Annotated in this window: 57 protein-coding genes, 1 tRNA gene and 1 pseudogene (1 of these 59 only partly in view); 41 read left to right on the top strand and 18 right to left on the bottom strand. The window is 65.9% G+C overall.

Going from position 1 to position 55,995, the window contains the following annotated elements:
- From ACVWY0_RS18165 to ACVWY0_RS18090, 16 genes and pseudogenes are all read left to right on the top strand, one after another.
- Positions 1 to 832, top strand: the 3' portion of a protein-coding gene (locus tag ACVWY0_RS18165; protein WP_485837910.1) for a hypothetical protein. Its footprint begins 140 nt before the window's first position; only the last 832 of its 972 coding nucleotides appear in the window; its start codon lies off the left edge, out of view; the stop codon is at positions 830 to 832.
- Positions 833 to 963: 131 nt separating this feature from the next.
- Complete coding sequence (locus tag ACVWY0_RS18160) at positions 964 to 2,097, top strand: zinc-dependent metalloprotease (protein ID WP_056347689.1); 1,134 nt, start codon at positions 964 to 966, stop codon at positions 2,095 to 2,097.
- A gap of 114 nt (positions 2,098 to 2,211) precedes the next feature.
- Positions 2,212 to 3,282, top strand: a complete 1,071-nt coding sequence (gene tilS / locus ACVWY0_RS18155; protein ID WP_485837909.1) for a tRNA lysidine(34) synthetase TilS — start codon at positions 2,212 to 2,214, stop codon at positions 3,280 to 3,282.
- A 30-nt stretch (positions 3,283 to 3,312) separates the two neighbouring features.
- Positions 3,313 to 3,864: a hypoxanthine phosphoribosyltransferase gene (gene hpt, locus ACVWY0_RS18150; RefSeq protein ID WP_463918294.1), complete on the top strand. Its 552-nt coding sequence runs from the start codon at positions 3,313 to 3,315 to the stop codon at positions 3,862 to 3,864.
- 95 nt (positions 3,865 to 3,959) lie between these two features.
- Positions 3,960 to 5,003 (top strand): LacI family DNA-binding transcriptional regulator, encoded by a 1,044-nt coding sequence (locus ACVWY0_RS18145; RefSeq protein ID WP_485837908.1) that lies wholly within the window; start codon positions 3,960 to 3,962, stop codon positions 5,001 to 5,003.
- Between the two features lie 189 nt (positions 5,004 to 5,192).
- The gene (gene ftsH, locus ACVWY0_RS18140) at positions 5,193 to 7,259 is read left to right on the top strand and encodes an ATP-dependent zinc metalloprotease FtsH (RefSeq protein ID WP_485837907.1); all 2,067 of its coding nucleotides are present in this window, start codon (positions 5,193 to 5,195) and stop codon (positions 7,257 to 7,259) included.
- Between the two features lie 10 nt (positions 7,260 to 7,269).
- On the top strand, positions 7,270 to 7,914 hold the full coding sequence (gene folE, locus ACVWY0_RS18135) for a GTP cyclohydrolase I FolE (RefSeq protein WP_485837906.1): 645 nt from the start codon (positions 7,270 to 7,272) through the stop codon (positions 7,912 to 7,914).
- Between the two features lie 10 nt (positions 7,915 to 7,924).
- A complete protein-coding gene (gene folP, locus ACVWY0_RS18130; RefSeq protein WP_485837905.1) occupies positions 7,925 to 8,845 on the top strand; it encodes a dihydropteroate synthase in 921 nt (306 codons plus the stop codon).
- Positions 8,846 to 8,856: 11 nt separating this feature from the next.
- Complete coding sequence (gene folB / locus ACVWY0_RS18125; RefSeq protein WP_485837904.1) at positions 8,857 to 9,216, top strand: dihydroneopterin aldolase; 360 nt, start codon at positions 8,857 to 8,859, stop codon at positions 9,214 to 9,216.
- The gene (gene folK, locus ACVWY0_RS18120; protein ID WP_485837903.1) at positions 9,213 to 9,752 is read left to right on the top strand and encodes a 2-amino-4-hydroxy-6-hydroxymethyldihydropteridine diphosphokinase; all 540 of its coding nucleotides are present in this window, start codon (positions 9,213 to 9,215) and stop codon (positions 9,750 to 9,752) included. The genes folB and folK overlap by 4 nt, the downstream gene beginning before the upstream one ends.
- Positions 9,753 to 9,755: 3 nt before the next feature.
- A complete protein-coding gene (locus ACVWY0_RS18115; protein ID WP_485837902.1) occupies positions 9,756 to 10,289 on the top strand; it encodes a DUF3180 domain-containing protein in 534 nt (177 codons plus the stop codon).
- A complete protein-coding gene (locus ACVWY0_RS18110) occupies positions 10,270 to 10,782 on the top strand; it encodes a PH domain-containing protein (protein ID WP_485837901.1) in 513 nt (170 codons plus the stop codon). The genes ACVWY0_RS18115 and ACVWY0_RS18110 overlap by 20 nt, the downstream gene beginning before the upstream one ends.
- Complete coding sequence (locus ACVWY0_RS18105; RefSeq protein WP_485837900.1) at positions 10,779 to 12,350, top strand: PH domain-containing protein; 1,572 nt, start codon at positions 10,779 to 10,781, stop codon at positions 12,348 to 12,350. The genes ACVWY0_RS18110 and ACVWY0_RS18105 overlap by 4 nt, the downstream gene beginning before the upstream one ends.
- On the top strand, positions 12,343 to 13,233 hold the full coding sequence (locus tag ACVWY0_RS18100; RefSeq protein ID WP_485837899.1) for a Rossmann-like and DUF2520 domain-containing protein: 891 nt from the start codon (positions 12,343 to 12,345) through the stop codon (positions 13,231 to 13,233). The genes ACVWY0_RS18105 and ACVWY0_RS18100 overlap by 8 nt, the downstream gene beginning before the upstream one ends.
- 1 nt (position 13,234) lies before the next feature.
- A complete protein-coding gene (locus ACVWY0_RS18095) occupies positions 13,235 to 14,161 on the top strand; it encodes a 4-phosphopantoate--beta-alanine ligase (protein WP_485837898.1) in 927 nt (308 codons plus the stop codon).
- A gap of 58 nt (positions 14,162 to 14,219) precedes the next feature.
- Positions 14,220 to 14,552 (top strand): annotated as a pseudogene (locus ACVWY0_RS18090) (ANTAR domain-containing protein); the annotation flags it as partial.
- A gap of 47 nt (positions 14,553 to 14,599) precedes the next feature.
- Here the strand turns inward: ACVWY0_RS18090 and ACVWY0_RS18085 are convergent.
- Positions 14,600 to 14,881 carry a hypothetical protein gene (locus ACVWY0_RS18085; RefSeq protein WP_485837897.1) on the bottom strand — a complete coding sequence of 94 codons (282 nt, stop codon included), beginning with the start codon at positions 14,879 to 14,881 and terminating at the stop codon, positions 14,600 to 14,602.
- A 128-nt stretch (positions 14,882 to 15,009) separates the two neighbouring features.
- Between ACVWY0_RS18085 and ACVWY0_RS18080 the strand changes: the two genes are divergently transcribed.
- The gene (locus tag ACVWY0_RS18080; RefSeq protein ID WP_485837896.1) at positions 15,010 to 15,642 is read left to right on the top strand and encodes a TetR/AcrR family transcriptional regulator; all 633 of its coding nucleotides are present in this window, start codon (positions 15,010 to 15,012) and stop codon (positions 15,640 to 15,642) included.
- On the opposite strand, the gene ACVWY0_RS18075 is transcribed toward ACVWY0_RS18080, so the two are convergent.
- Positions 15,639 to 16,541: a serine hydrolase gene (locus ACVWY0_RS18075; RefSeq protein ID WP_485837895.1), complete on the bottom strand. Its 903-nt coding sequence runs from the start codon at positions 16,539 to 16,541 to the stop codon at positions 15,639 to 15,641. The two genes, ACVWY0_RS18080 and ACVWY0_RS18075, sit on opposite strands and share 4 nt — an antisense overlap.
- A 232-nt stretch (positions 16,542 to 16,773) precedes the next feature.
- Between ACVWY0_RS18075 and ACVWY0_RS18070 the strand changes: the two genes are divergently transcribed.
- The gene (locus ACVWY0_RS18070; protein ID WP_485837894.1) at positions 16,774 to 18,252 is read left to right on the top strand and encodes a DHA2 family efflux MFS transporter permease subunit; all 1,479 of its coding nucleotides are present in this window, start codon (positions 16,774 to 16,776) and stop codon (positions 18,250 to 18,252) included.
- Between the two features lie 84 nt (positions 18,253 to 18,336).
- Here ACVWY0_RS18070 and ACVWY0_RS18065 read toward each other — a convergent pair whose 3' ends face one another.
- Genes ACVWY0_RS18065 through ACVWY0_RS18055 form a run of 3 tightly spaced genes read right to left on the bottom strand, consistent with a single transcriptional unit; the run spans position 18,337 to position 20,986 of the window.
- On the bottom strand, positions 18,337 to 19,167 hold the full coding sequence (locus tag ACVWY0_RS18065) for an alpha/beta fold hydrolase (RefSeq protein WP_485837893.1): 831 nt from the start codon (positions 19,165 to 19,167) through the stop codon (positions 18,337 to 18,339).
- Positions 19,168 to 19,201: 34 nt separating this feature from the next.
- Entirely contained in the window at positions 19,202 to 20,065 is an 864-nt protein-coding gene (locus tag ACVWY0_RS18060) for an alpha/beta fold hydrolase (RefSeq protein WP_485837892.1), read from the bottom strand.
- A 36-nt stretch (positions 20,066 to 20,101) separates the two neighbouring features.
- Positions 20,102 to 20,986, bottom strand: coding sequence for an alpha/beta fold hydrolase (locus ACVWY0_RS18055; protein ID WP_485837891.1), 885 nt, complete (start codon positions 20,984 to 20,986; stop codon positions 20,102 to 20,104).
- 67 nt (positions 20,987 to 21,053) lie between these two features.
- On the opposite strand from ACVWY0_RS18055, the gene lysS reads away from it, so the two are divergent.
- The 6 genes from lysS to ACVWY0_RS18025 all read left to right on the top strand — a co-directional run bounded on the left by lysS (position 21,054) and on the right by ACVWY0_RS18025 (position 25,230).
- The gene (gene lysS, locus ACVWY0_RS18050) at positions 21,054 to 22,586 is read left to right on the top strand and encodes a lysine--tRNA ligase (protein WP_485837890.1); all 1,533 of its coding nucleotides are present in this window, start codon (positions 21,054 to 21,056) and stop codon (positions 22,584 to 22,586) included.
- A 2-nt stretch (positions 22,587 to 22,588) separates the two neighbouring features.
- On the top strand, positions 22,589 to 22,768 hold the full coding sequence (locus ACVWY0_RS18045; RefSeq protein WP_485837889.1) for a hypothetical protein: 180 nt from the start codon (positions 22,589 to 22,591) through the stop codon (positions 22,766 to 22,768).
- Positions 22,769 to 22,913: 145 nt separating this feature from the next.
- Positions 22,914 to 23,243: a histone-like nucleoid-structuring protein Lsr2 gene (locus tag ACVWY0_RS18040; protein ID WP_485837888.1), complete on the top strand. Its 330-nt coding sequence runs from the start codon at positions 22,914 to 22,916 to the stop codon at positions 23,241 to 23,243.
- 399 nt (positions 23,244 to 23,642) lie between these two features.
- The gene (locus ACVWY0_RS18035; protein ID WP_485837887.1) at positions 23,643 to 24,203 is read left to right on the top strand and encodes a hypothetical protein; all 561 of its coding nucleotides are present in this window, start codon (positions 23,643 to 23,645) and stop codon (positions 24,201 to 24,203) included.
- A gap of 1 nt (position 24,204) precedes the next feature.
- A complete protein-coding gene (locus tag ACVWY0_RS18030) occupies positions 24,205 to 24,795 on the top strand; it encodes a hypothetical protein (protein ID WP_485837886.1) in 591 nt (196 codons plus the stop codon).
- A gap of 33 nt (positions 24,796 to 24,828) precedes the next feature.
- Complete coding sequence (locus tag ACVWY0_RS18025; RefSeq protein WP_485837885.1) at positions 24,829 to 25,230, top strand: PxKF domain-containing protein; 402 nt, start codon at positions 24,829 to 24,831, stop codon at positions 25,228 to 25,230.
- Between the two features lie 16 nt (positions 25,231 to 25,246).
- Here ACVWY0_RS18025 and ACVWY0_RS18020 read toward each other — a convergent pair whose 3' ends face one another.
- On the bottom strand, positions 25,247 to 25,726 hold the full coding sequence (locus tag ACVWY0_RS18020; RefSeq protein ID WP_485837884.1) for an anthrone oxygenase family protein: 480 nt from the start codon (positions 25,724 to 25,726) through the stop codon (positions 25,247 to 25,249).
- Positions 25,727 to 25,880: 154 nt separating this feature from the next.
- On the opposite strand from ACVWY0_RS18020, the gene ACVWY0_RS18015 reads away from it, so the two are divergent.
- The 5 genes from ACVWY0_RS18015 (at position 25,881) to dhaM (ending at position 31,703) form a co-directional block, all read left to right on the top strand.
- Entirely contained in the window at positions 25,881 to 28,373 is a 2,493-nt protein-coding gene (locus ACVWY0_RS18015; RefSeq protein WP_485837883.1) for an ATP-dependent Clp protease ATP-binding subunit, read from the top strand.
- Between the two features lie 230 nt (positions 28,374 to 28,603).
- Entirely contained in the window at positions 28,604 to 29,119 is a 516-nt protein-coding gene (locus ACVWY0_RS18010; RefSeq protein ID WP_485837882.1) for an amino-acid N-acetyltransferase, read from the top strand.
- Between the two features lie 243 nt (positions 29,120 to 29,362).
- The gene (gene dhaK / locus ACVWY0_RS18005) at positions 29,363 to 30,364 is read left to right on the top strand and encodes a dihydroxyacetone kinase subunit DhaK (RefSeq protein ID WP_056347780.1); all 1,002 of its coding nucleotides are present in this window, start codon (positions 29,363 to 29,365) and stop codon (positions 30,362 to 30,364) included.
- A gap of 2 nt (positions 30,365 to 30,366) precedes the next feature.
- Positions 30,367 to 30,999, top strand: coding sequence for a dihydroxyacetone kinase subunit DhaL (gene dhaL, locus ACVWY0_RS18000; RefSeq protein ID WP_058930378.1), 633 nt, complete (start codon positions 30,367 to 30,369; stop codon positions 30,997 to 30,999).
- Entirely contained in the window at positions 30,996 to 31,703 is a 708-nt protein-coding gene (gene dhaM / locus ACVWY0_RS17995) for a dihydroxyacetone kinase phosphoryl donor subunit DhaM (RefSeq protein WP_485837881.1), read from the top strand. Before dhaL ends, dhaM begins: the two co-directional genes overlap by 4 nt.
- 15 nt (positions 31,704 to 31,718) lie before the next feature.
- Here the strand turns inward: dhaM and ACVWY0_RS17990 are convergent, their stop codons facing one another.
- The 5 genes from ACVWY0_RS17990 to ACVWY0_RS17970 form a co-directional block, all read right to left on the bottom strand.
- Complete coding sequence (locus tag ACVWY0_RS17990) at positions 31,719 to 32,012, bottom strand: DUF3040 domain-containing protein (protein ID WP_485837880.1); 294 nt, start codon at positions 32,010 to 32,012, stop codon at positions 31,719 to 31,721.
- A gap of 133 nt (positions 32,013 to 32,145) precedes the next feature.
- Positions 32,146 to 32,637 carry a hypothetical protein gene (locus ACVWY0_RS17985; protein ID WP_485837879.1) on the bottom strand — a complete coding sequence of 164 codons (492 nt, stop codon included), beginning with the start codon at positions 32,635 to 32,637 and terminating at the stop codon, positions 32,146 to 32,148.
- A gap of 36 nt (positions 32,638 to 32,673) precedes the next feature.
- Positions 32,674 to 33,105, bottom strand: coding sequence for a DUF3592 domain-containing protein (locus ACVWY0_RS17980; protein ID WP_485837878.1), 432 nt, complete (start codon positions 33,103 to 33,105; stop codon positions 32,674 to 32,676).
- 3 nt (positions 33,106 to 33,108) lie between these two features.
- The gene (locus tag ACVWY0_RS17975; protein WP_485837877.1) at positions 33,109 to 33,540 is read right to left on the bottom strand and encodes a DUF3592 domain-containing protein; all 432 of its coding nucleotides are present in this window, start codon (positions 33,538 to 33,540) and stop codon (positions 33,109 to 33,111) included.
- A 65-nt stretch (positions 33,541 to 33,605) separates the two neighbouring features.
- Positions 33,606 to 34,595, bottom strand: coding sequence for an HhH-GPD family protein (locus ACVWY0_RS17970; RefSeq protein ID WP_485837876.1), 990 nt, complete (start codon positions 34,593 to 34,595; stop codon positions 33,606 to 33,608).
- A 154-nt stretch (positions 34,596 to 34,749) separates the two neighbouring features.
- Here ACVWY0_RS17970 and ACVWY0_RS17965 point away from each other — a divergent pair, with 154 nt between their 5' ends.
- Entirely contained in the window at positions 34,750 to 35,433 is a 684-nt protein-coding gene (locus ACVWY0_RS17965) for a hypothetical protein (RefSeq protein ID WP_485837875.1), read from the top strand.
- Between the two features lie 93 nt (positions 35,434 to 35,526).
- Here ACVWY0_RS17965 and disA read toward each other — a convergent pair whose 3' ends face one another.
- Positions 35,527 to 36,603 (bottom strand): DNA integrity scanning diadenylate cyclase DisA, encoded by a 1,077-nt coding sequence (gene disA, locus ACVWY0_RS17960; protein WP_104060140.1) that lies wholly within the window; start codon positions 36,601 to 36,603, stop codon positions 35,527 to 35,529.
- A gap of 374 nt (positions 36,604 to 36,977) precedes the next feature.
- Here disA and ACVWY0_RS17955 point away from each other — a divergent pair, with 374 nt between their 5' ends.
- A complete protein-coding gene (locus ACVWY0_RS17955; RefSeq protein ID WP_252568053.1) occupies positions 36,978 to 38,591 on the top strand; it encodes a peptide chain release factor 3 in 1,614 nt (537 codons plus the stop codon).
- Between the two features lie 6 nt (positions 38,592 to 38,597).
- Complete coding sequence (locus ACVWY0_RS17950; RefSeq protein ID WP_485837874.1) at positions 38,598 to 39,827, top strand: beta-ketoacyl-[acyl-carrier-protein] synthase family protein; 1,230 nt, start codon at positions 38,598 to 38,600, stop codon at positions 39,825 to 39,827.
- Positions 39,828 to 39,851: 24 nt separating this feature from the next.
- On the opposite strand, the gene radA is transcribed toward ACVWY0_RS17950, so the two are convergent.
- Complete coding sequence (gene radA, locus ACVWY0_RS17945; protein WP_056347843.1) at positions 39,852 to 41,225, bottom strand: DNA repair protein RadA; 1,374 nt, start codon at positions 41,223 to 41,225, stop codon at positions 39,852 to 39,854.
- A 104-nt stretch (positions 41,226 to 41,329) separates the two neighbouring features.
- Complete coding sequence (locus ACVWY0_RS17940; RefSeq protein ID WP_485837873.1) at positions 41,330 to 42,460, bottom strand: FUSC family protein; 1,131 nt, start codon at positions 42,458 to 42,460, stop codon at positions 41,330 to 41,332.
- Between the two features lie 233 nt (positions 42,461 to 42,693).
- On the opposite strand from ACVWY0_RS17940, the gene pstS reads away from it, so the two are divergent.
- The 4 genes from pstS (at position 42,694) to pstB (ending at position 46,823) form a co-directional block, all read left to right on the top strand.
- Entirely contained in the window at positions 42,694 to 43,815 is a 1,122-nt protein-coding gene (gene pstS / locus ACVWY0_RS17935; RefSeq protein ID WP_485837872.1) for a phosphate ABC transporter substrate-binding protein PstS, read from the top strand.
- A gap of 102 nt (positions 43,816 to 43,917) precedes the next feature.
- Positions 43,918 to 44,850: a phosphate ABC transporter permease subunit PstC gene (gene pstC / locus ACVWY0_RS17930; protein ID WP_248763129.1), complete on the top strand. Its 933-nt coding sequence runs from the start codon at positions 43,918 to 43,920 to the stop codon at positions 44,848 to 44,850.
- Positions 44,851 to 45,963 carry a phosphate ABC transporter permease PstA gene (gene pstA / locus ACVWY0_RS17925; RefSeq protein WP_056347852.1) on the top strand — a complete coding sequence of 371 codons (1,113 nt, stop codon included), beginning with the start codon at positions 44,851 to 44,853 and terminating at the stop codon, positions 45,961 to 45,963.
- Positions 45,964 to 46,043: 80 nt separating this feature from the next.
- Positions 46,044 to 46,823, top strand: coding sequence for a phosphate ABC transporter ATP-binding protein PstB (gene pstB, locus ACVWY0_RS17920; protein WP_485837871.1), 780 nt, complete (start codon positions 46,044 to 46,046; stop codon positions 46,821 to 46,823).
- Positions 46,824 to 46,932: 109 nt separating this feature from the next.
- Here pstB and ACVWY0_RS17915 read toward each other — a convergent pair whose 3' ends face one another.
- The 3 genes from ACVWY0_RS17915 to ACVWY0_RS17905 form a co-directional block, all read right to left on the bottom strand.
- Positions 46,933 to 47,946, bottom strand: coding sequence for an anion permease (locus ACVWY0_RS17915; RefSeq protein ID WP_485837870.1), 1,014 nt, complete (start codon positions 47,944 to 47,946; stop codon positions 46,933 to 46,935).
- Between the two features lies 1 nt (position 47,947).
- A complete protein-coding gene (locus tag ACVWY0_RS17910) occupies positions 47,948 to 48,565 on the bottom strand; it encodes a DUF47 domain-containing protein (RefSeq protein ID WP_485837869.1) in 618 nt (205 codons plus the stop codon).
- Positions 48,566 to 48,833: 268 nt separating this feature from the next.
- Positions 48,834 to 49,493 (bottom strand): hypothetical protein, encoded by a 660-nt coding sequence (locus ACVWY0_RS17905; protein ID WP_485837868.1) that lies wholly within the window; start codon positions 49,491 to 49,493, stop codon positions 48,834 to 48,836.
- Positions 49,494 to 49,698: 205 nt separating this feature from the next.
- On the opposite strand from ACVWY0_RS17905, the gene ACVWY0_RS17900 reads away from it, so the two are divergent.
- Positions 49,699 to 49,771 (top strand) — tRNA-Lys (locus ACVWY0_RS17900).
- Positions 49,772 to 50,028: 257 nt separating this feature from the next.
- Here ACVWY0_RS17900 and ACVWY0_RS17895 read toward each other — a convergent pair.
- Positions 50,029 to 50,946, bottom strand: coding sequence for an ANTAR domain-containing protein (locus ACVWY0_RS17895; protein ID WP_485837867.1), 918 nt, complete (start codon positions 50,944 to 50,946; stop codon positions 50,029 to 50,031).
- Positions 50,947 to 51,617: 671 nt separating this feature from the next.
- Between ACVWY0_RS17895 and ACVWY0_RS17890 the strand changes: the two genes are divergently transcribed.
- The 4 genes from ACVWY0_RS17890 to ACVWY0_RS17875 all read left to right on the top strand — a co-directional run bounded on the left by ACVWY0_RS17890 (position 51,618) and on the right by ACVWY0_RS17875 (position 55,927).
- On the top strand, positions 51,618 to 52,202 hold the full coding sequence (locus ACVWY0_RS17890; protein ID WP_485837866.1) for an HhH-GPD-type base excision DNA repair protein: 585 nt from the start codon (positions 51,618 to 51,620) through the stop codon (positions 52,200 to 52,202).
- 6 nt (positions 52,203 to 52,208) lie between these two features.
- Positions 52,209 to 53,213 (top strand): LacI family DNA-binding transcriptional regulator, encoded by a 1,005-nt coding sequence (locus ACVWY0_RS17885; RefSeq protein ID WP_485837865.1) that lies wholly within the window; start codon positions 52,209 to 52,211, stop codon positions 53,211 to 53,213.
- 114 nt (positions 53,214 to 53,327) lie between these two features.
- On the top strand, positions 53,328 to 55,574 hold the full coding sequence (gene malQ / locus ACVWY0_RS17880) for a 4-alpha-glucanotransferase (protein ID WP_485837864.1): 2,247 nt from the start codon (positions 53,328 to 53,330) through the stop codon (positions 55,572 to 55,574).
- Positions 55,571 to 55,927: an NAD(P)H-binding protein gene (locus ACVWY0_RS17875; RefSeq protein WP_485837863.1), complete on the top strand. Its 357-nt coding sequence runs from the start codon at positions 55,571 to 55,573 to the stop codon at positions 55,925 to 55,927. Before malQ ends, ACVWY0_RS17875 begins: the two co-directional genes overlap by 4 nt.
- Positions 55,928 to 55,995: the final 68 nt, after the last annotated feature.

Raw genomic sequence — 55,995 nt, 5'->3', positions numbered from 1 at the left:
GCCGTCAGGGTCACCGACAGCGACAGCGCAGGCGCCAGAGCTGTGCGGGCCAGGGTCTGCGGTCAACTTCGACAAGACCGCCTTCCAAGGCTCTCCGACGATCGACAACAAGTGGTTTCCGCTAAAGCCAGGCACAACGTACACCACCACCGGCACGGTCGCCACTGAAGATGACACCACCGAGCGGACGGTTACACACACCGTAACTGGCCTGACCAAGGTCATTGACGGTGTGAAAACCCTGGTGATGTGGGACCGCGATTACCAGGACGGGGCGCTGGTTGAATCGGAGCTGGCCTTCTTTGCCCAGGATAACGCTGGAGCGGTTTGGCTCTTCGGTGAGTATCCCGAGGAGTTCGAAAACGACAAATTTATTGGGGCGCCCAATACTTTCATCCACGGGATTTCGGGGAGCCAAGCCGGAATTGCAATGCAAGCGCAGCCACGGACCGGCACGCCGGAATATGTTCAGGCTCACGCGGCTTCAGTGGGTTTCCTCGATTGCGCGCGTGCCTACGAGGAAAACGTAGCGATATGCGTCCCCACCGACTGCTACGGAGGCGTGCTGGTGATTAATGAGCGCAATCCGCTGGAACCGGATGTAGGCCACCAGCGTAAGTTCTATTCAGCCGGCACTGGGCTGGTAAGGGTGACAGCCGAGGGTGGCGTGAAACAGGAAACCCTGGACCTCGAAAAAATCGAACAGCTCTCCGACGCCCAACTGGCCGACGTCAATAAACAAGCACTTGAGCTCGACCGGCACGGATATGAGGTCAGTAAGGACGTCTACGCCCAGACGGCTCCTGCCGAAGTTGCAACCAAGACTCCGTGACGCGAGTGAAGGACAGCGCAATCCGCCGATTTCTGAAACGAACCACAGGTGCAGGTCACGGATGCCCCGAGCCGTTCGCCGGTCAGCGAACTTAAGGACCATCCGCCGTCCGCTGTGATGTGATGGGGACTATGGAGTCCACTGCGCGTGATTCGTCAGCCCCGGCATCATCCAGCCCGGCCCAGGCCCTGATCAACTGGGACCTGGCCGCGTCCACGGCGGCCCGGCTGGCCTCGGCGGGGCCAACCCTCAACTCGGCGGAAATCGGCGAAGCCGTGGACAGCCTTCGCCGCCTCGCGGACGCCTCCGTCCCGCACGTCCACGAAATCACGGGCCTCGAAGCCGCACGGGACCTCCGCGACTCCTCTGTCCTGGTGGTGGACCGTGCCAGCTGGGCCAAGGCAAACACGCAGAGCTTCGCCGTGATGCTCAAACCCGCCATGGACAAAATGCTCGAAAGCCGCCGCGGCAACGTCAGCCCGGCGGCGGCCAGCGTCAGCGGCGCCATCACGGGCAGCCAGCTCGGCGCTGTCCTGGCGTTCCTGTCCAGCAAGGTCCTGGGCCAGTACGATCCCTTCGCCGCGCTCGCCGAAGGTTCCAAAGCGCCCGCCGCCGGCCGCCTGCTGCTTGTGGCGCCCAACATCGTGGCTGTGGAGCGCGAGCTCAACGTCGCGCCGGACGATTTCAGGCTCTGGGTCTGCCTGCACGAACAGACTCACCGGGTGCAGTTCGCGGCTGCGCCCTGGCTCCGCCACCACATGCTTTCCGAGATCGATAACCTCAGCGGGCACCTGCTGGGCAACGTTGATTCGCTGATGGAACGTGCCTCCGCCGCCGCGCGTTCCCTCAAGGACCGGACCGCCACCGGCAATACTCCCGGCCGCGGCGCCATCCTGGACCTGCTGCAGAACCCCGAGGAAAAGGCGTCACTGTCCCACCTGACGGCCGTGATGAGCCTGCTGGAGGGGCACGCCAACGTGGTGATGGACGCCGTCGACGCCAGCATCGTCCCTTCCGTCAGGACCATCCGGCAGCGCTTCACCGACCGTGGCAAGGACCGCGGCGTGATGGAGAAATTCATCCGCAGCCTCCTGGGCCTGGACGCCAAGATGCGCCAGTATTCCGACGGTGCCAAGTTTGTCCGTGCAGTGGTGGACGTGGCCGGGATGGAGGGCTTTAACCGGGTGTGGGAATCCGCGGACAACCTCCCCACCGAGCCCGAAATCCACGACGCCAAGCTGTGGGTTGACCGGATGGGCCTGTAGGTGCCGCACGCCCCAAACGTGCCGCACGCCCCAAAGGTGCCGCACGCCCGCACGGCTTCAAGCGGACGACGACGGCCCGGCCGGCTCGCGCCTGTCGTCGGCAAGGCGCGCAAAATGGTCCAGAACGCGCTGGCGGACGCCGGCTATCCGGCGAAGGTGCTGGTGGCCTGCAGCGGTGGCCCGGATTCGCTGGCTCTCGCGGCGGTGGCGGCCTATTTCGCCCGCCGCGGCCACGTTGACGGGCACCCCCTGACGGTCGGCGCGGTGGTGGTTGACCACCAGCTGCAGGATGGCTCGGCCCATGTGGCTGCGGCCACAGTCCAGACACTGAAGGAACTCGGTCTTTCCCCGGTGGACCTCCGGACTGTCACCGTCGCCAGCACCGGGATGGGCCCGGAGGCCGCCGCCCGGGATGCCCGCCATGCAGCGTTGGAGGCTGCGGCCCAGGAGCACCGAGCCGCCGCCATCCTGCTCGGCCACACGCTGGACGACCAGGCCGAACAGGTCCTGCTGGGCCTCGCCCGCGGCTCCGGCACGCGCTCGCTGGCTGGAATGCGGCCTGCCCGCGGCCTGTTGCTCCGGCCCTTCCTCGGCCTGCGCCGCGCAGACACCCTGGAGATCTGCGATGTCGAAGACCTCGAGCCCTGGCACGATCCCAGCAATGCAGACCCGTCGTTTGCCCGCTCCCGGACACGGGTGGAAGTACTGCCGATGCTCGAGGAAAAACTCGGGCCCGGCGTGGCTGAATCTCTGGCCCGGACAGCGTCCATCCTGCAGTTGGACGCCGACTATCTGGAGGACGTGGCAGATCGCACATTTGCAGCCTTGGCCGAGCGGTCCGGACCGGAGGTCAGCCTTCCGGAGGAGGCTTTGGGGGAACTTTCCCCGGCCATCAGGTTCCGGGTCATCGCCAAGGCAGCGGCCGACGTCGGGGGTCAACAGCCCAGCTACCAGCGCCTTCTGGCGGCGGAAGCGCTCCTGCGGCGACAGGGTTCCGCCGGCCCCGTTGAGCTGCCGGGAGGCGTGAGCGTGTACCGGCTCTCCCTCGCCGAGCTGGCCCAGCGGGACGCGGCGGAAACGCGGCCCGGGATCCCGGACGGGCCCGACGGCGGCGCCCCCGTTCCCCGCGAAGCGGCCCGCTGTGGGAAGCTAGTATTCCGGCCTCAAAAACCGCCCCAAGAATAGTCGCACCCCGCATCTACACAGGAGCCATTGGTGGATTCAAACGACGTCCAGGCAGACCTCAAGCACGTTCTCTACACCAAGGAACAAATCCAACAGCGGATCGGCGAGCTCGCTGCGCAGATCGACAAGGACTACGAAGGCCGCGAAATCCTTCTGGTCGGTGTACTCAAGGGTGCTGTGATGGTCATGGCCGACCTCGCCCGCGCGCTCCACAGCCACGTTTCGATGGACTGGATGGCAGTATCGTCCTACGGCTCCGGCACCCAGTCCTCGGGTGTTGTCCGGATCCTCAAGGACCTGGACACGGACCTGATGGGCAAGGACGTCCTGATCGTCGAAGACATCATTGACTCCGGCCTGACCCTGTCCTGGCTCAAGACCAACCTGGAATCCCGCGGCACCGCTTCGGTGGAGATCTGCACCGCCTTCCGCAAGCCCACGGCCGCCAAGGTGGAAATCGACGTCAAGTACGTCGGCTACGACATCCCCAACGAGTTCGTGGTGGGCTACGGCCTGGACTACGCCGAGAAGTACCGCAACCTGGACTTCGTGGGCACCCTCGCCCCGCACGTTTACGAGTAGCCACTCTCGCCGAGATGGCAATTCACGGCAGTCGCACCAACGGACACTGCCGTGAAATGCCATCTCGCTGCATTTAAGCGGTCGGGGGAGAGAAGTTGAGCAACAAGAACATTGGCATCAAGGACGTCGCAGTCGCCGCCGGAGTGTCCGTCACTACCGTCTCGCACGTGCTGAATGATGTCTCGTACGCGCGGATCAGCAGCGAAACCCGGGCGAAGGTGAAGTCTGCAGCGGCGCAGCTCGGCTACGGCCCCAACCGCCTGGCCCAGGCGCTCCGTACGCGGCGCACGGGGTTACTTGGACTGGTCAGTGAGGACATCGCCACCACGCCCCATGCAGGCAGGATCATTCTTGGCGCAGACGACGCGGCGCGTGCCCGCGGCTACAACCTCATGATCGTCAATACGTCCGGATCCGCGAGCCCCGAATCCAGGGATGCCGACGTCGAGGCCCTCCTGGAGCGCCGGGTTGATGGCATCCTTTACGCCACCATGTACCACCGCCACGTGCAGCTGCCCATCAACCTTGGCAGCGTACCGGCGGTGCTGGTGGACTCCGTCAGCACCGGCGGCGGCATCACGGCTGTGGTGCCGGACGAGGAGCGCGGTGCCCGCGCCGCCGTCGGAATCCTCCTGGCCGCCGGCCATACCCGAATCGGCTTCATCAACAACACCGACGACGTCCCCGCCACCCGGGACCGCCTCCGCGGCTTCCGGGCCACACTGACGGAGGCAGGGCTCGACGGCGACGCGGCACCTGTCGAATCGGAGCCCTCCGAAGTGCAGGGAGGCTATGCGGCGGCCCGCCGGATGTTGGGGCGTGAAGACAGGCCCACCGGGCTGTTCTGCTACAACGACCGGATGGCCATGGGCGCCTACCGGGCCGCGGCGGAGCTGGGGCTGTCCATCCCCGGGGACCTATCCGTGGTGGGCTTCGATGACCAGGAACTCATCGCGGCAAACCTGTACCCGGGCCTGACTACGGTGGCCCTGCCGCACTACGAAATGGGCGCCTGGGCGGCCGAGAACCTGATCGACGCCATCGAGGGCAAGACGGACCTGGCCCTCATGGCGCTCCACCCGACCATCCTGGACTGCCCGCCGGTACGGCGCGATTCGGTGGCGGCGCCCGCGCGCTGACCCGTTGGCTGACCTGGGGAGTTCCGCTTTGCCTCCCACATCCCGCTACGCCCAGAGGGAACTTTTGCGCTACACCGTGCGTGAATTACTCCGAACGGTGTATAGCTAGTAGCTGATGCAGCACCACACGCGCGCAGATCCACTCGCCGTGCAGCACTACCAGGAGGGACGGGGCCAGCCCCCGAACAGATGAAAGCTAAGAGTTTCTTCAAGGGCCCGGGCATCTGGATCGTTGTTGTGATCGCCATGCTTCTCGTGGCTTTTGCAACACTGGCTCCCGGTGGTGCGGCACGGATCGACACGGACAAGGGCCTTGAGCTCCTTGCCGACAGTGGCAAGGTTGAACAGGCAAAGATCTTCGACGGCGAAAACCGCGTTGACCTGACCCTTAAGGACAACCTGGATGTCAACGGCCAGGACAAGGGCAAGAGCGTCCAGTTCTTCTTTGTCGACGCCCGCGCCGCCGACGTCGTCAAGGCCGTCACGGCTGCCAAGCCCGCCAACGGCTACACGGACCAGCCGATCGAAAGCAACTGGTTCTCCGGCCTGCTTTCGCTGCTTATCCCTGTCATCCTGCTTGGTGCGCTGTTCTGGTTCCTGATGACCCGGATGCAGGGCGGCGGCTCGAAGATCATGCAGTTCGGCAAGTCCAAGGCCAAGATGGTCAACAAGGACATGCCGCAGGTGACCTTCGTTGACGTAGCCGGTGCAGACGAGGCTGTGGAGGAGCTCCAGGAAATCAAGGAGTTCCTGCAGGAACCGGCCAAGTTCCAGGCCGTGGGCGCCAAGATCCCCAAGGGCGTGCTGCTCTACGGCGCTCCGGGAACCGGCAAGACCCTCCTGGCCCGTGCCGTCGCCGGCGAGGCCGGCGTGCCGTTCTTCTCCATCTCCGGCTCGGACTTCGTGGAAATGTTTGTCGGCGTGGGCGCGTCCCGTGTCCGCGACCTCTTTGAGCAGGCCAAGGCCAACTCTCCGGCCATTATCTTTGTGGACGAGATCGACGCCGTCGGCCGGCACCGCGGTGCCGGCATCGGCGGCGGCAACGACGAACGCGAGCAGACCCTCAACCAGTTGCTGGTTGAAATGGACGGCTTCGACGTTAAAACCAACGTCATCCTTATCGCTGCCACCAACCGCCCCGACGTCCTGGACCCGGCCCTGCTGCGTCCCGGCCGTTTTGACCGCCAGATCTCGGTGGACGCCCCGGACCTGATCGGCCGCGACCAGATCCTGCAGGTGCACGCCAAGGGCAAGCCGATGGCCCCGGGCGTTGACCTCAAGGCTGTGGCGAAGAAGACCCCGGGCTACACCGGTGCGGATCTCGCGAATGTCCTGAACGAGGCAGCCTTGCTGACCGCGCGCTCCAACGCCAACCTCATCGATGACCGCGCCCTGGACGAGGCGATCGACCGCGTTATGGCCGGCCCGCAGAAGCGCAGCCGCGTGATGAAGGAACACGAACGCAAAATCACCGCGTACCACGAGGGCGGACACGCCCTGGTGGCGGCCGCGCTGCGGAACTCGGCGCCGGTCACCAAGATCACCATCCTGCCCCGCGGCCGTGCCCTGGGCTACACCATGGTGGTCCCGGAGAATGACAAGTACTCCATCACCCGCAACGAACTGCTGGACCAGATGGCGTACGCGATGGGCGGCCGCGTGGCGGAGGAGATCGTGTTCCACGATCCCTCCACGGGAGCCTCCAATGACATCGAAAAGGCCACCTCCACGGCCCGCAAGATGGTCACCGAGTTCGGCATGAGCGAGCGTGTCGGCGCAGTACGCCTGGGCCAGGGCGGCGGCGAACCCTTCCTGGGCCGCGACGCCGGGCACGAGCGCAACTACTCGGACCAGATCGCCTACGTGGTGGATGAGGAAGTGCGCCGCCTGATCGACCAGGCGCATGACGAGGCCTACGCCATCCTCACCGAAAACCGGGATGTCCTGGACCAGTTGGCCCTGGAACTCCTGGAACGAGAGACCCTCAACCAGGCCGAGATCGCGCACATCTTCACGGACATCCGCAAGCGTGACTTCCGCGACGTGTGGCTGTCCAAGGAGACCCGTCCGGTCCAGCAGGCCGGCCCCGTGGAATCCCGCCTGGAGAAGTCTGAGCGCGAAGCTCAGGAGGAAGCCAAGGAGGCCCGTCTCGAGGAACCGCTGGACGCGCTGCCGCCGCACCCGCAGGGTGTCCCGGATGACGCCGCGTTCCAGGGTGGCATCCCCGACTCGGGGCCTGACGCCACGCACGGCTAAGCTTTCTCCTGTGACTCACTTCGACGACGACGACGCTCCCGCCTCCGCCGGACACCCGGCGGAGGACGGCTCCCACCACAAAAAGCACGAGAAGGTGGACCGGCCCCGGATCGAGGCGGCCGTCCGTGAAATCCTCATTGCCATCGGCGAGGACCCGGACCGCGGCGGCCTCGTAGACACCCCCCGACGGGTGGCCAAGGCCTACGCCGAGGTGTTCGCGGGACTGCACCACGATCCCGCGGACGTCCTCTCCACCACGTTCGACCTGGACCACGAAGAACTGGTCCTGGTCAAGGACATCCCGTTCTACTCAACGTGTGAGCACCACCTCGTGCCGTTCCACGGGGTTGCCCACGTCGGCTACATTCCCTCCCATGACGGCAAAGTGACCGGACTCAGCAAGCTGGCACGCCTCGTGGACATCTACGCCCGGCGCCCCCAGGTGCAGGAGCGGCTCACCACCCAGATCGTCGAAGCAATGGTCAGCCACCTCAAGCCGCGTGGCGCGATTGTCGTAGTCGAATGCGAACACATGTGCATGTCCATGCGCGGTGTCCGCAAGCCCGGAGCAAAGACCGTCACCAGCGCGGTCCGCGGGCAGCTTCATGACCCGGCCACCCGTGCCGAAGCCATGAGCCTCATCCTCGGAAGGTAAGTATCAGACCATGGACTCACTCGCTGCAGCCCCGGGAACCGGGCCCGCAACATCTCCGCTGCCCATCCTGCGCAAACCGCGCCCGGCCGCGAAATTCGCGGACCTGCCCACCGGCCGCACCCTGGTCATGGGCATCCTGAATGTCACCCCGGACTCCTTCAGCGACGGCGGAAAGCACCCGACGGCGGACACTGCCATCGCGGCGGGCCTGCGGATGTTCTACGCCGGAGCGGACATCATCGACGTCGGCGGCGAATCGACGCGCCCCGGCGCGGAGGACGTCAGCCCGGAGGAAGAACAGCGCCGGGTGATCCCCGTTATCGAAGCCCTGGTCAAAGCGGGCGCCCTGGTCAGCATCGACACCACCCACGCCGCCACGGCCGCCGCTGCCCTGAAGGCCGGCGCCGCCATCATCAACGACGTCTCCGGACTGACCATCGAGCCCGAAATGGCCGAGCTCGTTGCGTCCTCCGGTGCGCCCTATGTCCTCACGCACCGGCGCGGTGACGCCCGCACCATGAACTCCCTGGCGGAATACCAGGACGTGGCCGGCGAAGTGGTGGCTGAACTGGCCGGCGTCCGCGACAAGCTCTACGCAGCCGGCGTGAGCAAAGAGCAGATCATCGTGGACCCGGGTCTGGGCTTCGCCAAGAATGACGCCCAGAACTGGGAGCTACTGCAGCACCTGGACCAGCTGGAAAGCTTGGGGCACAAAGTCCTGGTGGGCGCCTCCCGCAAGCGTTTCCTGGGCACGCTCCTGACCGTCGCCGGCAAGTCCGCCGCCCCGGAAGAGCGCGACGACGCCACGGCCTCCATCACCGCGATCAGCGCATTCCGGGGGGCCTGGGCCGTCCGTGTGCACGACGTCGCTCCAAGCCTTGACGCCGTCAAGGTGGCCGCGCGGATGGCCGCCGCCCCTACCACCACCTAGGCCGGGCACCCATGGACAGGATCACGCTGAGCGGTGTCACCGCCGTCGGCCATCACGGAGTCTTCGATTTCGAGCGCCGTGAGGGCCAGCCGTTTGTGGTGGACGCCGTGCTGCATCTGGACTTCACCAAGGCCGCAGTATCGGACGACGTCCGGGACACTGCCCACTACGGCGAAGTGGCTGAGCGGATCAAGGACTGGATCACGGGGGAGCCGCTGAACCTGATCGAGGCCCTGGCCGTCCGGATCGCCGACGGCCTGCTCGACGAATTCACCATCCAGGCCGTGGACATCACCGTCCACAAGCCCAAGGCACCCATCGAGGTGCCCTTCGGGGATGTGGCTGTCAGCGTGCACCGGGAGAGACCATGAGCGGCGGGTACACCAAAGCCGTCCTGGCCCTCGGCAGCAACCTGGGCGAGCGGAACGACACCCTGTCCGAGGCCGTTGCCGACCTGGTCGACCCGCCGGAGGTTCGCCTGCAGGCCGTTTCCCCGGTAGTGCAGACCAAAGCCGTGGGCGGCCCGGCCGGCCAGCCCGACTTCCTGAATATGATCATCACCGTGGAAACCACGCTGTCCCCGACGGAACTGCTGAAGCACTGCCAGGCCGTGGAAAACAAGCACCTCCGCGTGCGTGAAGTGCGCTGGGGGGCGCGGACGCTCGACGTCGACATCATCACCTACGGCGACCTCACCAGTGACGACCCCGTGCTGACCCTGCCGCACCCGCGCGCCGCCGGACGCGCCTTTGTGCTGTATCCGTGGTCGCTGATCGAGCCGGCGGCCACCCTGGGCGGGGAACGCATCAGCGAGCTGGCTGCCCGTGCCCCCGACTTTGACGACCTCGCCCCGTTCGACGGTTACGGCGACAACGACGGCGTCCCCACAGCCGGGGCGGTCGAGTAACCGGTGAAGCCCATCAATCCTGTCCGCCTGCTGCTGATCGGCCTGGTCCTGACCGTGGCAGGCTGGTCAGCCACCGTGGTGACCACCCGCTACAGCATGGCCACGCCCGTTCTTCCGGCCACCGCGCTGGCCACCATGGGCGTGATCATTGCCATCACATTGATTCTTGGCATCCGTGTGCTCCGGTGGCGCAACAGCACCAAACGCAAAAAAGCGCTGGACCCGATCCTGGCCGCCAGGACCCTGGTGCTGGCCCAGGCGTGCACCTACGCGGGCACCGTCCTGCTGGGCTGGCATGCCGGGATCTTCCTGGACCAGCTGCGGATCTGGAACCTGCGCAGCGACCAGGGCATCACCTGGGTGGCCGTCGCCATCGCCGTTGGCGGCCTGGTGATGATCGTCGTCGGCCTGCTGGTGGAGCGGTTCTGCAAGATCCCGCCGGAAGACAGCGATGTAGCCCCCGGTGAGGGGAAACGCGGCCGCGGGGTACGCGGCGAAGCCGCAGGGGAAGGCGAATATGCGTACAGAGGCGATTGATCCGCCGGGCATTACCTGGCAGCGGGTATCCCCGAAATACGTTACGGTTCGGCTGGTGCAGTGGGCCATCGGGAACCTGGTCACGATGACTGTCCTGACCCTGCCCCTCGTTTTTGTCCTGCTCGGCTGGTGGCGGTGGCCGCCGCTGTGGCTGGCCATCACCGTCCCGGCGGTGACCCTGGTCCTGGCCATCTGGCGGCTGGTGCTGATCCCGCGCCAGGTGCGCGCCATCGGCTATGCCGAGCGCGACGATGACCTCCTGATCCGGGGCGGCATTTTCTTCCAACGGACCATGACGGTTCCCTACGGCCGTATGCAGTACGTGGACATCGGGGTGGGCCCGGTAGAACGCGGGCTGGGACTTTGCACCCTCAAACTCCACACCGCCTCACCCGGAACCAACGCCACCATCCCTGGGTTGCCCGCCGCGGAGGGGGCACGCCTGCGCGAGCAGCTCGCCGCCCGCGGTGAAGCGAGGCTGGCAGGGTTGTGACGGCAAACGTTCCGGAGGCCGGCGCACCGAGTGCGGTTCCGGTAGCGCCCGACGGCGAGTGGCTGCGTGTGCACCCGGCATCCCCATTTGTGCGCGGCTGGGTGGCCCTGGCGGCCATTGGTTTCTTCTTCGGGCGGGACTATTTCGAACGGTTGCTGCAGGGCCGTCCGCTCTTCGAGGAGGACTTCGCCGGCCGGGCACCCTGGCTCGTGGCCGGCGGCGGCATCGTGCTGGTGGTGACCGTGCTGGGCTTCATCCTGACCTGGTACTTCACCAAATACCAGGTCTCCGAAGGGTACGTCCGGGTCAACTCCGGCTTCCTCTTCCGGCAGCAGCGGCAGGCCAGGCTGGACCGCGTCCAGGCCATCGACATCGTCCAGCCCCTCCTGGCCAGGATCTTCGGCCTGGCCGAACTCAAGTTCGAGGTGGCCGACGCCGGTGAATCGGCCGTCAAGCTGGCCTACCTGCGGATGGACGACGCGCGCCAGCTCCGGGCCACCATCCTGGCACGCGCCGCAGGCGTGGTCCCGGACCCGGCCCGGCCGCAGGAGGCCGCACCCGAGGCGCCCGAACATCCGGTCCTGTCCGTGCCGCCGTCGCGCCTTATCGGTTCCCTGCTCCTCAGCGAGCAGAGCTTCTTTGTGGTGCTGGGCGGCATCGCCTCCGTGATCCTGTCCGCCGTGACGGACAACCGCGGCTTCTTCTTCTACCTGATCCCGGCGGTGCTGGGCCTTGCCGCCAGCTACTGGGGGTCCTTCAACAAGGGCTACAACTTCACCGCGGCCATTTCGCCGGACGGGATCCGGCTCCGCTACGGGCTGCTGGACACGCAGGCGCAGACCCTGCCCCCGGGCAGGGTCCAGGCGCTGAAAGTGGCACAGTCCCCGCTGTGGCGGATCTTCGGCTGGTACCGGATCCAGGTCAACGTGGCCGGGTACGGCGCTGTCGGAAGCAACGGCGAGACGTCGTCCCGGACCACGCTGCTGCCCGTGGGCCAGCTGCCCGACGTGATGTCCATGCTCGCACTCGTGCTGCCGGACCCCGGAACGCCGGAGCCCGGACGCATCTTCGCTGCCGGGATCTCGGGATTGGATTCCGACGGCGGATTTGTCACCACGCCGCACCGCGGCAGGTTCCTCGCGCCGCTGGGCTGGCGCCGCAATGGCTTCGCCACCACTGACACCGCCCTGCTGATCCGCTCGGGCCGGTGGTGGCGGGAACTGGTGGTGGTCCCGCACCAGCGCACTCAGTCAATGGCACTGCACCAGGGTCCGCTCGCCCGGCGGTTCCGTGTGGCGGACCTTGTCCTGCATACCACGGCGGGGCCGGTCTCGCCACGGCTCACCCAGGCCGGACTTGACGAGGCTCGGGGCCTTTTTGATGCCCAGTCCGCCCGCGCCCGGCTCGCCCGCAAGCGGCAGACCAGTGAACAATGGCTGGCAACGGTGGCGCCCGCTCCGGTGGTTGAGCCTGTCGAAACCGCTAGTCCGGTGGTTGAGCCAGTCGAAACCTCGGTGGTTGAGCCCGCCGAAACCAGTCCCCAACAGGAAGGCCCGCAACGTGGCTAAGCCCGGGCGCCTTGGCGTCGGAATCATCGGTGCCGGGAAAGTGGGCGCCGTCCTTGGTGCGGCGTTGCGCTCAGCCGAGCACGCCGTCGTCGGGGTTTCCGCGGTGTCCGAGGCCAGCCGTGAACGGGCGGAGACGCTGCTGCCCGGCGTGCCCATCCTGGAGATCCAGGAGATTGTGGAACGGTCTGAACTGGTGCTCCTGGCCGTGCCCGACGACGCCTTGGCCGGACTGGTGGACGGACTCGCCAAACTCGGGGCGTGGCAGCCCGGACAGATCGTGGCGCACACCTCAGGCCGGTTCGGCGTGGGGGTGCTTCGCCCGGTGCGCGCCGCCGGAGCCATCCCCCTTGCGCTGCACCCCGCCATGACGTTCACGGGCATGAGCCTGGACCTGACACGACTGCTGGATTGCACCTTTGGCGTGACCGCTGATGCAGCGATGCTGCCCATTGCCCAGGCGCTGGTAGTGGAGATGGGTGCCGAACCCGTGGCCATCGCCGAGGGGGACCGGACGCTTTACCACACGGCCCTCGCCCATGGCTCGAACCATATGGTCACCCTGGTGGCGCAGGCTTCGCAGCTGCTCCGCGACGTTGGCGTCGACGCGCCGGAGCGGATGCTGGGGCCTTTGCTGCGGGCCACGCTGGAGAACGCGCTCGCCTCCGGCGAATCGGCGCTGACCGGGCCGGTGGCCCGCGGCGATGTGGGGACAGTGGCGGCCCACGCCGAGGCGTTAAGGGAGTACGACGCCGGTGCGCACGGCGATGTGCTGGAGGCCTACCTCGCCATGGCCCGCGCCACGGCACGGCGGGCCAGCAGCCGGGGGCTGCTCAAAGAGGATCAAGTGGGGGCCCTCCGCGCGGCCCTGGAAGAGGGAAACTGACATGGCCACGCAACTGGTGACAACTGCCGCGGAGCTCCGGGCGGCGAGTGCCCGGCTGCTCGCGCAGAAGGCGGGCAGGTCCCAGGGCCTGGTGCCCACCATGGGCGCGCTGCACGAAGGCCATGCCCGGCTGGCGCGGACCGCCGTCGAACAGAACGACGTAGTGGTGGCGTCCATCTTTGTGAACCCGCTCCAGTTCGGCGATGCGGTGGATCTGGACCGGTACCCCCGCACGCTCGACGCCGATCTTGCCCTGCTTGAGGAACAGGGCGTGGACCTCGTGTTTGCGCCTCCGGTGGAAGAGGTCTATCCCGGCGGCGAGCCGCTGGTCCGCGTGACCGCCGGCTCCCTGGGGGAAAAGTGGGAAGGCGCCTCACGGCCGGGCCATTTCGACGGCGCCCTCACCGTGGTTGCCAAGCTGCTGCACTACGGCATCCCCGGCTCAGGGCTTCCGCCGGCCGGTGCTTTTGCCTCAGGCGGCGGGGGACTGCCGGCCTATCGGGCCTATTTCGGGCAAAAGGACGCCCAGCAACTGGCGCTGGTGCGCCGTATGGTGGCGGACCTGAATTTCCCCGTCGAAATTGTTGCCGTGCCCACCGTCCGGTCCGCGGATGGGCTGGCCCTGTCCAGCCGCAACCGGTTCCTCTCCGCAGAGGAGCGCGAGGCCGCCCTGGTGTTGTCACGGGCGCTGCGGCTCCTGGCGGAGCGGGCAACTGCCCACCAGCCGCTTGATCTGGAATCGGCCCGGGCCATGGTTGAATCGCAGTCGTTGGTGGGACTGGACTACTTCGACGTCGTGGATCCGCTCACCCTTGAGCCGCTGGCCGAGAACTGCCGGAACGTCCCGCTCCGCGGCGAAGGCCTGGCTCTCATCGCCGCCAAGGTGGGGCCGGTCCGGCTGATCGACAACGTGCCGCTGAGCAGCTGATATGTAGCGTCCGGCTCCTGGCGCGCAAGGCCCCGAATCCCTGTCCGTCCATCTGTGCATGGGTATGCTGAAATTGTTGCCCCAGACCCTGGCATCGCCTTATTTTCGGCGTACTTCAGGAGGACCAATTTCACCCAGGGCACCACACACTCCCTCTGCAGCTACCCCCAGCCTTTTGTGCTGTCCGGATAATGTCTTTCCGGCGCAGCCGCAGGAACGCACCATCAGGGAAGCGGTCCTGGTCAATGAGCAGCTGCAGCTCGCGTTGAACACCCGCGTGCTGATTGAGCAGGCCAAGGGCGTCATCGCCCATACCGCCGGGGTGGACATGGACGCCGCGTCCAACCTGCTGCGCAGCCATGCACGCGCCAACAGCCAGAGCCTGCATGCGACAGCCGGGCGCGTTGCGTCCGTAGGAAGGCGCAGGTGCTTACTGCTCTACTGTGTTGACTCACTATTGGGGTCGCGGTTGATCATCAGCTGTTGCAGGAGTGCACGCTCAGGCTTGCCGGGGTTCTGGGCCACGCAGCGGCGCAACCTGGCCCGGGCAAGTTCCTCACCGGGAGCCGTTCCGCGGAGCACTTCATCAATGATTTCCTGTGCTTGCCACCGCAGGGATTCCCGGGCGAAGTACCGGACCTCGGCGGACGCAGCGGTACTTTCTATCCACGGGTCAGTGTCGGCACACGGGATAAAATCGAACATTCGCTCTGCTGACATCGGGGCCTCCTTGCACCAAGCCGACGAGGCCTTTTAAGCGTCCCATCGGCGTCATAGCACTGCGTCTGGGAAAAACATTACAGCGAGTCAGACCGGTCTGTCTGCACCTGGAGTAAACTATTCCTACGATGATTTTCGATGCAGACCACGCTGCAGAACCCGCGCTGTCTCCTGCGGATTTACCCGCCGAGGCGGCAGTTGTTCCTGCCGATTCCCGGGGCCGGATCCTGGCTGTGGCTTATGAATTGTTTTCCCGCCGCGGTGTGCGGGACGTGGGTGTTAACGAACTGATCGAACGTTCCGGCGTCGCCAAGGCAACGTTCTACCGGCACTTCCCATCCAAGGACGCGCTGGTGCTGGCTTTCCTGGAGCAGCGGGACCAGGTATGGACAGTTGATTCCATCGTCGGCCAGGCCAAACTGCGCGGCACAACCCCCGCCGAACAACTGTTGGCTATCTTCGACGTCTTCGGCGACTGGTTCCTCCGCGACGACTTCGAAGCCTGCTCCTTCATCAACATCCTGCTGGAAATGGGCCCGGCCCATCCGCTTGGCCAGGCCAGCATCGATTACCTGGCCAGGATCAGGGGCCACGTGCAGGCCCTCGCGGAGCAGGCCGGGTTGGACCGCCCGGAGGATTTCGCCCAGTCCTGGCACATCCTCATGAAGGGGTCCATCGTCTCAGCCACCGAAGGCGACACCCAGGCGGCGAAGCGGGCCCAGCAGATGGCCGGCTGGCTGATCGAGCACCACCGCGGTTAACCCGCCGGAAAGAGCGTCCCTTCGACTGCCCGCGTCAGATCGTGGATCATTTCGGTGCGTTCGGCCTCGTCGGTGCTATCGGCGCCTTGGGTGAAGATCACCAGCGCATACGTTGTCCCGCCATGTTCCAAGAGGGCTGCGTCATGGAGGTTTCCTCCAAGCTGGCCGTATTTGTGATAGACGGTAATGCCGGGCCCCGAGGCGGCGGGGATTAGTTCCTCGTTGTTGGTTTCCTGCATGTACCCCAGCAACTGCGCGGTGTCATTGGGGTTAAGCAGCTGTCCGGCGTAAAGCTTCGTCAGGACCTGGGCCACTTCCCCGGGAGTCAGCCGGTTGTCTTCGGGATCGTAGGCGATGCCAATCGAGGCTGCGTACTGGATCAGCCGCTGGTAGCCGATCCTGTCCATCAACAGGAGCCAGGAATCATTGTTGCTGCTGTTGATCATGGACTTGAGCTGGAAAGCGGCAGTGTAGTTCCCCAGCGTCTCATCGAGTCGCGCTTCACCGGCCTCCACAAGTTTGAGATAGGCCGCTGCGGTGATGAGCTTGGCAGTGCTGGCCGCAGGATAGGCCGCCGTGTCGCCGAAAGCGCGGACCGGTCCGCCCGCTGTATCCGCGACGGCCACGCCAACGCGGAAGCCGGAGGCCCTGCTGATAATCCTCGCGGCGCTCCCGTCCTCGGCGTCTGCACCCACCGCGGCCATGGCGCCAACCGGCCCGGTCCCGGCGAAGGCGGCATTCACGGTTCCGGTGACGCCCTCAGAGCGGACCACGGCTGAAGTGACGGCAGCCAGCAAAACCATCACAGCGGCAGCCAGCGAAAGAACCAGCGACAACGGGCTTCGGCCAGCGCCGTGGTAGTGGCGGCCTGCCGGATATGCGGGGGAGTACGCGTCCAACTGGGGCTCCTGCCTGACCGCTTGCGCGGTCGAACATCGCTAGAGGCCCCAGCCCCGACTCATAACTAAGTTCGCTGATTAAATCACGCCGGCCGGCCAAAGCGACCGCCCAGGAACAGCCTTTGCGAAAGAAGAATCCTGTGCGCCGGAATTACTCCGGACGGTAGAGTGTTGGAATCTGCAGCGACGATGCTCGCGAGCCACTTCATTCTTACTCCCTGGGGGAACACCCATGTCTACAGAAGTCTCTTCGAACGCCTCCGGGCAGCCCGGGCCGGCAGCGGGGCCGAAGTCCGCCGCACCGGAGAAGATGTCCCGCGAATCGGTGACCATTATTGCCACCTTGCTCGTGGCGACTTTTGTGGTGATCCTGAACGAGACCATCATGAACGTTGCCCTGCAGCGGCTGATGGTTGACCTGCGCGTGGATGCGCCCACCGTCCAGTGGCTCTCGACCGGCTTTATGCTCACCATGGCCGTGGTCATCCCCACCACCGGGTTCATCCTCCAAAGCCTGTCCACGCGGGCCGTCTTTATGCTGGCCATGGGACTGTTCGCCGGCGGCACCGCCCTGGCTGCGGTGGCTCCCGGTTTTGAAATCCTGCTCCTGGCCCGCATCGTCCAGGCCGGCGGCACGGCCATCATGCTTCCGCTGCTGATGACCACCATCCTCACCCTGGTCCCGCTGGCCAAGCGCGGCGCCGTCATGGGCAACGTCAGTATCGCCATCTCCGTGGCGCCGGCCATGGGTCCCACCGTCTCCGGGCTGATCCTGGAGCACTTCACCTGGCGCTTTATGTTCGTCTTTGTCCTGCCAGTCGCCCTGGCCGCGCTGGCCATCGGCGCCAAGTACCTGACGAACGTGGGCGAAACCGAGAAGACCAAGCTCGACTTCCTCTCCGTACTGCTTACAGTTCCTGCCTTCGGTGGCCTGGTGTACGGTCTCAGCCAGATCGGCGGCGGCCACGGCGGCCAAAGCGGTCCGAGCACCGTGGCCATCGCCGCGCTGGTCATCGGCGTCGCCAGCCTGACGGTCTTTGTGCTCCGCCAGCTCCGGCTGCAGAAGGCCGAAGCCCCGCTGCTGGACCTCCGCGCCTTCAACTTCAGGATGTTCACGGTCTCCGTGCTGCTGATGGTGGTGGCCATGATGGCGCTCTTCGGCGGCGTGATCCTGCTGCCGCTCTACCTGCAAGAAATCCGCGGACTGGGTTCGCTGGAGACCGGGCTCGCGCTGCTTCCGGGCGGGCTGGCGATGGGCCTGCTGGGCCCGTTCATCGGCCGGCTGTTCGACAAAGTGGGCCCGCTGCCGCTCACCGTTACTGGTTCCGTACTCATGGTGCTGGCCCTGTGGCAGTTCTCAATGCTCGACGCCGGCACTCCGGTCTGGTGGATCGTCACCCTCCACGTGGGGCTCAGTTTCGGCCTGGCGCTGCTGTTCACCCCGGCATTTACCACCGGCCTGAACCCGCTGCCGCCGCATCTCTACTCGCACGGCTCGGCGATCATGAGCACCGCCCAGCAGGTAGCTGGTGCCGCTGGCACGGCGCTGCTGGTGTCCATCTTCGCCGTTGTCTCGGCCGCGTCCGGGCTCGTTGCCGGCATGAGCGCAGCGTTCCTGACGGCGACCGTCATAGCCCTCGCCGCCGTCGTACTTTCCGCGATGATGCGCAAAACAGAAGGCGCCGCCCCGGGCCACGCCGCCGGCCACTAGCGCTCCAGTGATCGAGCCTGTCGAGATCCAGGTTTCGACAGGCTCAACCACCGGACGTCACTTAACCACCGGGAACCACCGGCGCTAGCCGGCGAAGAAGTCGCTCAGCTCGGTGATGAGCTTGTCCGGGGCGCGGAGGACGCCGTCGTGGCCGGCCCCCTGCAGGATGGTGTAGCTGGAGCCGGTCAGGATGTCGTGGATCTGGCCGCAGGCAACACCGAAGTACGCGGGACTCTTCTCACCCACAATAATCAGCGTTTCCAGGGGCAGCTCCAGGAACGGCTCGGCCGGCATGTCCGCTGCGATGATGGCCTTGATTTCCCGGACGCCGGTGCGCATCAGTTCACGCATCTGCTTGCCCACGTGGGTGCCGGCGGTGAGCTTGTTGGCGATGGTGAGCATGGACAGCGGCATCCGTGAGAAGGCGCCGGTCTCCAGGCCCTTGGTGAGCACGGCCAGGGCGCGGTCGTCGTCCCCGGCAGCCGTGGCGCGTTCGTATTCAGTGGTCCAGTCGGCCTTCACACTGTGGTTCACGGACACAGCGGGGTCATACACGGCCAGCCGCTCCACAGGAAGGGTCCGGGCCGCGTGCAGGGCCACCGCGCCGCCGAAGCTGTGGCCAAAGACGTCGGTGCTGGACGTGTGTTTCATAACGGCGTCCAGGTCCCGGATGTCCGCGTCCAGGGTGTAATCCTCGGCCTGCGGCGACGACGAACCCCGGCCCCTGCGGTTGAAGGTGTGGACCGGGCGGCCCAAGGCTGCGCTGAGCTTCTGGGCGAACTTTATGTAGTCGGCGGCGGTCACCATGGAGGCCGGGACCACAACCACGCCGGAGCCGGCGGACGCCAGTTCAGCACCCGTGGAGTAGAGCTCCAGCGTGCCGCCGTCGGGGGTCTTGATGTTCTCGCTCGTCATGATCCGAGCCTAGCCGAGCAACCTGCGGAAAGCCTTAGCCCCTGAAGTATTCCGCGATGTCAGTGACAAGTTCCTTCACCGCGGCGGGAATGGAGCCGTGGAAGCCCTTGGGTGAGAGCTCAAACGTGCTCCCCGGGACGGCCGCGTGAAGGCGCTGGGCCGTGACCTTGTAGTAGCTCGGGCTCTTGCCGCCCACCATAAAGTGTGTGTTGGCGGGCAGGACGGCGAAGTTCCTGGCATGCTCGGCTTCGTCGTACGCGGCCCGCAGTTCGCCCACGCCGGTGGGCATCAGCTCCCGGAGCATCTTGTTCACCTTCGTGCGGGACACCACGGCCATCAGCCCTGCAAGGACAGGCTCGGGGACCTTTGAAAGGGCGGTGCCCGGCTGCATGCCCTTCTTCATTCGGGCCATGGCATGCCCCACGTTGCCGGCGTTCACCGCGGCCTCGAACTCGTCCAGCCAGGACATGTCGATGCTGCCGTCGATGTTGACCGCAGCGTCGTAGACCGCCAGCTTGTCCGGTTCGTATGAGGTGCCCGCGAACTCCTGGACGGCGTTCAGCGCCACCGATCCGCCCAGGCTGTGGCCCAGGACGTTGCGGGCGCCCGTGGCATCCATGACCGTGCGGACATCGGCAATCTCCGTGGCCATGGAATAGTCGGCCGGCTGCTCGGTGGAGTTGCCCCTGCCGCGCCGGTCATAGACATCCACTGCCCATCCGTCGCCCAGCCCGTCGGCCAACGCCATCGAGAACGGCCGGTAGATCAGTGCGGTAAGGAAGGCCCCGCCGATGACCACCACCCGGCGCTCTCCCGGCGCATCCTCGGTTCCATAGCTGTACAAAGCCAGCCGGCCGCCGTCGTGCGTGGGGACTTCCTGTTCTTTCACGCTCCCCATCCTAGGCGCGCCCCTAAGCTTCCCACGGCAAACGACCTACCGGCGCCTCCCCAGCTTCCGGACCTGGCCGTCGCTGCCGTTGATGAACCGGGCAATCCGCACGGCCAGCCCCTTGCCGGGACGGATGGGACCCTCATGCAGCTGTCCGGGGACCACCTGGAAGTTGATGGATGGCACGGCGGCCGCCAGTTGCCGCCCCGTCTCGGCGAAATACGCCGGACTCCAGCCTCCGCTGAGCATCAGGATGGGGGTGGTGAGGGCGGTGAAATGGTCCAGTTCGGCTTCGGCGTCGAGTACGGCACGCATTTCGATGACGGCTGTGGGCAGCAGTTGGCGCATCTCCGCGCCCAGGTTGGTCCTGGCCGAGAGGATGCTCAGCATCCGCAGCGCGCCGAGCGGGAGGTAGGACAGCGGACCGGCTGTGGCCAGGCCCTGGACCAGATGCGCCCAGGCGTGGTTGAGCTGGCCCGCCGTGACGGCATCCGCAAGCTCCGGCCGCCAGCGGTGGCTCAGGTTTCCGGACAGCGACACCGCGGCGTCATAAGTCACCAGCCGGCTGATCGGCAGTGTCCGGGCCGCTTGCAGCGCCACGAAGCCGCCATAGCTGTGGGCCACCACGTCCGTGGAACCGGTCTCGCGCATGACCGCCGCAAGGTCGCTGACCTCCGTCTTCACGGAATAGTCCTCCGGCTGCGGGGCTGACCCCGCCCTGCCGCGCCGGTTGTAGCAGTGCACCGGCCGGCCCAGCATGACGCTGAGCTTCCGGGCGAAAGGCCGGTAGAGGGCGTCGGTGACCAAAGTGCCGTGGATGAGTACGACGCCGGGAGGTCCCGCCGTCGTCGGGTCCAGCCCCGCGGGGGTGCGGAACGAGTGCAAGTCGAGGCGCCCGCCGTCTTCCGCTTCAACTTTCCACGTCTCCACAGCCCGAGTCTAAGCCTGGGTGTCGGCCGGGAGCCGGTGGCGCGAACTCCCGGTAAACTTGGGGATTGTGACTTCCCAAAACACCCCCACCCCAAAAAATGCCCCAGAACCGCTCGACGCCAGCGAGCAGATGCGCATCCGCATGGACAAGCGCGCGAAGCTGATCGAGCGCGGCACCGAGGCATATCCGGTGGGTGTGGAACGCACGCATTCCCTCACGGAGATCCGCGAAAAGTACGCGCACCTTGAGGCTGACGACACCACCGGCGACGTTGTGGGCGTCACCGGCCGCGTGGTTTTTGTGCGCAACACCGGCAAGCTCTGCTTCGCCACGCTCCAGGAAGGCGGCGTTGACGGCAAGGGCACCCGGCTCCAGGCGATGCTCAGCCTGGCCAACGTGGGCGAGGAAGCGCTCGCGGACTGGAAGGCGCTCGCGGACCTTGGAGACCACGTGTTCATCAAGGGCGAAGTGATTTCCTCCCGCCGCGGCGAGTTGTCCGTGATGGCCGAGTCCTGGTCCATGGCCTCCAAGGCACTCCGTCCGTTGCCGGTGCTGCACGCGGAACTGAACGAGGAAACTCGCGTCCGCCAGCGCTACGTGGACCTGATGGTGCGCGACGAGGCCCGGGAAATGGTCTACACCCGCGCAGCGATTACCCGTTCCATCCGCGAGAGCCTGCACCGCCACAGCTACGTCGAGGTGGAAACCCCCATCCTGCAGCTGGTCCACGGCGGCGCCCTGGCCCGCCCGTTCGAGACGCACATGAACGCGTTCGACCAGAAAATGACCCTCCGCATTGCCACCGAGCTTTACCTCAAGCGAGCTGTTGTGGGCGGGATCGACCGCGTCTACGACATGGGCCGCGTCTTCCGCAACGAGGGCGTGGACTCCACCCACAGCCCCGAATTCACCACCCTTGAGTGCTACGAGGCCTGGGCTGACCAGTTCGTCATGGCCGAGCGCATCAAGGAGATCATCCTCGACGCCGCTGACGCCGTGGGTGTGGGCCGCACCCTCCAGACCGAAGCCGGGGAGATCAACCTCGACGGCGACTGGGCCTGGGTTTCGGTCTACCCGGGACTGTCCGACGCCGTTGGCCAGGAAGTCACACCGGACACGTCGCTTGAGGTGCTCCGCGAAATCGCCCAAAAGCACGAGGTCAAGGTGGACCCGAAGTGGGACGCCGAGAAACTGGCCGTGGAGCTGTTCGGCGAAATTGTGGAACCCACGCTCCTGAACCCCACGTTTGTGTACGACTACCCGCCGTCTGCCCAGCCGCTGGCCCGCCCGCACCGGGAGGACGGCCGGCTGATCGAAGCCTGGGACCTCATCATCGGCGGCATGGAACGGGGCACGGCCTTCTCCGAGCTGATCGACCCCGTCATCCAGCGCGAGCGGCTGACCGAACAGTCCCGGCACGCTGCCGCGGGTGATGTCGAGGCCATGCAGCTGGACGAGGACTTCCTCCGCGCCCTCGAGTACGGTGCCCCGCCCATGGGCGGCATCGGCCTGGGTATTGACCGGCTGGTGATGTTGTTCACCGGCGCCGGTATCCGCGAAACCATCCTTTTCCCGCTTCTGAAGCCCGAAGGCCACTGACCATGGAATATGTAGCCGTACTCCTGCCCTCGCTGGTGGTTGGCCTGCTTTTCTGGTTTGCCATGAAATCCATCTTCAATGCCGATAAGTCCGAGCGGCAGGCGGAAAAGCGTGCCCAAGCCGAGGCGGACGCGCGTTCCACCCTGCCATTGAAGGAACAGAACCCGGAAACGGACAAATAGCTCGAAAGAGCTTTCTGCGGGTTCCTGTGGATTTCCACAGGAACGATCCGACGCTTTGACGCGTTGCCATAAATAGGTTCATACTTTTAATAGGAACATCCTCATTTTCTGACAACCGAACCTTTCCAAGAGGAAGACATATTTAATGGCACAGAAAGTAAACATCATCCTTGTCGATGATCTGGATGGGGGATCTGCGGACGAGAACGTCCGTTTTGGCCTCGATGGGGTCAGCTACGAAATCGATCTGTCCTCGGCCAACGCGGCCGAGTTCCGTTCTGCCCTGGAGCGCTTTGTTGCCGCCGGGCGCAAGACCTCGGCCGGCAGAGCCACCCGCACCAAAGTGGTGGTAGGCCCCCGCGCCAACGACTCCGCGCAGATCCGCCAATGGGCGCGGGATAACGGCTACACGGTTAACAGCCGGGGCCGAATTCAGGCTGAAATCCAGGAAGCCTACCAAAAGGCAAATTCCTGACCTACCGCCTCTCCGGCTTGGTATTAGGCCCTGTCTTCACCTTCGGGTGGGGGCAGGGTTTTTTGACGCCAATTGTGAATGCGCAAGACGGACTGGCGTAAGCCAAAATCCCTTGCTGACTAACGGCCTCCGGCCGTACCGTTGGGCTAATCGTCGCGCAATTTCCTTGGGATGAGCCGGCGATTCGGTTTGGGCCTTCGGCCTGGGACGCCCGCTCGAATTCGACCACTCGAATGTATACGCGGCGGGAGTCTGGAATGTCTGGAATTAGCGGGTCTCGGCGATTTACGGCAGTCCTGGCGGCACTCCTATTGTTATTGGCGGCACCGCTCGGTGCTCCGGCCTACGCGGACCCGAGCCGCGTGTCAGTCAGCGTCATCTTGGATTCGCCGGAAGGTCATGGTCCTAATCAACGACAGTTCGGCCTCTGTCACGCCGCCGGACATTGTGGATGAAGTGTTTGATGCGACCGGTGGCGGCCAAGGGCCGGTGGACACCCAGACGGCTCCCGGGGGCTTCGGCGAAGTCGTTTCGTTCGATCTTGCTGACGGACACTACAAGATCAGGGCCACCGCCGACGGTTACCAGGAAAGCGGGTACACCGCATCATCGGGCCGCTACTCAGATTCCTTCCGGGAATTGCTCGGCTATCAGGAGCGGAAGACGTTCGCGACGGCGGATGAGATTGAGATTGTGGTGGACTTGGTCACTGGCACGTCCAGCTCGACTTCCGAAGGCTGGACGGTGCTGCACCCCTCGGAGTCCTCGATCTCCGGTGCAGTGGGCAACGACGTTTCGGCTCAACAAGGATCCTTATTGGCGGACGTGGCGGTGGAACTCTACGACGCGGCAGCGCCGGATCCGGAGGCCGGGCGGGTCGCTTTCACCGAGACCGACGGCAACGGTTACTACACGTTCCTTCAACCTTGCCTACGCCTCCTTCCTGATCGAACCTGCTGATGTGGACCCGGCCCTCGTCCTGACACTCACGGGACAGCCTGCACTCGGTGCCACCCTAACCGCTGCCACCGACCACGTTGAGGTTGGTTGGGCCCTCGAGGATTGCCTGCAGCGGTACAGCTGGTATCTCAACGGCATTCCGGTGGCCGGCGCTTTCGGCCCCACATTTGCAGTGCCCCTCGCCGCGGCCGGGAAGTCCGTGACCGCGCGCTTGGACATGGCCGGCGTCGGCTGCTCCTACACGTCCTTGGCGAGCAATGCCGTGGGGCCGGTGGATCCGGGCCTCACCATCATTGGACCGAACGCCGTGGCGGCACACGTCGACAGCGCCGGCCGGACCGACCTCACCGTGATGTTTGAAAACGTGAGGATGGCGGGCACCACCACGGTCACCCGACCTGAGTCCGGAGATGCCTACCCCGACGGCGGATTCTTCTCGCTGACTCACCCGCCCCGGTACTACGACATTGAAACCACCGCCGAATTCGAGGGAGGGCTCGGTGCGGAAGTCTGCATAACATTCGGCACTTCCGAAATGACAGAAGGGCAGGCGGCAGGCCAGCATCTGTACCACTACGTGGGTGGAGCCTAGGCGGACATCACAGCCAGCAGCAGCAACGGAAAGGTGTGCGGCCGGACCACTTCCTTCTCGCCATTCGCCGTAGGCCAGCCGCGATGGCCGTTCCGCGGGTTCCTGCAGCCGGTGGACAGCGGCGGGATCCTGAACGCAATGAAGGCGGGAGCCGCGGTGCCCATCAAGGTCGGGCTCGGCGGGAACCGGGGGCTGGGGATCCTGGCGGCGGGAGCACCGTCGTCGTCCGCCATCGCCTGCCCCGGCGGCACGGCACTGGACGCCATCGAACACACTGTCGCCGCGGGAAACAGTTCGCAGAGCCACGCGGCCGGCTCCGATACGTACACGTACGTGTGGAAAACCCAGAAGGCCTGGGCGGGAACGTGCCGGCAATTCACTCTGGGATTGAATGACGGAACAACTCACACGGCGCTGTTCGACTTCCGGAAGTAGCCGCGTTGGTGCAGTCTCAAGGCTGACCCAACGCTGCCCAAGCAACGCTGAGCGCTACCAGCGCGGCCAGCGACAGCCAAGCACGGTGGATGTTCCACCGGGTCCACCGGCGTTCGAACGATTTCCAGGCGGCCGCGGCATCTCCGGACGCGGCCGCCTGGTCGAGAGCGTTATTCAAGGGGATGTTCACCCTGAAGGTGATGACCAGCGTTGCCGTATAGCAGGCGAGGGCCACAGAGATAGGCAGCGCGCTGGCAAGGCCGTTGGCCCATGAAAAGGCTGCCGAGCCCGCCAAAGCGAGGAAGGCGCCGGCGAAGCTTAGCGCGAACACTGGATTCTGGATGGCGGTGTTGATCCGGGACATGGCGCTGACAAATGTCGCGTCATCGGTGGCGCGCAGCCCCGGCATCACCGAGCAGGCGTAGGAGTAGTAGAGCCCTCCGATCTCGGCGAGGGCTACGGTCGCGGCGGTCATGAGCAGGGTGATGACTTCCATGACGTTTCTCCTTGCTTGAGGTTCTTGCATTGATCCAAGCGGTGCAGGGTGACGGGAGGTTGAACACGTCATGTTTCCCCTGTGGCGAACACGCTCCCCAAGACTGGGTCTGCCACGTAGCATCAAAGTACGTCGTAGCTAGGAGTGTGGCGAAATGTTTGAGCGATTTACGGACCGTGCCCGTCGCGTAGTTGTGCTTGCCCAAGAAGAGGCACGCATGCTGAACCACAATTACATTGGTACCGAACACATCCTCTTGGGTCTGATCCATGAAGGTGAAGGCGTTGCCGCCAAAGCTCTTGAGTCCTTGAGCATTTCGCTCGACGGCGTGCGCGAGCAGGTACAGGAGATTATCGGCCAGGGCCAGCAAGCCCCGTCCGGCCACATCCCCTTCACCCCGCGCGCCAAGAAGGTGCTGGAACTCTCGCTGCGCGAAGCCCTCCAGCTGGGCCACAACTACATCGGCACGGAGCACATCCTGCTGGGCCTCATCCGCGAGGGTGAAGGTGTTGCCGCCCAGGTGCTGGTCAAGCTGGGGGCAGACCTCAACCGCGTCCGCCAGCAGGTCATCCAGCTCCTCTCCGGCTACCAGGGCAAGGAAACCACCGGCGCCGGCGTCGGCCCGGGCCAGCCCGAAGGCACTCCCGCCGGTTCCGTGGTCCTGGACCAGTTCGGCCGGAACCTCACCCAGGCTGCGCGCGAGAACAAGCTGGACCCGGTGATCGGACGCGAGTCCGAGATGGAACGCGTTATGCAGGTCCTTTCGCGCCGCACCAAGAACAACCCTGTCCTGATCGGTGAGCCCGGCGTCGGCAAGACCGCCGTTGTCGAAGGCCTCGCCCAGGCGATTGTCCGCGGCGACGTCCCGGAAACCATCAAGGACAAGCAGCTGTACACCCTGGACCTCGGTTCACTGGTGGCCGGCTCCCGGTACCGCGGTGACTTCGAAGAGCGCCTGAAGAAGGTCCTCAAGGAAATCCGCACCCGCGGCGACATCATCCTCTTCATCGATGAAATCCACACACTTGTGGGTGCCGGTGCTGCTGAAGGTGCCATCGATGCTGCGTCCATCCTGAAGCCCATGCTGGCCCGCGGTGAACTGCAGACCATCGGTGCCACCACCCTGGATGAGTACCGCAAGCACATCGAGAAGGATGCCGCGCTCGAGCGCCGCTTCCAGCCGATCCAGGTCAAGGAGCCCTCCGTCGCGCACGCGATCGAGATCCTCAAGGGCCTGCGTGACCGCTACGAGGCGCACCACCGGGTCACCATCACCGACGGCGCCCTCGCGTCGGCCGCGAACCTCGCCGAGCGCTACATCTCGGACCGCTTCCTGCCGGACAAGGCCATCGACCTGATCGATGAGGCCGGTGCCCGGTTGCGCATCCGCCGGATGACCGCTCCGCCGGAGCTGAAGGCCATGGATGAGCGGATCGCCAAGCTGAAGATGGAGAAGGAATCCGCCATCGACGCGCAGGACTTCGAAGGCGCCGCTTCGCTCCGGGACAAGGAGCAGAAGCTCATTACTGAGCGCTCTGAGAAGGAACGCCACTGGAAGTCCGGCGGCATGGATGACATTTCCGAGGTGGATGAGGATCTCATCGCCGAGGTATTGGCCAACTCCACCGGCATCCCGGTCTTCAAGCTGACCGAGGAAGAGTCCACGCGCCTGCTGAAGATGGAAGACGAACTGCACAAACGTGTGGTGGGCCAGAACGAGGCCATCAGGTCCCTGTCCCAGGCAATCCGCCGTACCCGTGCGGGCCTGAAGGACCCCAAGCGTCCGGGCGGCTCGTTCATCTTCGCCGGCCCTACCGGCGTCGGCAAGACCGAGCTCGCAAAGGCCCTGGCGGAATTCCTGTTCGGTGACGAGGACGCCCTCATCACGCTGGACATGTCCGAGTACTCGGAGAAGCACACTGTTTCACGGCTCTTCGGTGCCCCTCCGGGCTACGTCGGCTACGAAGAGGGTGGCCAGCTCACCGAGAAGGTCCGCCGTCGTCCGTTCTCCGTGGTCCTGTTCGACGAAGTGGAGAAGGCACACGCTGACCTCTTCAACTCACTCCTGCAGATCCTGGAAGATGGCCGCCTGACCGACTCCCAGGGTCGCGTGGTGGACTTCAAGAACACCGTGATCATCATGACCACCAACCTGGGCACCCGGGACATCTCCAAGAGCGTTGCCACCGGCTTCCAGTCCGGCACGGACACGCAGACCGGCTACAACCGGATGCGTGCCCGTGTGACGGAGGAGCTCAAGCAGCACTTCCGTCCGGAGTTCCTGAACCGTGTGGATGACGTTGTGGTGTTCCCGCAGCTCACCCAGGACGAGATCATCGAGATCGTGGACATGTTCGTTGGCCGCCTGGAGAAGCGCCTCAAGGACAAGGACATGGGCATCGAGCTCACCACCGCGGCCAAGGTGCTCCTGGCAACCCGCGGCTACGATCCCGCCATGGGTGCCCGGCCGCTGCGCCGCACCATCCAGCGCGAAATCGAGGACCAGCTCTCAGAGAAGATCCTCTTCGGAGAGATCCACGCCGGCGACATCGTTGTGGTGGATGTGGACGGCGACGGAGACGAAGCCAAGTTCACGTTCGCCGGCAACGCCAAGCCGCGTATCCCGGAGATCGCTCCGAGCGCCTAACGCAAGACGGCCAAGGCCCCGCCACTCCCTAAAGGAGCAGGCGGGGCCTTTGCTTTAACCTCCGTCCCAATGGTGAGTCCGGCGTCGAGCATTGGCGAGCGGCCAGCGAAGCGAGGGTGCCCGGGGGCATTTGTGTAGCTTGCGTCAGAGCGACGAAGGAGCAGCAAGCGGCAAGTGGCGCCGGTACGGGAGCGCCCAAGCCAGCCGGCCGACCACCGTAGGATTGTGGGGTGACCGACTCTGACTCATTCCGTATCCGCTCTGCCCGTACCAGTGACGTGGCCGCCATCAAGCGCCTTGTGGCGCCGTTGGCTGTGCAGCGGATTCTCATGGCGAAAGAGACCGTAGCCTATTACGAAAGCCTCCAGGAGTTCCGGATCGCAGAAGCCGACGACGGCGAAGTCATCGGCTGCGGGGCACTGCACGTTATGTGGGAGGATCTCGCCGAAGTCCGCACGCTGGCCGCATCGGACGCGTGGCGCGGCAAGGGTGTGGGGCACGTGCTGGTGGAAAGCCTGCTGGCCGAGGCCCGTGAACTGGGCGTGGCCCGGGTCTTCTGCCTCACGTTCGAGGTGGATTTTTTCAAGCGCCACGGCTTCGAGGTCATGGCCGACCAGACGGCTGTGGACCCGGTGGTCTACTCCGAGCTGCTGCGCTCCCATGACGAAGGCGTTGCCGAGTTCCTGGACCTGGCGCGGGTCAAGCCCAACACCCTGGGCAACACCCGCATGATCAAGACCCTCTAGGCACCCCCAATCACCCTGCCGCGGGCAACCGCGGGAAGAAGTCACCCTGTGACATAAATAGCTTTATGTCGAATTGATGGATAAACTGACGAGGTTGCAGTGTGGGGCCTGCCGTAAGGGACAGTCATTGGGGGCTGTCCCTTACCGCTTCCGCCGCATCGTCGCAGGCTACCGGACTTCAGGCGGCGGTAGTAGGGTCAAAGTGCATCCTCCAGGACGCACCCACACCCCAGGAGTTCTGCCATGAAAAAGCTCATCAATGATCCCCGTTCCGTGGTTGACGAATCCGTCGAGGGATTCGGTCTGGCCCACGCGGGACTTGTCACCGTCACCGCCGATCCGAAGTACGTCACGCGCAAAGACGCGCCGGTGGCAGGGAAGGTCGGACTCGTTTCCGGAGGGGGAAGCGGCCACGAGCCGCTCCACGCCGGGTTTGTCGGGCTGGGAATGCTCGACGCCGCCGTGCCGGGGGCGGTGTTCACCTCGCCGACGCCGGACCAGATTCTTCCGGCGACGCTCGCCGTAAACTCGGGTGCCGGCGTCGTCCATATCGTGAAGAACTACACCGGCGACGTCCTGAACTTTGAGACCGCAGCGGAGCTGGCGCAGGCCGAAGGTGTGGACATCCGCACGGTCCTGGTCAATGACGACGTCGCGGTGGAGGACTCCCTGTATACCGCAGGCCGCCGCGGAGTGGGCGGCACCGTTCTGGTCGAGAAAATCGCCGGCGCCGCCGCTGAGCGGGGCGATAGCCTCGATGCAGTGGCCGCGATCGGTGACCGCGTCAACAGCAACGTCCGCACCATGGGGGTTGCGCTGTCCGCGTGCACAGTACCGCATGCGGGAACGCCCAGTTTCGACCTGGCGGATGATGAGATCGAGATCGGCATCGGCATCCATGGCGAGCCCGGCCGGCACAAAATCCCGATGGAGAACGCTGACGGCATCACGGACCGCCTGCTGGACCCGGTCCTCAGCGACCTGGGCATCACCGGCGGCGAGAAAGTACTGCTGTTCGTCAACGGCATGGGCGGCACCCCCCTGAGCGAGCTGTACATCGTCTACCGCCGCGCTGCCCAAGTGATCGCAGAACGTGGAGCCGCCGTCGAACGCTCGCTGGTAGGGAACTACATCACGTCCCTGGAAATGCAGGGCTGCTCCATCTCGGTGCTCCGGCTCGACGATGAACTGACGCAGCTGTGGGACGCTCCGGTGCACACCGCAGCCCTGCGTTGGGGCGTGTAACCGTGGTGCTGGACGTGAAATGGGCCGTCAGATGGCTGACTCTCTGCGCCCAGGCCATGGCGGAAAACCGGGTGTGGCTCATCGAACTCGACCGTGCGATCGGGGACTCGGACCACGGCGAGAACATGGACCGCGGCTTCCAGGCGGTGCTGGAGAAACTGGCTGAAGCGCAGCCTGAGACGCCCGGCGCGGCCCTGAAGCTGACTGCCATGACCCTGATGTCCAAGGTGGGCGGCGCCGCAGGTCCCTTGTACGGAACCGCGTTCCTGCGCGCTTCCACCGCTTTGGGCGATGCCGCCGAGATTGATCCGGGGCGCCTCGCCGACGCGCTCGTGGCTGCCCGCGATGGGATCGTGGCCAGGGGTAAGGCCGAGTCCGGCGACAAGACCATGGTGGATGCCTGGACCCCCGCCGCGGAGGCAGCGCAGGCCGCCGCGGCGGACGGCGCAGGCACCGTCCTTGGCGTGTTGGTCGCAGCCGCTGAGGCGGCTGAGGCTGGCGCCGTGGCCACCGAGCCCCTGGTCGCCCGCAAGGGCCGCGCCAGTTATCTGGGGGAGCGGAGCGCGGGCCACCGCGATCCGGGCGCCGCCTCCAGCGCCCTCATTCTGCGGGCCGCCGTTGGGGCCGCAGCGTGACGGTGCGCCTGGTGGTAGTGTCCCATAGCGAAAAAATAGCCGACGGCGCCGTGGAGCTTGCCGCCCAGATGGCGCCCGACGTCGTAATCCTCGCCGCCGGGGGCACCGCCGACGGCAGGATCGGAACGAGCCTGGAGAAAGTCATATCTGCCCTGGACAAGGCGGCCGGCGGCGATGGCGTGGTGGTCCTGACGGACCTGGGATCTGCAGTGATGACGGCGGAATCGGCCCTGGAGCTCGTGGAGGAGCCGGCCGGCGTGCTCCTGGCGGACGCGCCCCTGGTGGAAGGCCTCGTGGCTGCTGCCGTGGCCGCACAGGGCGGCGCCGACGTGAAGGCAGTCAAACGTGCCGCCGAAGCGGTCTACGGATTGGGACCGGAGGTGGCGGCTGCTTCGCGGGTGCTCGCCGAAAGCACCGTGGCTGAAGGGTCCGTCACCGGTTCAGGGCCGGACTTCACCGGCGACTTCGAACTGGTGAATGAGGCCGGCATGCACGCCCGTCCGGCCGCCAAGATCGCGGGCGGTCTGGCGTCCCTCAACGCCGAGGTCACGGTCAACGGCGTGGATGGCGCGTCAATGACATCCCTGATGACCCTGGCGGCAGGCAAGGGATCCTTGCTCCATATCGAGGCTTGGGGGCCCGACGCCGAGCGTGCACTGAACTACGTCGGCGGCCTGGTGCAGGCAGGCTTCGGCGAGCCGTAGGCCGTGGCCTGTTGCCTATTTGACCTGGCTGCTGCGGCCCAGACTGAAGGACCGCTTGTCCACGAGCAGGTACGTGCCGGCTCCCATCAGCAGGAAACCGCCGACGCCGACCGCGATGATCTGCGTGCTGACCCCGACAATGAGCAACACCAGCCCGACCAGGCATGCGATGGCACCGAGGTAGATACGGCGCCCAAACCTGAGGCCCACGGAGCCGGTCGAGAGTTCCTCGGCGAGCCTCGGATCCTCTGCGGCCAAGCCCGATTCCAGCTCCTCGAGCTGTTTCCGCTCCCTATCTGAAAGTGGCATCCTTACCCCTTCCCGGCGGGGAACCTGTTCTAAATCCAACGTTGCCGATGCTGGTAATACAGACCGTAGAAGTGTCCTGAGTGGAAGTCAAGGGCGGGGTTTGGCGGGGCTTATTTGTCGCCAGTGAGGGCAGTCACGCAGCCTGTCGTAGGCCCTCGGCGTCGAGAATCACCGAAGCCGTGACGAACCTCCCGCAGTGCTCCCCATAGGGATAGGCGCCGCGGGGCCGGAAATTCAGAGTGCGAACAGGCAGGGCCGATCCGTCCGGAGAAATACCGGACGCGGTCAGCGCCATCGGGGCCTCCGTGAGGGACTCCAGCATCAGCATCCCGATCATGGTCCCGTCCGGGGAAGCCGTGGCGGAGCAGACCCCGTCCGGGGCGCAGCCCTGGTCAATCGAGGCAGTGCCGGGAAAAAGCTCGACGGCGGCTTCTTTACAGACGCCGTCCTGGCACGCCTTCAGGCGCAATGATCCCACCTGTGCCACATACTCCCGCGCCACCGTCACCGAGACCACTGACGCCTGGGCAATCATCGGGCACGGCGCCGGGCCGGGGTAGTAGTAGCAACCGGAGGTGAGTGCCGCCGTCGTCATCAGTGCCAGAAGTACCCCGGTCTTGCCCATACTTCAGCGTAAATCCGGAGGCGGAAGCCCGCATTGCTACCAGGAAAGTGATGCAAACATTGTTATGGCAGTGGCCCCAAAGATCACCATAATGAGACCTGTGGCCAGCCGGCCTTTGGCAACAACGAAGACCGGCAGCGTTGATTCGGCGGGATTGGCCGGGTTGTAGGCCACGGGTATGCGGGTGCCGATGATCGCCTGGTCCTGGCTGTAGATATCGGATTGCCCCAGCCAGCGCTTGCCCCCGGCGTCCGCGAATTCATACGACGGCGCAAACCGGTTCCGGCCGTTGCTACCGGGGCCGTCCGTGCCATGCAGGTTTCCCGTGACGGTGGCCGAAGCTTCCTGCCACCCCGCCATGGAACGTTTCCGGCGGAAGGACGCGGCCAGGGACAGCCCCATCAGGATCAGGCCTGCGGCAAGGAAAAGCCCGGGCAGGACGATGAACAGCAGTTTCAGGGAGTCCACGGTTCAGCCCAGCGGGAAGGCGCCGGCGACCCAGAACAGCAGCAGGGCGAAGAATACGAAGACCGGCATGAGGCACCCGATCACCATTTTCGATTCGGAAGCCACCTGGAATGACTGGTTGGGATTCGCCGGGTTGTAGGCCACTGCCAGGGGCGATCCCGGTGCCTGCCTGCTGGCGTACGAAACCTCGGATTCGCCGGCATACAGGGTCCCGTTGGGGTCGGCGAACTGGTACGTGGGGTAGAAGCGCCGGCTCCGCGTTGAGCCGCCTCCGCCATGTGTCCAGCCCGCGACGTTGCCGGTGACGGTCGCCTGGACCTTTGGCCAGCCGGCGATCAGTTTTTCCTGCCGCTTGGTTTTCCGCAGTGAACGGACCAGCGCAAAAATGACGCCCGCAACAAACAGTGCCCAGATGACGTACAACACGATTCTCATGAATTTCCCCCGGTTTGAGTCACCAGAAAGTATGCCATCCGGGCGCGGGCCACCCTAAAGGCGGCTCAGGCAGGCAGCCGGTAACCGCCCTGGTGCAGCTCGGCCAGCCCGTCGCCAAGGAGGCCGGCAATGGCACGTTCGAGTTGTTCCGGCGCAGAGTTCAGGCGGTGCAGTGCGGACAGGGGCACGCCGATTCCGTCCGCCGCGAAGCCCAAGTCAGCAGGCTGCCGCTGGAACATTTCCGCCGGCACCGGTGCGTCCGCAAACCGGAGTACAGCCATCACGGCACCCCGGACCTGCCGGTCAGTTCCGTGCCACGCCTGACCTTTGGGAACGTACGACGGCGGCGGCTCGCCGGCTGCCAGCCACGCACAGGAGTCCCGCACCGGACAGTCCGCGCACTTGGGCGCCCGCGCCGTGCAGACCAGCGCCCCCAGTTCCATAACCGCAGCATTCCAGTGCACGGAGGTCCCGACGTCGTCCGGCAGCAGTTCCGCCGCGAGCCGCATCTCCGCAGCGTTCAGCGATGGTGAGGGGAGCGCGACGCCGGAAACCAGGCGCGCGTGCACACGCCGGATGTTGGTGTCCACCACGGTCTCCCGGCGTGCGAAGGCAAAGGCGGCAACGGCCGCGGCCGTGTAGCTGCCCACCCCGGGCAGGGCCAGCAGCTCCGTGTAGTGGCCTGGGACCTTGCCGCCGTGGTCGCGGACGATGGCAGCGGCGGCCGCGTGCAGGCGGAGTGCCCGGCGGGGGTAGCCGAGCCTGCCCCAGGAGCGGACGGCTTCCCCTGCAGGCTCGCCGGCGAGGGCGGCGGGGGTGGGCCAGCGCTCGAGCCATTCCCGCCAGACCGGCAGCACGCGAACCACGGGCGTCTGCTGCAGCATGATCTCGCTGACCAGGACTCCCCACGGTGAGCAGTGGGGTTCACGCCAGGGCAGATCCCTCGCCGTCTCCGCGAACCAGCCGGTGATCCTGCGGTGCAGCGCGGCGAGCTGGTCGGGGCGGAGGTCATCCGTGCCGGACTGGGCCGTAACGGGGGCGCCGTCCGCGGGCATGGCTGGGGAAAGGGTTGTAGCGTCGATCCCAACACTGTAGTGGATTCCCCGGAGCCCACGCGAAGATTCCTGCGGACAAACTGTGACCTTAGCGTTGGCCGGGGGACCGGCGTGGTGGGACGGCAGAATCCGGCGCGTTCTCTAGCCTAGAAGGATGGGCAGGCAAGGCAATTCATCACCGCGTAAGACGGCATCCGCATCCGGTTCCCGGGGCGGTTCCGGCGCTACCCGGCAGCCGAGCGCAGCCGTCTACCGGCGACGTCGGCTTTTTGTGGGAACAGCCCTGCTGATGGCGGTGGCGCTCACTTTCGGCGGCTTTGCTGTGGCCGGTGCCTTCAGCGGCACCGAGCAGGCATCTTCCACCGACGGCGCTACGGAATCCGCCCCCACCCCCGGCGCCTCGCCGTCGGCAACTGCGGGCAGCGAACCCACTCCAACGCCCACGCCTTCCTGCAACCAAAACCTGGTGACGGTGTCCGCGTCGACCGACAAAGCCGCCTACGGCCCCGAGGAGAACCCGCTGCTCACCCTGAAGGTGACCAACGGCGGAACCATGCCGTGCGAGGTGAACATCGGGACGTCCCAGATGGAGTTCCTGGTGACCAGCGGCGCGGACAGGATCTTCTCGTCCAAGGACTGCCAGGCCAAAAGCGAAGACCTGGTGAAGACGATTGCCGCCGGCGCCAGCGAAACGGCGAACTTCCCGTGGGCCCGGAACCGCACGCTGGAAGGCTGCAGCCCCATCGAGGCCAAGCCAGGGGCCGGCGGGGCGTACTACATCTTCACGGCCAAGCTCGGCTCCAGGGCCAGCCCCAAGGCAGTGTTCCAGCTCAGCTGACGCTGTTTCTCTCATCGAGTGCTCCGCACGGGCCCTTTTGAGCCCTCAAAAGGGCGTTGTTGGAGCAATCGATGGGGATTATCGACGGGGAATCTAGAGGAAGCGGTCCAGCAGGCTGGCTTCGGCCATGCGGCTCAGGCCTTCGCGGACGGTCCGGGCGCGCTGGTCGCCGATGCCGTCAACGGTCATGAGGTCGTCGATGGTGGCCGCCATCAGGAACTGCAGGCCGCCGAAGTGGTCCACGAGGCGGTCGGCAACAGCCTTGGGGACTGCCTTGAGGCCGGACAGCAGCCGGTAACCGCGCGGCTGAACCACGGCGTCGAGGTTGGCCTCGCCGCCGGCAAAACCGACGATCCCGGAGATCTTGCCCAGGTCGATCAGCTCCGTGGGGCCGAGGTTCACCAGTGCGCTGACGGCCCGTTCGATGTCCTCAGCGGACGCGTCCGGTCCGGCGTAGTCGCGGATGATGACGTCGCTGCCGGGACCGCGGCCGACTGTCAGCTCATCGAGCTGGAGGGACAGCAGCCGGCCGTCCTCGCCAAGTTCCAGGACATACTGCGAGATTTCCTCGGAGATCCGGCGGACCATTTCCTGGCGCTGCAGGGTGACCGCGACGTCACGGACGGTCACCATGGCCTCGATCTCCAGGGCGGACAGGGAACTGGTTACCTGGTCCAGCCGCGAACGGTACCGTTCCAGCGTGGCGAGGGCCTGGTTGGCGCGGGCCAGGACCTTTTCGGATCCCTCCAGCACGTGCCGGAGCCCGTTCACGTACAGCGCGATGATCTGCATGGACTGGCTGACGGAAATCACCGGAACGCCGGTCTGGATGGCCACACGCTCCGCCGTGCGGTGCCGGGTGCCAGATTCCTGGGTTTCGATGCTTGAGTCCGGGACCAGCTGGACCGCGGCGCGCAGAATGTTGCCGGCGTCCTTGTCGCAGATGATGGCACCGTCCATCTTGGCCAGTTCACGGAGCCTTGTGGGGGAGAAGTCGATGCCGATGTCGAACCCGCCGGAGCAGATGGAATCGATGGTCCGGTCCGAGCCCAGCACAATCAGCGCACCGGTCCGCCCCCGGAGGATGCGTTCCAGACCATCGCGCAGCGGCGTGCCTGGAGCCACTCTGCCCAGAGTCGCCTTGAGCGATTCTTCGGGGCTCCGAGCCATAGGTGTTCCCTTCAAAGGTGCGGACTGCCGCCCGCAGGTACGCCGGTTTTTTACACTCCGCCGGCAGGATCAAAAGTACTCAGTTTCCCGCAAGCTCAATGATAGAGGTAAGAAGCGGCAACAACCGCACGGACAAGCCCCAAAGTGCCTCGTTAGCGGGTGCCGCGAAGTGCCTCGGGAACGCGTACGACGGCGGCTGTCCGGGAGGCGTTTCGCGCCGTTGCCCGAAGCAGCCTAAACGTCTGAACCGTTCATGGCCTCAGCCTAAAGCCCGCCCCTGCGATAAACTTGGAACTTGGCTGTCACAGAGCCATGCTTCCCCTTGAGGCCTGCCGAGCGCCTTGGGGTAACCCCACCGCAGCGAAAGTAGCACCGTGTCCCAAGATGTCCTTAGCCCCGCCCGGGTCAACGAGATTCACAAACAGGCGGCCCGGCGTCGGACCTTTGCTGTTATCTCGCACCCTGACGCCGGCAAGTCCACCCTCACCGAGGCCCTGGCCCTGCACGCGAAGGTGATCGGGACCGCCGGCGCCTCCAGCGGCAAGGCCAACCGCAAGGAAACGGTCTCGGACTGGATGCAGATGGAGAAGGACCGCGGCATCTCCATCAGCTCCGCCGCCCTGCAGTTCTCCTACCGGGACACCGTCATCAACCTGCTGGACACCCCCGGTCACGCGGATTTCTCCGAGGACACCTACCGCGTCCTGGCCGCCGTCGACTGTGCAGTGATGCTCGTGGACGCCGCCAAGGGCCTGGAAACGCAGACCATGAAGCTGTTTGAGGTCTGCAAGCAGCGCAACCTGCCCATCATCACCGTGATCAACAAGTGGGACCGGCCCGGCCTGGACGCCCTGGCGCTGATGGACGAGCTCACGGAGCGCACCGGCCTGCAGCCCATGCCGCTGACCTGGGCCGTGGGCATCTCCGGTGACTTCCGCGGCGTCTGGGACCTCCGCCAGGACCGCTTCGCCCGCTTCCAGCGCAACAATTCCGGCGCCAACATCGCGCTGACCGAGTACTTCACGCCCGAAGAGGCTGCGGAGACGCAGGGCAGCAACTGGACCGACGCCGTGGACGAGGCCGGCCTGGTCATCGAGTCCAACCTCGAATTCGACGTCGAAGCCTTCCATGCAGGCACCGCCACCCCCATCCTGTTCAGCTCTGCCGCCCTGAACTTCGGCGTGAAGGAACTGCTGGACGCCCTGGTGGATTTCGCGCCGCACGCGGCACCCCGGCCGGACGTTGAGGGCAGCCCGCGCCCGGTTGAATCGTCCTTCTCCGGCTTTGTCTTCAAGGTCCAGGCCGGCATGAACAAAGCCCACCGCGACCACGTCGCGTTCATCCGCGTCTGCTCTGGAGTTTTTGAACGCGGCATGGTGGTCACGCAGACCCGCACCGGAAAGTCGTTCGCCACCAAGTACGCCCAGCAGGTTTTCGGCCGCGAACGCGAGGTCATCGACGAGGCCTACCCCGGCGACGTGGTGGGCCTGGTGAACGCCTCCACGCTGCGCGTCGGCGACAGCCTCTTCCTCGAAGGTGCGGTGGAGTACCCGGCCATCCCGCTGTTCGCCCCGGAACACTTCCAGGTGGCCCGGTCCAAGGACCCCAGCAAGTTCAAGCAGTTCCGCCGCGGCATCGAGCAGCTCGAGCACGAGGGCGTCATCCAGGTGCTCCGCTCCGACGTCCGCGGAGACCAGGCGCCGGTGCTTGCCGCCGTCGGCCCCATGCAGTTCGAAGTGGTGGAGGACCGCATGGCGCATGACTTCAGCGCCCCCATGCGGCTGGAACGCCTGCCGTACTCCATCGCCAGGATTTCGACGGCGGACGCCATGCCCGCGCTGGCCAACGTGCCCGGCGCCGAGGTGCTGTTGAGGTCCGACGGCGAATACCTCGCCTTGTTCAACGACGTCTGGGCTCTGCGCCGGATCGAGAAGAACCACCCCGATCTGACCCTGGTGCCCATCGGCACCCACAACCCCGCAAAGTAGCGTCCCATGTCTGCAGACCAACCCCGCGCGCTGATCACCGGCGCCGGCACCATCAACCCGCTCGGCTCCTCTGTGGCGGAAACCTGGACCGGCCTGCTGGCGGGACAGTCCGGCATCGCCGCGCTGGACGAGGACTGGGCGGAACAACTGCCCGTGCGCATCGCCGGACAGGTCACCGCGGATCTCTCGGAGCATCTCACCACGCGCGAGCTGAAGCGCATGGACCGGTGCGGGCAACTGGCGCTGGTGGCTGCCCGGGAAGCCTGGCAGCAGGCCGGGGCGCCCGACGTCGACCCCGAACGGTTCGCCGTGGTGATCGGCTCCGCCTATGGCGGCCTGGGCTCCACCCTCGAACAGGACCGTGCGCTCGCCAGCGGCGGCCCGCGCAGGGTCTCGCCGCACACCCTCACCCGGCTTATGGTCAACGGCCCCGCGGCCTGGGTCTCCATTGACCTCGGCGCCCGCGGCGGAGCCCGGACGCCTGTCAGCGCCTGTGCGTCGGGCGCGGAAGCAATTGTCCAGGGCGCCGAAATGATCCGCTCCGGCGCGGCCGACGTCGTGATTGCCGGCGGCGTGGACGCTTCCGTCAACGACCTGGTGATCACCGGTTTCTCCCAGATCCGGGCACTCTCCACGCGCAACGGCGAACCCCAGCTCGCTTCGCGCCCGTTCGACGGCGGCCGCGACGGCTTTGTCCTCGCGGAAGGCGCCGGCATTGTGGTGCTTGAGAGTGAAGCCCACGCCCGGGCGCGCGGCGCCGCCATCCTCGGCGCAGTGGCCGGCGGGGCGGTAACCTCCGACGCCAACGACATCGTGGCCGCGGACCCTGCCATGCAGCGGCGCGTTATGCAGAAAGCCCTGGCCTCGGCCGGAATGCAGGCTTCGGAGATCGGTTTCGTTCACGCCCACGCCACCTCCACCCCGGTAGGGGACCGGCTGGAAGCCCAGGCGATCAACGCTATTTTCGGTGCCGACGTGCCCGTGACCTCCACTAAAGGCCACACCGGCCACCTGCTGGGCGGCGCCGGTGCGCTCGCGGCGGTTGTGGTGGTCCAGGCCCTGCAGACCGGACAGCTCCCCGGAACCGCGAACGTCGAGGCGCTGGACCCCGAAGTGAACCTGAACATCGTCACTGAAAATGCCCACACGCTGGCGCCCGGCTCCGCCCCCGCCGGCCTGGTGAACGCTTTTGGCTTCGGCGGACACAGCGTTGCCTTGGTGATCACGGCCAGCTGACACCGCCCCGGCCGGCAACGGGCCCTACCCGATCAGCAGGCTCAGCGCCTCCGTAAGGTGCTCCACTTCGCGCACTGAGAAGCCTGGTGGCACGGGTCCGGGTCCGTTGTGGCTGGCCGGGACCACGGCGTGTGTGAAGCCCAGACGGTGTGCTTCCTGGATGCGCTGGTTTATGCCGGGCACGGGCCGGACCTCGCCGGCCAGGCCCACTTCGCCGAACGCGATCAGCCGGATGGGCAGGGGTTTGCGGGCCTTCGCGGACGCAACAGCCAAGGCAACGGCGAGGTCCGTGGCGGGTTCACTGAGCTTCACGCCACCCACGGTAGCCACGTAGGAATCGTCCTTGTGCAGCAGGCAGCCGGCACGCTGCTGTAGCACCGCCAGGAGCATGGACACCCGTGAACTGTCCAGGCCGCTGGTGGCCCGGCGGGGCTGCGAGTTGGCGCTTTCGGCAAGCAGCGACTGCACCTCGGCCAGCAGCGGCCGCCGCCCTTCCATGGTCACCGTGATGCAGGTGCCGGAGACCGGCTCCTTGGTGCGGCTGACGAACAGCCCACTGGGGTCCGTCAGCCCTTCGATGCCGTTCTCATTCAGGTCAAAACAGCCGACGTCGTCCGTGGGCCCGTACCGGTTCTTTACCGCACGCAGCATCCGGAGCCGGGAATGCCGTTCGCCTTCGAACTGGCACACCACATCCACCAGGTGTTCGAGCAGCCGCGGCCCCGCGATGGACCCGTCCTTCGTGACGTGCCCCACCAGCAACGTGGTCATGTTCCGGCGCTTGGCCGCCGCGATGATGGACGCCGCAACCTCACGCACCTGCGAGACGCCGCCGGCGCTGCCATCCACGTCTGCGCTGCTGAGGGTCTGGACTGAGTCCACAATCAGCAGCCGCGGCTCGATCTTCTCCACCTGCCCCAGTGCCTGCCCCAGGTCCGTTTCGGCGGACAGGTACAGGGAATCCGCGACGGCGTCGATCCGTTCGGCTCGCAGCTTCACCTGCGCCGCGGATTCCTCGCCCGTGACATACAGGACATCCTGCGCCGTGCGGGCGAACTTGGCCGCGACATCCAGCAGGAGGGTTGACTTGCCCACACCAGGTTCACCGGCCAGCAGGATGACCGCACCCGGGACCAGGCCGCCGCCCAGCACGCGGTCCAGCTCGTCCACGCCGGTGGGCAGGAAAGCCGCCGTGGTGGCATCGACCTCGGCAATGCGGCGGGCCGGCTCCAGAACTGTGGTTGCCGCCGTCGTACGCGCTACAGCGGCGCCGGTTTCCTCAACCGTGCCCCACGCTTGGCACTCGCCGCAGCGCCCCACCCACTTGACCGTGGTCCAGCCGCATTCGGCGCACTTATAAGCGGGCGCTTTGGACGCCCGGGAAGTCTTTGTTGCCATGGGTTCCACCCTACTGGCGGGCACCGACAATCCCCGCCCGCCCCTAACCTCGCAAGCTCAGCCACCGGGCCGCAACCACCGGGCCTCAACCACCGGCGCCGGTGCTACAGGCCGGGCAGCACGTCCCGGGCCTCGCGCGAATCCATGCCGGTGGCCTCCAGGAGGTCCACCATGAGCGGCCGGAACAGCATCACCACAGTCTCACCCTCAAGCCGCTCGACCTCCAGCAATTTGGGGTGCAGCCGCAGCGCGATCTCGCTGAAGTCCTGCCGGGCTGTCCGAAGATGGGCGCGGCGAACGCCGTCGTGCGTTTCCGCCAGGCCGAGCGACAGTTCATCAATCGCGGCCGCGGTTTCCTGGAGCACGTCGGCGATGTTCGCGGTGGCGTTGTCTGAAAGCGCGGCGTGGTTGATAGCGCTGGTCAGCCGGCGTGCGAAGACGCGGCTGTTCCTGAGCGCAAGGTCGATGAAGTCAAGGGAATTCTCAAGCCGGTCCAGCTCGTCGCGGTGCCGGCGGTGGGCCGGCGCGAGGGTGGCCACTTCACCGGAAGCGCGCAGGGAATGGCGCATCGCGTCCACGAGCGGCTGGCAGTTCCGGCCGCGGATCAGCGCGTGCCAGGCCTGCGTGGAGTCGCTTTCGGTCAGGGCGGTGGCGCACTCTCGAAGCACTTCGGCCAGTTCGTGGAGCAGCTTCCGGACATCCTTGCGGGGCTCCCGGCGCGGATCCTTCGGAATCAGGATGGTCACCAGGAGGGCGAAAAGGCCACCCACCACGGCGTCGAGGCTGCGCGTGAAAGGCCCGCCGTCCGGCGCCGGCAGCAGCACCACCAGCAAGGATTGCAGCCCCAGCTGCGTGGTGAAGATGTTGCCGCTGTCCAGGAAACGGGCCAGCAGGATGGAGAACAGAAGTACGACGGCGGCCTGCCAGATTCCGCTGCCCAGCCAGTGCAGCAGCAGATCACCGACGGCGATCCCGATGGTGCAGCCGAGGCCCACCTCCATCACCCGGCGCAGCCGCGGGTCGCGCGAGAAGCCCAAGGCGATCAGTGACGATGTGGCCGCAAAGAGGGGTCCAGAGTGCCCCAGGACGTACTCGGCGAAGGCGTACGCCCCCACCGCGCACGCGGTCATCTGGACGGCGGGGACAAGGGAGTTCCGGCTCCGGACCAGGCCGGTCCGGATGCGTCCGCGCAGGAAACGCCTGCTTGCTGATAGTCCTGCTGCTGCTGCGGCCATGCCCTCCAGTCTATTTGCCGCCCGGGCACCTAAGTCCGAAAGTGTGACGTGCGCAATGGTGACGCTGCAGTTGTAAGCCAATGTGCCGCCGTCGTTAATCTTCTGTTCACCTGCGGCCGCCCATCCCGTTACCTGCGGCCCATAAATTCATTGAAGGTACAAAACGTACGCATCGCGCTGCAGGGCGTCTCCGGTCCTGCCGCTGCTGAATATCCCTGGAAGGGGTACATCTAGTGAAGGCACTCCGCTTCGGCCGCCACGCGGCTATTGCTGTAATCGCAGCCAGCGCACTCGCGCTCACCGCCTGCGGTTCAGATAACGCCACGGGCAACACGCCTGCAGGCAACCAGACTTCTGCCGGCCCCAAGGTCACCGGCACACTGACCGGCATCGGATCTTCCGCGCAGGGCGCAGCAATGGACGCCTGGAAGACCGGCTTCGCCGCCGCCAACCCCGGCGCCACTGTGCAGTACTCCCCGGATGGCTCCGGCGCTGGCCGCAAGGCGCTCGTAGACGGGTCAGCCCAGTTCGGCGGCTCGGATGCCTACCTGAAGGACGAAGAGTTCGCATCCTCCAAGACCGTCTGTGGCCCTGACGGCGCAATCAACATCCCGGTCTACATCTCCCCGATCGCTGTGGCGTTCAACGTCCCCGGCATCACCGAGCTGAAGCTTGACGCCGCCACCGTCGCCAAGATCTTCCGTGGCCAGATCGCCAACTGGAACGACCCCGCCATCGCCGCACTGAACGCAGGCGTATCCCTCCCGGACCTGAAGGTCACCCCGGTGAACCGCTCTGACGATTCCGGCACCACCACCAACTTCACCGAATACCTTGCGGCTGCTGCTGCCGATGTCTGGACCGACAAGGCTTCCGGCGTTTGGCCCGCAACCCTGCAGGGCGAGAACGCCAAGGGAACCTCTGGTGTTGTCAAGACAGTCACCGACACCCCCGGCGCAGTGACCTACGCAGATGATTCCGCTGTCAGCGGCAAGCTCGGCGTTGCTCAGATCAAGGTTGGCGAGTCTTTCACGAAGATCTCCGCTGACGCAGCCGCCAAGGCTGTTGACGCAGGCAAGCCTGTTGAAGGCCGCTCCGCCAACGACCTGTCCATCAAGCTGGACCGCAAGACCACCATCGAAGGCGCATACCCGATCGTCCTGGTTTCCTTCCACGTTGTCTGCACCACCTACGACAAGCAGGAGACCGTTGACCTGGTCAAGGCCTTCGAGAACTACGTAGTTTCCGACGCCGGCCAGAAGACGGCTGCTGACTCCGCGAAGTCCGCACCGCTCTCCTCGGCCCTCGCCGAGAAGGCCGTCAAGGCCATCGAATCCATCAAGGTCAAGTCCTAGTACCTGTCCCTGAACCACGTTCCCCGCCACGCCGAAAGGCGGGGCGGGGAACTTTGGCTTGTAAGCTCGATTTAGGCACCGCCCACAACCGAAGGGTCTGGAATGACCGCCACCCCCCTGAGTAGTTCCCAGGGCGCAGGCCGCGCCGGGGATAAGATCTTTTCCGGCGCCGCCCTAACCGCCGGGTGCCTCATCCTCGCCGTCTTGTTCGGCGTGGCACTCTTCCTTGTTGTCCAGGCCATTCCGGCGCTCACCGCCCCGGCCGCCGAGATCCAGGGCGGCGAAGGCTTCTTCGCCTACATCTGGCCGATCGTTATCGGCACGCTCATCGCAGCCGTCATCGCACTGGTGATCGCAACACCCATCGCCATTGGCGTGGCCCTGTTCATCTCCCACTTCGCCCCGCGCGGACTCGCGTCCGGCCTTGGCTACGTGGTGGACCTCCTGGCCGCCATCCCGTCTGTGATTTACGGTGCCTGGGGCGCGGCGTTCCTCGCCAAGGAAATCTCCCCCGCCTACAACTGGCTGGCCGAGAACATGGGCTGGCTGCCCATCTTCCAGGGTCCGGCCTCTGCCACCGGCAAAACCATCCTGACCGCAGGCATTGTGCTCTCGGTGATGGTCCTGCCGATCATCACGTCCCTGAGCCGCGAAATCTTCCTGCAGACGCCCAAGCTCCATGAGGAAGCCGCCCTGGCCCTCGGCGCCACGCGCTGGGAAATGATCAAAATGTCGGTCCTGCCGTTCGCCCGTCCGGGCATCATCAGCGCCGTCATGCTGGGCCTGGGCCGTGCGCTGGGCGAGACCATGGCAGTTGCCCTGGTCCTCTCCTCCGGTGCCCTGACAGCCAGCCTGATCACGTCCGGCAACCAGACCATCGCCGCGGAGATCGCCCTGAACTTTCCCGAAGCGAGCGGCCTGAAGGTCAGCACGCTCATCGCCGCAGGCCTGGTCCTGTTTGTGATCACCCTAGGCGTGAACATGATTGCCCGCTGGATCATCACCCGGCACAAAGAATTCTCGGGAGCCAACTAAATGTCCTCCACTCTTACCCCCGTGCGCAGTAAGCGTTCAGCCCTCACCAAAGGCCAGCTACCCAAGTACGCGCCGTACGTTGTCCTGGGACTCGCGCTCATCGTGGGCGCGGCAATCCTGGCACTGATCGGGTTCAATGCCTTTGGCTGGGGCATCGTCTCGGCCATACTCTTCGCTGCCGGCCTGGTGGGCTGGAGCGCGGCGGTGGAAGGCTCGCGCAAAGCCAAGGACAAGCTGGCCACCTGCCTGGTGGTGGGCTCGTTCCTCATCGCGCTGCTCCCACTGATCTCCGTGATCTGGACGGTGCTGGTCAACGGAGTCCCCGGCCTCATCGCCCCGGGCTTCCTCACCAGCTCCATGAACGGCGTCACGGGCGTCTACGACAATAAGGCCGTTGAAGAGGGCGCCCCCGTTATCGGTGGCATCTACCACGCCCTGTTGGGTACCATCCAGATCACGCTGGTAGCCACCGTGATCTCCGTGCCCGTCGGGCTGCTGAGCGCCATTTACCTGGTGGAGTACGGCAACGACGGCCGTTTGGCCCGCGCCATCACGTTCTTTGTAGACGTTATGACCGGCATCCCGTCCATCGTGGCCGGCCTGTTCGCCGCAGCGTTCTTCTTCGCCGTGGTGGGGCCCGGTACCAAAACCGGTGCCGTCGCCGCCGTCGCGCTTTCGGTCCTGATGATTCCTGTAGTGGTGCGTTCCAGCGAGGAAATGCTCAAGATCGTCCCCAACGAACTGCGCGAAGCGGCCTACGCGTTGGGTGTGCGTAAGTGGCGCACCATCCTCAAGGTGGTTATCCCGACGGCGATCTCCGGCATCGCGTCCGGCGTCACCTTGGCGATCGCCCGCGTTATCGGTGAGACTGCGCCCATCCTGGTCACCGCCGGGTTTGCCACCAGCATCAACAACAACGTGTTCGGCGGCTGGATGGCCTCGCTACCTACGTTCATCTACACCCAGATCCTGAACCCCACCTCACCGGCCAACCCGGACCCGTCCTCGCAGCGGGCCTGGGGCGCCGCCCTGGTGCTGATCATCCTGGTAATGGTGCTGAACCTTGGCGCCCGGCTGATCGCCAGGACCTTTGCCCCCAAGACCGGCCGTTGAAAATTTTTTCAGCAGGCCATTCCGGTCCTCGCGGCCAAACCCTAGACTTCAATCCGTACCCCAGCAAGTGAAGGAACACCATGTCTAAGCGCATCGACGTCAAAGACCTGAACGTGTACTACGGCGATTTTCTGGCCGTGGAGGATGTCAGCATCAACATCGAGGCCAAGTCCGTAACGGCCTTCATCGGTCCCTCAGGCTGTGGCAAGTCAACGTTCCTGCGCACCCTGAACCGCATGCACGAGGTTCTGCCCGGCGCCCGCGTCGAAGGCGAAGTCCTGATGGACGGCGACAACCTCTACGGCCCCGGCGTGGACCCCGTGACCGTGCGTTCGCAGATCGGCATGGTCTTCCAGCGGCCCAACCCGTTCCCCACGATGTCCATCCGCGACAACGTGCTGGCCGGCGTGAAGCTGAACAACAAGAAGATCTCCAAGGGCGAGGCCGACGTCCTCGTGGAGAGGTCCCTCCAGAGCGCCAACCTCTGGAACGAGGTCAAGGACCGCCTGGAGAAGCCCGGATCCGGCCTGTCAGGCGGCCAGCAGCAGCGACTCTGCATCGCCCGTGCCATTGCGGTGGAACCGCAGGTGATCCTCATGGACGAGCCGTGCTCGGCGCTGGACCCGATCTCCACCCTGGCCATCGAGGACCTTATCAACGATCTCAAGGACCAGTACACCGTGGTGATCGTGACCCACAACATGCAGCAGGCCGCCCGCGTTTCGGAAAAGACGGCGTTCTTCAACATCGCCGGTACCGGCAAGCCGGGCAAGCTGATCGAATACGGGAACACCCAGACCATCTTCAACAACCCCGCCGTGAAGGCCACCGAGGACTACGTCTCCGGCCGCTTCGGCTAGTCCTCACCGCCGCCCAGCCACAAATACGCATCGATTGCTCCGGCAGCGCCCTTTTGACAGCTCAGAAGGGCGCTTTTGGAGCAGTCGATGCGGCGTTTAAAGCTTGCGCTCAGGCCGCCAGCGGCGACATAGCCAGGGCCAGCACGAACGCCCCGGAGGCGGTTGCCACGGGGGTCAGGACCCACAGCCCCAGAATCCGGATCACCAGCTTCCTGTTTGTCACGGAGAAGTTCTGGTTCTCGCCGGCGCCCAGCACGGCGGACGTCACGGTGTGGGTGGTGGACACAGGCCAGTGCAGTCCGATGGCGCCCACGAACAGGATCAACGCGCTGAAGATCTGGGCCACGGAGCCCCGCAACGGGTCAATCCGGGTGATTTTGTAGCCGATGGTTTGGGAGATCCGCCAGCCGCCAAATAACGTACCGACGGTGATCATCACCGCTGAGAGCAGCGCCACCCACATGGGCATAGTGCCGTCGTCGGAATATCCAGCCGCCAGCAGGGCCAGCAGCAGTACGGCACTGATCCGCTGGCCGTCCTGCAGACCGTGACCGAATGCTACGGCGCCGGCGGCGATGGACTGGCTGCGGCGGAAGCGTTGGTTGATCACGCTGGGCTGGGCGTAGCGCGCCGCCCACGTGACCGGGAGAACCAGCAGGAACGCGCCGCTGTACGCAACCAGCGGCGACAGCAGCAGCGGCAGAACCACCTGGAACAGCAGTGACTGGTCTACCCCGCCAACGCCGGGGCCACCCACGGCCAAGCTGGCCAGGCCGGCGCCGCCCAGCCCCCCCACCAGGGCATGGGTGGAGGACGCCGGGATACCGCGCCACCACAGCAGGACGCCCCAGACACAGGCGCTCGCGAGCCCTGCAACCAGCATGCTAAGGCCGCTGGTGCCCTCTGGAAGGCTGATCCAGGTCTGGCTGATGGTGACCGCCAGGCTGGCGCTGAGCAGGGCGCCCAGGAAGTTGAAGAAGGCCGCAAGCAGCACGGCCACGCTTGGCGTGAGCGCCCGGGTGCGGACCGCCAGGGCAGCGGACGTGGAGGCGTCCCTGAAGCCGTTCAGGAAGGCAAATCCCGCGGCCAGCAGAACTACGGCGCCGAAAATGACTGCGGTCACCTCAGGATTCCTTGACGATGATGCTGCCCACCTGGGTGGCAATGCGCCGCATGTCCTTGGTGACTTCCACCAACTGGTTGGCGATGTCCCGGTTACGGGAATACTGTGCCCACTTCATGTCCCGGATCATGTCAGCCACCCAGACCCGGTGGGTCCGTTCCGCGCGCTTTGCCAGCCGCAGGATCTCGATCCAGTAGTCCTCCAGGTCATCGAGGTTGTTCAGGCGGCGCATGGCGTCCACCGTGAGTTCGGCCTGCCGGCCGATGACATCCACCTGGTCTGCCGCCCGTTTTGGCAACCGCTCCAGCTGGTACAGGGACACAAGTTCGGCGGCACCGTCGAGCTTTTCGAGGGCTTCGTTCAGGTAGCGGGACAGTGCGTACATGTCTTCGCGGGGGAGCGGGTTCACAAAGCTTGTGCGCATGTGGGTGAGCAAGGCAAAGTGCAGCTCGGCGGACTTCGCCTCGTGCTTGTGCATGTCGTCCACCAACTTGGCGTGCTCAGACGCGGGGACGCCCAGGATCTCGGCCATGGTGGCGCTGGCATGCACAATTTGCTGGGCCATCTGGGAAAGCAAGGTCAGCCCTGCGGGCTCCTGGGGAAAAAGGCGCAGCTTCACGTTGGGATACCGGTCTCCGGGGATGTGCAGGGTCGGGGGCCGCCCACTTGTGACTTGACGCAGGCCAGCAGCTGATGTTGATTCTACCGGTCCAGTGCCCGCGGCCTGTAAACAGGCGAAAAAATGGTGCCGAACCGGATACGCCTCTCGGCGGTAGGCCGCTCTAGGCGGCTAATTGTTGAAGCCCGGGGGTTTCGCGGCTCGACACCAGTTTCAGTGTTCTACGTTGCCTGGCCCAAGTCAACATTGACAGATCGGCGCCGGTGGTTCAGTCGAGCTCGCCCAGCCGCCAGGCGTTTGCCGCATGTTCAAGGTCCTCGGCCGTCTTCACGAGCTGGTGCGAGTTGCGCGTGAGCTTGCTCGCGTGGGCCTCGTTGCCGAGCTCGGCACCGTCGGCAATCGTCGCCTGGCCGAGCGCCACCACGCGGCAGAACGCGGCGGAACGCTCCAGCGCGACGTCGAACTCGCCGTCGAACGCTCCGGAGAGAATGGCGTCAGCCATGGCCCGCATTTCCTCGGCCCCAGGTGGTTCAGCGGCGCCGGCCACCACATTGGAAACCTGCGCCGTGTCCTTGCCCGCGCGGAAATAGACCGAGATCCGTTCCGGGTCCTGGACAGTGGCGGCGCGCAGGGCGTACAGCCGCCAGAGGGCGCCGGGCAGCGAACGCGCCGGGCTTTCCGCCCACATCTCCGCGATGGCCTCCAGGCCCTGCTCGTCGGTCAGCTTGACCAGGCGTTCGGTGATGACGGGATCGTCGCTGTCGCGTCCGTGGCGCACCAGTGCCTGGGCGGCGAGGTGGGCGGCCTCGGAGACGCGCGCAGGATCGGGGCCGCCTGCGAACGGCTCAAAGTCGATGGGGGCGAACGGCTTGGGCTTGTGATGCCGGTTGGCTCCGCCGTAGTGACTGGGTCCTGCTTGTTCGCTCATGCCCCCCACGCTACTCCTGTGCCGCGCGGGAAATCGAGTACTGTTTGCAGCCGGGATGGACCTTGCCAGCGCCGGTGACGCTGTGCGGAATTCGGAACATACGACGGCGGCGGACAACCTGCGTGCCAAAGCCGCCCCGTGTGTGGGGTAAAGTATTTTACGTCCAGAAATGGACTGGGCTGATCGGTCGTTTGACCGTCGGCTGGGGCCTTTAGCTCAGTTGGTAGAGCATCGGACTTTTAATCCGTGGGTCGTGGGTTCGATCCCCACAGGGCCCACCCACTCGGAAGACCAGAGACACTTCGTCTCTGGTCTTCTTTCGTGTACACCCAGCACGGGCACGGGCACGGGCACGGGCATTGGCATTGGCGGTGGCCAACGTGGATGACCTGAGGATCTTGCAGGACAACCTCCGACGACGGGCTGACGTGACTGCCGTGCAATCCTCCATCTACGCCGAGGTCTTCAAACGAAGCACGCTGAGGTACCGCGACGGGATTCCGGAGGTGCCCGCGGTAGCCTGAGCCGCGGCAGCCTAATGCTCGAAATGCGTGTCCGGCGCTCCGCCTGGCAGGTTCGCCAGGATGCCCTCAGCCACCTTGCGGAGCTTGATGTTCCGGTGGCTGGATGCCTTGGCGATGATGGCAATTGCGTCGTTGTAGGAGCACCTGTTCTGCGCCATGATGACGCCGCAGGCAATGTCGATGGACGTCCGGCTTTCCAAGGCTGACTGCAGGTCCGACGCCCTGGTGCTGGCCGACTCCAACTCAAGGGCCAGCCTGAGGCCGCGGGACGCGAGGTCAGTGAAACTGCGGGCCTCGGCGATGACGTGCAGCGGGAACGCCTGGGGGCTGGCTGCGAAGAAGGCGAGGGCGGCCTCGGTGCCCTCATCCAGGGAGAGCCGCAGGCCCAGGACGCTGTCGAACCCGGCGTCCTGCAGGTGCCGCCTGTAGCGTCCCCAGCGGAAGTCGGAGGCCACGTGGTTCATGGCCGCGGTCCCTGTGCCGGTGAGGGCTTCGGTCAGGGGGCCTTCGCCGACCTCCTTTTCCAGCCGGGCCAACGTCGCGGTCCGCGTGCCGGTTCCAGCGGTGGCTCTGGAGCGTTTGGCCCGGCTCAGGACCAGGGCGCATTCGATGGGAACGCCGGCGAGCCGGCTCAGCGTGGCCGCTCCTAGGTGGGCCAGGATCTCCAAGGAGTCAGACAGGTCCTTCGAGCCGGTGACCAAATCGGGGATAAGCCCGTCGGCGCCGACCATCCCGATGGTGAACGCCTTCGCTGCCGGTTCCGCGCCAAGACGATCGCCCGGTGCCGGGTTGGGCCTGCGGTCCGGGATTGCCGCCGGCCCCGGATGCGGGGCTGCATGCTGGGTGGTGTGTTGGGCCGGATGAGCGGGCGCTGGCCTCCTGCCCGCCGACGCGTGTGCCTGGGAAGCCTCGGATCGGGAATACTTCACGTCCGCCTCCCGCCGGGACACCAGGAACTGATTGGAAGCGTTGGACGAATGTGAAGCGTGGAGGACAAAGGGCCGGCGACGGCTGGGGGAGAGGCCTTGGTCTCTAAGACCTCCTCGTCGCCGGCCCCGCTTTCTTCCCGGACCCGTTGGAGCGGGAAAGCGCGGCTGCCGAGTCGTGTATTCATCCTTCCCACAACCCCCTAGTGAGACATCCAAACCAGTGCGATTTGCGAGTCTTAACTCATTAGTCGACCGTAGTTCTGGCGTGGTCCCCGGCGACCGCGTAATCGGTACTTGTTTTTCAAATTAGGTAGTACTTGGTTTTTCGGAAGAACTACTCAACTCCGTGCTGATGAGTTCTCCTCCGCCGGCAAGATCACCATCGAGCCGGCGTTCAGCGTCGGACCCGTCCGGCGACGGAGTTTCGGCGCCTTCGTCGAACACCTGGAACTGACAAGCGAACTCGGTGTTTCCACGGTCCCGTACCCGGCGGCAACTTCGTGTCCTGGTCCATGATCCGGTTGGGGCTCGATTCCTAGGCAGGACCCGAGTTTTTTTTGTCCAGGTAATGCGGGTTTTTTTGTCCAGGTAATGCGGGCAAAACGACTGGCGAAGTCCCATTACATGGACAAAAACTCCAGGTCATGACGCAGGCCGCGGGAGGTGGAAGGATGAGGGCCATGGAACTGCATATCACCGGTGACCCGGCCGCCGACCAACTGCTGACCGATGACGCGTTTGCGCTGCTGACAGGCATGCTGCTGGACCAGCAGGTAACCATGGAATCCGCCTTTGCCGGGCCGGAGAAGATCCGGGCCCGGATCGGGTCCATCGCCCCGGCCGCGGTTGCCGCGTACGAACCTCAGGCGTTCGTCGACGTGTTCAAGGAACGGCCCGCGGTGCACCGGTTCCCCGGCTCGATGGCGGGACGTGTCCAGGCGCTCGCCGGGACGGTGCAGCATGACTGGGACGGCGACGCGACGCTGATCTGGACCAAGGGCGACCCGGACGGCCCGGAGGTGCTGCGCCGCCTGCAGGCACTGCCAGGATTCGGGGAGCAGAAGGCAAAGATTTTCCTTGCGCTCCTGGGAAAGCAGCGCGGGCTGAGCGCGACCGGCTGGCGCGAGGCCGCCGGCCACTACGGCCAGGAGGATGCCTTCCTTTCGGTTGCCGACATCGTGAGTCCCGAATCGCTCGCCAAGGTGCGGGCCAGCAAGCAGGCAGCAAAGGCGGCGGCCAAGGCTGCCAAAGGCTGACCGTTCATGGCAGTGACCATGAACGATGTGGCGAGCGTCGCCGGGGTGTCGTTGAAGACCGTGTCGAACGTGCTCAACGACTACGAGTTCATCCGGCCGGCCACCAGGCAACGGGTCCAGGACGCCATTGCCGCACTGGGCTACGAGGCGAACCTGACGGCTCGCAGGCTGCGCTCCGGGAAGACGCACATGCTGGGCCTGGTGCTGTCCGACCTCGCGGCGCCGTACTACGCCGAGCTGGCATCCCGGGTGATGACGGCAGCGGAGTGGCGTGGGTACCGGGTGCTGGTGGAACAGTCCGGCGCCCTGGAAGCCAACGAACTCGGCGCCCTGCAGGGTCCGCTGCGGCAACTGACCGACGGCCTGCTGTTTACGCCACTGGTGATGGGGGCCGACGCCGTCGCCTCCCACCGCGGCACCAAGCCGGTGGTGCTGCTCGGCGAGCACATTCTGGATCCCCGGCTGGATCTGGTCACCATGAGAAACCAGGGCGCCGCCCACGCCCTCACCGCCCACCTGCTGGCGGGAGGTCGCCGTCGTATTGCCGTGCTCGGCGCCCGCCCGGGCGAGTCAGCGGGCTCTGCTGGCCTGCGGCTCAATGGTTACCGGAGCGCATTGGAGGACGCCGGTGTCCCGTTTGACCCGGCCCTGGTGGCACCCGGGGAATGGCGCCGCGACGGGGGAGCAGCCGCCGTTGCCGGCCTCCTGGAGCGCGGCGTTCCGCTCGACGCCGTCTTCGGGCTGAACGACGCCCTCGCCCTGGGCGCCATGCACGAACTGCTCGTCCGCGGCGTGAAGGTGCCCCAGGACGTTGCCGTGGCGGGCTTTGACAACATCGACGAGGCACGGTTCGCCTCGCCGTCGCTCACCACTGTGTCGCCCGGCATGGACGAGATTGCGGAACGGTCCGTCGGGTTGCTGATCGACCGGATTGACGGGCTGGAAGCGATGGCAGATGGCGTTCACGCGGAGGCGGGCTTTGACCTGATAATCCGGGATTCGGCGCCCTGAGGGCTGCCGCCGGACTATCGTTGGCTGCAACAGTCGTGCGCGGGGGCGTGTTGCTCCCGTGCGTCAGCAAGCAATGTAAGTTCGGGCCCATCACACCAGACGAGGCGGACATCCATGAAGGCTCCAGACCAGCAGCACGCTCAAATTTTCGGAACACCGGTTCCACCGGGCAATGGTGATGCCGCCGGTCATGAGCCCGTGGACCGGCACCTGCTCCAACGTTTGGCGGACGCACATGGCGTGGGCACCTCGTTCCACGGCTGGGACGGGCTGCCGCACAGCGTGGCCCCGGAAACCCTGACCAAGGTTCTGGCGGCGCTGGGCGTCCCGGCCCACACGAACCAGCTGGTCGAGGCTGCCCTGGCCGAGGCGGAAGTGGCGCCGTGGCGGCGGATGCTGCCGCCCGCCGTCGTGGTCCAGCAGGGCCAAACCGCACTGGTTCCAGTCCACGTCAAGGACGGCGCCACGGCCCGCCTGAGGGTTGTGCTGGAGGCCGGCGCGGGCGGGCCCGTGGCCGCCGTCCAGCAGGACGTCTGGGTGCCGCCCCAGGAGGTGGATGGTGTGGCCACCGGCCGGGCCACGTTTGCCGTGCCGGAGGGGTTGCCGTTGGGCTGGCACACACTGCAGGCAGAGTCCGACGGCGTCACAGCCGAGGGCGCGCTGGTGGTGGTTCCGGCGCGGCTTACCACCGCCGATTCCTTGGTGGAGCGGCGGGGGTGGGGCCTGGCAACCCAGCTCTATTCCGTGCGGTCCAAGCGGTCCTGGGGGATCGGCGACTTCGCCGACCTCGCGGACCTGGCCACACTCAGCGGCGCCCGTGGCGCGGACTACGTGCTGGTCAACCCGCTGCACGCGGCGGAACCCGTGCCGCCGGTCCAGCCCTCGCCCTACTCGCCGTCCACGCGGCGCTTCTTCAACCCGCTGTACATCCGGGTGGAGGCCATCCCGGAAATCGCCTACCTGAAGCCGCGCAAGCGCGCAACAGTGGAAACGCTGCAGGAGCAGGTCCAGGCCCTGAACAAGGACGGCGAACGGCTGGACCGGAACGCCGTGTACGCCGCCAAGCTCCAGGCCCTGGAACTCCTGTATCACGCCCGGCGCTCGCCGGCGCGGCAGGCGGCGTTCGATGAATTCTGCCGGATCTCCGGCTCCGGGCTGGATGACTTTGCGCTGTGGTCCGCCATCCGGGAAGACCTGGCACCGGACGATCCGCTGTGGGCCGACCCGGACTGCGCGCTGGGATCCCCTGAAGCGGAGTCACTGCGCCGGAAGCTTGCGGACAGGATCGGGTTCCACTGCTGGCTGCAGTGGATCTGTGACGAGCAGCTTGAGAACGCGCAGCAGGCGGCGCGCCGGGCGGGGATGCGGCTGGGCGTGGTGCACGATCTTGCCGTGGGCGTGGACCTTAGCAGCGCCGACGCCTGGACCCTCCGTGAGGTCCTGGCGCCCGGGATCAGTGTGGGGGCGCCGCCGGACATGTACAACCAGCTGGGCCAGGACTGGAACCAGCCGCCGTGGCATCCCGCCCGCCTGGCGGAGGCCGGCTACGCGCCGTTCCGTAACATGCTCTCCACCGTGCTCCGGCACGCCGGCGGCATCCGGGTGGACCACGTGCTGGGCCTGTTCCGCCTCTGGTGGGTGCCGGCCGGCAACTCCCCGCGCGAGGGCGCCTACGTCACGTACGACCACGAAGCACTGATCGGCATCCTGGCACTGGAGGCCCAGCGTGCCGGCGCCGTGGTGATCGGCGAGGACCTGGGAACCTTCGAGCCGTGGGTGCGCGACTACCTCGCTGCCCGCGGCATCCTGGGCACCTCCATCCTCTGGTTCGAGAACGACGGCGATTCACCCCTGCCGCCGGAGCTGTACCGCACGCAGGCCCTCGCCAGCGTCAACACCCACGACCTGCCGCCCACCGCCGGCTACCTGGCGGGCGACCACGTGGCCCTTCGCAGCAGGCTGGGCCTCCTGGAACGCCCCGAGGCGGAAGAGCGGGCGGAACACACGGCCACGCTCGAAAAGATGATGGGTCTGCTGCGGGAACGCGGCCTGCTGCCTGAGGGTGGCGCCTCCTCCGAGGGCGTCCTCGGCAGCACCGGCAGCGAGGAACGCACCATAGTGGCGCTGCACCGGCTGCTGGCCCAGACGCCGTCGGTCCTTCTCGGCGTGGCCCTGGTGGATGCGGTGGGGGAACGGCGCGTGCAGAACCAGCCCGGCACCACCGAGGCGCTGTACCCGAACTGGCAGGTCCCGCTTGGCGGTCCGGACGGCACACCGGTGTTCATCGATGACCTTCCCGGCAACCCGCGGTTCAACGCTTTGTTGGGTGCGGTCTCGGAGGCGTTGGGGGAACCCCAATGACCGACCGGCCCGTACTCGTGGTGGGAGGCACCGGCATGCTGGGCAGCCAGGTTGCCACGAGGCTGCTCAAGCGCGGCAAGCAGGTGCGGGCGCTGGTGAGGCCCGGCTCGGATGCCTCCGCGCTCGAGGCTGCCGGGGTGGAGATCGCGCGAGGCGACATGATGGATCCCTGGTCGTTGCTGCGGGCCATGGAGGGCGTCGACACCGTCATCACCTCGGCTGCGGGCTATACCAGGCACCGCAAGGGCGACACCCCCAAAACCGACACGGTGGGCAACACCAACCTCGTGGAGGCAGCCAGCCGCTCGGGCGTCCGGCGGTTTGTCCTTAGGACACGCGTCAAAATAACCTAGGTTTTCATTGTTGGGGCGGGTAAGTTCGTGGTATGGCCGATAGTGTGCAGATTGCGGAGTCCGTAGCG

This window comes from Arthrobacter sp. UYNi723 (assembly GCF_054057635.1).
This window is presented reverse-complemented; position numbering and strand designations above follow the sequence as displayed.

Bases quoted from the DNA above. Each gene is read 5' to 3' on its own strand.
- disA (WP_104060140.1), bottom strand. From the start codon at position 36,603: ATGGCTCGGAGCCCCGAAGAATCGCTCAAGGCGACTCTGGGCAGAGTG.
- ftsH (WP_485837907.1), top strand. From the start codon at position 5,193: ATGAAAGCTAAGAGTTTCTTCAAGGGCCCGGGCATCTGGATCGTTGTT.
- ACVWY0_RS18035 (WP_485837887.1), top strand. From the start codon at position 23,643: ATGGTCCTAATCAACGACAGTTCGGCCTCTGTCACGCCGCCGGACATT.
- malQ (WP_485837864.1), top strand. From the start codon at position 53,328: ATGAAGGCTCCAGACCAGCAGCACGCTCAAATTTTCGGAACACCGGTT.
- ACVWY0_RS17965 (WP_485837875.1), top strand. From the start codon at position 34,750: ATGGGCAGGCAAGGCAATTCATCACCGCGTAAGACGGCATCCGCATCC.
- ACVWY0_RS18095 (WP_485837898.1), top strand. From the start codon at position 13,235: ATGGCCACGCAACTGGTGACAACTGCCGCGGAGCTCCGGGCGGCGAGT.
- ACVWY0_RS18085 (WP_485837897.1), bottom strand. From the start codon at position 14,881: ATGTCAGCAGAGCGAATGTTCGATTTTATCCCGTGTGCCGACACTGAC.
- pstA (WP_056347852.1), top strand. From the start codon at position 44,851: ATGTCCTCCACTCTTACCCCCGTGCGCAGTAAGCGTTCAGCCCTCACC.
- radA (WP_056347843.1), bottom strand. From the start codon at position 41,225: ATGGCAACAAAGACTTCCCGGGCGTCCAAAGCGCCCGCTTATAAGTGC.
- ACVWY0_RS17985 (WP_485837879.1), bottom strand. From the start codon at position 32,637: ATGGGCAAGACCGGGGTACTTCTGGCACTGATGACGACGGCGGCACTC.
- tilS (WP_485837909.1), top strand. From the start codon at position 2,212: ATGGTCCAGAACGCGCTGGCGGACGCCGGCTATCCGGCGAAGGTGCTG.
- ACVWY0_RS18065 (WP_485837893.1), bottom strand. From the start codon at position 19,167: ATGACGAGCGAGAACATCAAGACCCCCGACGGCGGCACGCTGGAGCTC.
- ACVWY0_RS18045 (WP_485837889.1), top strand. From the start codon at position 22,589: ATGGAATATGTAGCCGTACTCCTGCCCTCGCTGGTGGTTGGCCTGCTT.
- ACVWY0_RS17950 (WP_485837874.1), top strand. From the start codon at position 38,598: ATGTCTGCAGACCAACCCCGCGCGCTGATCACCGGCGCCGGCACCATC.
- ACVWY0_RS18080 (WP_485837896.1), top strand. From the start codon at position 15,010: ATGATTTTCGATGCAGACCACGCTGCAGAACCCGCGCTGTCTCCTGCG.
- ACVWY0_RS17975 (WP_485837877.1), bottom strand. From the start codon at position 33,540: ATGAGAATCGTGTTGTACGTCATCTGGGCACTGTTTGTTGCGGGCGTC.
- ACVWY0_RS18110 (WP_485837901.1), top strand. From the start codon at position 10,270: ATGCGTACAGAGGCGATTGATCCGCCGGGCATTACCTGGCAGCGGGTA.
- pstC (WP_248763129.1), top strand. From the start codon at position 43,918: ATGACCGCCACCCCCCTGAGTAGTTCCCAGGGCGCAGGCCGCGCCGGG.
- ACVWY0_RS18060 (WP_485837892.1), bottom strand. From the start codon at position 20,065: ATGGGGAGCGTGAAAGAACAGGAAGTCCCCACGCACGACGGCGGCCGG.
- ACVWY0_RS17970 (WP_485837876.1), bottom strand. From the start codon at position 34,595: ATGCCCGCGGACGGCGCCCCCGTTACGGCCCAGTCCGGCACGGATGAC.
- ACVWY0_RS17990 (WP_485837880.1), bottom strand. From the start codon at position 32,012: ATGCCACTTTCAGATAGGGAGCGGAAACAGCTCGAGGAGCTGGAATCG.
- folP (WP_485837905.1), top strand. From the start codon at position 7,925: ATGGACTCACTCGCTGCAGCCCCGGGAACCGGGCCCGCAACATCTCCG.
- ACVWY0_RS18015 (WP_485837883.1), top strand. From the start codon at position 25,881: ATGTTTGAGCGATTTACGGACCGTGCCCGTCGCGTAGTTGTGCTTGCC.
- folB (WP_485837904.1), top strand. From the start codon at position 8,857: ATGGACAGGATCACGCTGAGCGGTGTCACCGCCGTCGGCCATCACGGA.
- ACVWY0_RS17885 (WP_485837865.1), top strand. From the start codon at position 52,209: ATGGCAGTGACCATGAACGATGTGGCGAGCGTCGCCGGGGTGTCGTTG.
- ACVWY0_RS17875 (WP_485837863.1), top strand. From the start codon at position 55,571: ATGACCGACCGGCCCGTACTCGTGGTGGGAGGCACCGGCATGCTGGGC.
- folK (WP_485837903.1), top strand. From the start codon at position 9,213: ATGAGCGGCGGGTACACCAAAGCCGTCCTGGCCCTCGGCAGCAACCTG.
- ACVWY0_RS17890 (WP_485837866.1), top strand. From the start codon at position 51,618: ATGAGGGCCATGGAACTGCATATCACCGGTGACCCGGCCGCCGACCAA.
- pstB (WP_485837871.1), top strand. From the start codon at position 46,044: ATGTCTAAGCGCATCGACGTCAAAGACCTGAACGTGTACTACGGCGAT.
- ACVWY0_RS18160 (WP_056347689.1), top strand. From the start codon at position 964: ATGGAGTCCACTGCGCGTGATTCGTCAGCCCCGGCATCATCCAGCCCG.
- ACVWY0_RS18070 (WP_485837894.1), top strand. From the start codon at position 16,774: ATGTCTACAGAAGTCTCTTCGAACGCCTCCGGGCAGCCCGGGCCGGCA.
- ACVWY0_RS17940 (WP_485837873.1), bottom strand. From the start codon at position 42,460: ATGGCCGCAGCAGCAGCAGGACTATCAGCAAGCAGGCGTTTCCTGCGC.
- dhaK (WP_056347780.1), top strand. From the start codon at position 29,363: ATGAAAAAGCTCATCAATGATCCCCGTTCCGTGGTTGACGAATCCGTC.
- ACVWY0_RS18040 (WP_485837888.1), top strand. From the start codon at position 22,914: ATGGCACAGAAAGTAAACATCATCCTTGTCGATGATCTGGATGGGGGA.
- ACVWY0_RS17905 (WP_485837868.1), bottom strand. From the start codon at position 49,493: ATGAGCGAACAAGCAGGACCCAGTCACTACGGCGGAGCCAACCGGCAT.
- ACVWY0_RS18020 (WP_485837884.1), bottom strand. From the start codon at position 25,726: ATGGAAGTCATCACCCTGCTCATGACCGCCGCGACCGTAGCCCTCGCC.